We start from the raw sequence: 57,671 nt of genomic DNA on the forward strand, positions 1-57,671 counted from the left end.
AGGCAGTGTACGAGTGAGTGTATCGGAGTTCTTGGGCACGCTTGTTCTGCCTCAAATGCTCACAAAATTCCGTTCACTTTACCCAGAAGTTAATATCGAAATATCTTTAAACAATGCTTCTGCCAACTTACTAGAGCAAGAGGTTGATCTGGCAATCAGGATGTATCCTCCTGTTCAGGAAGCGCTTGTAGCCAAAAAGGTTGGTGAGGTGCCATTGGGTCTATATGCACATCGAGATTATATACAGCGTAAAGGTTTTCCCATCTCTCTAGCAGATTTAAGTCAGCATGATCTGATAGGACCCGAGCGTAATCTTCTTGAAAGAGAAATGATGAGGATTTTTCTACCTGAAATAAGAAATGAACAATTCAAAATACGCACCGATAGTCATCCTGCACAGTTCTCAGCAGTTAAAGCTGCTTTAGGAGTAGGTTTTATTCAGTGTCCTATAGCAAATCAATGTCCAGAGCTTGTACAGCTACTTCCAGATTTAGAGGTTCATCGATATGATCTATGGCTGGTGATACATGAAGACTTTAGACAAATTCCAAAAATCAGAGCGCTTTTTGATTATTTGGCTCAAGCTTTTGCAGAGTATTTAGATGGGGAAATTTAGTTAATAAAAAGCCCAAGCAATCAGGTGCTTGGGCCGGAAAAGGTAATTTATTTAAACTGAATTGAACCGTTTGCATTCACAGTAATTTTAGACTCCCCAGCTGCCATGTCTTGAGCTGGTGCAGCTTCCGCCATAGCAAACTTAGCCATACTTGCTCTCATTACAGGCTGAGGGAAATAATTGTTGGTATTTAAGTTTAAGTTAACGAGCGTGTATTGGCTTTTATTCCATGCTTGAGTCAACATTTGAGCACGTTGTTGAAAGTTTTTAGATGCTTCAACCATCAAGTCATTTTCAACTTTTTTACGTTGCTCATCTGAAACCGTAAAATTAATCGATTGAGTTTGGAAGCTTTGTTGCAATTCATTGACTAACTGGCTTGCTGCTTTAAAGTCTTTACTTTCTAGACGGATTTCAGCGCGGCCACGCCATTCTTTTAGCTTATTACTGTCGTTATCGTAAATTGGGTAAGTGCTTTGAGCACCAGTTTCCACTTTAACTTGCGGATATTTACGAGAAACGGCAAGTGCCTGATTCATCAATTGATTAATCTGATTTGAAAGTTCGGCTGGTTGCTTGTTACTTTTTTCAATATATAAAGTTGCGTGCATTTCATCATTAGAAACTTGACGAGAAGCTTCAGCTTGTACATTCACAATATTATAGTTCAAAGCATTATCATCCTGAGCAAAAACTAAAGGGCTAAGGAGAGAACCTAAAAGAAAGGTTGAGACAGCTAAAGTACGCATAATTTTTTCCTTTAAAAATTAATATAAATTTAATTTTTTTCATTAAGAAATGTTAAACATAAGTTATGCATAACTTTTGCAGATTTTGTGGCGTATTTGTAATATTTAGATCAGTTTTTTTAAATTTTGGTAAATATAAAATCTTTTAAAAATAAAAACTTAAAAATAAAGTGTGTCAATGTAACTTAAAAAATCAAAGTAATATAAAAAAAGAATATTTTCTTTAGGTTGTCACATAGTATGATGATAATTCATCTTAACTATTGGGATGATACATTTTTTCAATAAGATTAGATGAGTAAAGTACATAAAAGACGTTTTTTTTCTTGTAAAATTAGGTATCATCGCGCTCCTAGTTACAAGATATAAAATAAGTGTCTTTACTAGTTCTATAAAGCACCGAGTCAAAGGACCAATCGTCACCAGACTTATTTCTTTCTACCCCTATCAGAGATGGTAATCCGATATGAGCGTTACTTCCGTTAACCCTGCCACTAATGCTACTAACGAATATTATTTGACTCGCCAAAGTCAAATGGAATCAAATGTTCGTAGCTATCCACGTAAATTACCGTTAGCGATAGCGAAAGCACAAGGGTGCTGGGTTACTGATGTTGAAGGTACAGAGTACCTTGATTGTTTAGCTGGGGCAGGTACATTGGCTTTAGGTCATAATCATCCTGCGGTGATTCAAAGTATTCAAGATACATTGGCAAGTGGTTTGCCATTGCATACTTTAGACTTAACCACACCTTTAAAAGATGCATTCACTGAAGCATTGTTAGCATATTTACCTGGTGGTAAAGAAGAATACTGCTTGCAGTTCTGTGGTCCTGCTGGTGCAGACGCAACTGAAGCAGCAATTAAACTTGCTAAGACTTACACTGGCCGTAGTTCAGTAATCAGTTTCTCTGGCGGTTACCATGGTATGACTCATGGTGCACTTGCTATGACTGGTAACTTAAGTGCAAAAAATGCAGTTAACGGTTTAATGCCAGGCGTACAATTCATGCCATATCCGCATGAATACCGCTGCCCACTTGGTTTAGGTGGTGAAGCTGGTGTTGATGCTTTAACTTACTTCTTTGAAAATTTTATCGAAGATGTTGAAAGCGGTGTAACAAAACCGGCTGCTGTTATTCTTGAAGCGATTCAAGGCGAAGGCGGCGTAGTTACAGCTCCAGTAAAATGGTTGCAAAAAATCCGCGAAGTGACTGAAAAGCACAACATCGTTTTAATTTTAGACGAAGTTCAAGCTGGCTTTGCACGTTCAGGCAAAATGTTTGCATTTGAACATGCAGGTATTGAACCTGATGTTGTTGTAATGTCTAAAGCAGTAGGTGGTGGTTTACCACTTGCAGTATTAGGTATTAAACGTAAATTTGATGCTTGGCAGCCTGCTGGTCACACGGGTACTTTCCGTGGTAACCAACTTGCTATGGGCACAGGCCTTGTCGTATTAAAAACGATTACTGAACAAAATCTTGCTCAAAATGCGCAAGAACGTGGTGATTACTTACAAGCTGAATTTAAAAAATTAGCTCAAGAATTCCCATGTATCGGTAACGTACGTGGTCGCGGTTTAATGATCGGTGTTGAGATTGTTGACGAGCGTAAACCAGCTGATCGTATCGGTTCGCATCCTGCTGATTCACAATTAGCTGCTGCAATTCAAACTGCTTGTTTCAACAATAAACTATTGCTTGAAAAAGGCGGCCGTAACGGTACAGTAATTCGTTTACTTTGCCCGCTTATCATCACTCAAGAAGAGTGTGTTGAAGTAGTTGCTCGCTTTAAGAAAGCAATTGCAGAAGCATTGGTTGCAGTACGAGGCGCATAAGTATGGTGGATTTTGCAGAACATCGTAAAGCGTTACTCTGCAATGATGCACAATCCATTGCTGACTATGAGTCAGCAATGGGCGAAGCGGTAAAAGCCGTTTCAGCATGGTTGCAAAATGAAAAGATGTACACAGGCGGTAGTATTAAAGAATTGCGTTCAGCAATTTCTTTCCAACCTTCAAAAGAAGGTATGGGTGTACAAGAATCACTTCAACGTATGATTGAGCTTTTCTTAAATAAAAGCTTAAAAGTACATCATCCACATTCATTAGCGCATTTACACTGCCCAACCATGGTGATGAGCCAAATTGCGGAAGTGTTAATCAATGCAACTAACCAGTCTATGGACTCATGGGATCAAAGCCCAGCCGGTTCATTAATGGAAGTTCAGCTTATTGATTGGTTGCGTCAAAAAGTTGGTTATGGTTCTGGTCAGGCAGGTGTTTTCACTTCTGGCGGTACTCAATCTAACTTAATGGGTGTGTTACTTGCTCGTGACTGGTGCATTTCGAAAAACTGGAAAGACGAAAACGGTAATCCGTGGTCTGTACAGCGTGATGGTATTCCAGCTGAAGCAATGAAAAACGTCAAAGTTATTTGTTCTGAAAATGCGCATTTCTCTGTGCAAAAGAACATGGCAATGATGGGCATGGGCTTCCAGTCAGTTGTGACTGTTCCTGTGAATGAAAATGCGCAGATGGATGTAGATGCTCTCGAAAAAACGATGGCGCATTTGCAATCAGAAGGCAAAGTTGTTGCTTGTGTCGTTGCGACAGCAGGTACAACCGATGCTGGTGCAATTGACCCATTGAAGAAAATCCGTGAAATTACCAATAAATATGGTTCATGGATGCACATCGATGCGGCATGGGGCGGTGCATTAATTCTTTCAAATGACTACCGTGCAATGCTTGATGGTATTGAGTTATCTGACTCGATCACCCTTGACTTCCATAAGCATTATTTCCAAAGCATTAGCTGTGGTGCGTTCTTGCTGAAAGATGAAGCGAATTATCGCTTTATGCACTACGAAGCTGAATACTTGAACTCTGCTTATGATGAAGAGCATGGTGTACCAAACCTTGTTTCTAAGTCATTACAAACGACTCGTCGTTTTGATGCATTGAAATTGTGGATGACAATTGAATCACTAGGTGAAGACCTTTACGGTTCAATGATCGACCATGGTGTAAAACTTACTCGTGAAGTTGCAGATTACATCAAGGCAACTGATGGTTTAGAGCTTTTAGTTGAACCTCAGTTTGCTTCAGTATTGTTTCGTGTTGTGCCACAAGGCTATCCAGTTGAGTTTATCGATAGCTTGAACCAAAACGTAGCAGACGAATTGTTTGCACGTGGTGAAGCAAATATCGGTGTAACAAAAGTGGGTAATGTGCAGTCATTGAAAATGACCACATTAAGCCCAGTTGTGACATTCGAAAATGTTAAAAACCTTTTAGGTCAAGTATTGGCTGAAGCTGACCGCATTAAAGATGCGATTGCTTCTGGTAATTATGTACCACCAATCGACTAATTGAGTTGATAACGAAAAAAGCCCGGCTTCTTGCTGGGCTTTTTTATTACAGATTCTTTTATTCAAAATGTGTATGAGTAAATAAAAATATGCACAAACCATGCATATTTTTCAAAAACAAAAATAATTATGCATGATCTATCTTATGCAAATTTCTTATTGTATTGGTATGTCCCCAATATTTTTGGTCACATTGATATATCAATATCGTACTTACTTGAAATCATCCCGTTTTAACTGAAAAAAGTAAGTGGCTGTAATTACAATTAAGACAAGGAAGAAGAAATGCAACAAGTTAATGTGCTTAATGAATTTAAACTGATTATTAACGGTCAATCTTGTTCAGGTGAACAGGGTGAACTAGAAGTTATTAACCCTGCTACAGGTCTAACTGCAGCACGCTGTGCAAAAGCATCGGTTGAGCAAGTAAATCAAGCAGTAAGTGCAGCTAAACAAGCATCTAAAGCTTGGCAACAAGTTTCACACGAAGAGCGTAAGTCAATCTTAAATAAAGTTGCAGATGGTATTGAAAAACACGCTGAAATGCTTGCAGAGCTGGTTGTGCTGGAGCAAGGTAAGCCACTGGCACTCGCGCAAATGGAAGTGCAGGGTGCAATTGGTTGGACTCGCTATGCCGCTGCTATGGATTTACCTGTTGAAGTGATTGAAGACAGTGAAACCAAGCGTATTGAGCGTCATCGCCAACCATTGGGTGTAGTGGCTTCAATTACTCCTTGGAATTGGCCACTGATGATTGCAGTTTGGCATATCATGCCTGCATTGCGTGCAGGTAACGTGGTCATTAGCAAACCTTCTGAATACACGCCACTCTCAACTTTGCGTTTATGTGAAATTATTCAACAAGAAGTTCCAGCAGGCGTAATCTCAATTGTGGTCGGTGCTGGTGAGATTGGCGAAGCACTCTCTTCACATCCAGATGTACAAAAAGTCGTGTTTACGGGTTCAACTCGAACAGGTCAACACATTATGGCTGGTGCAGCTCAACAGTTAAAACATTTAACATTGGAGCTTGGTGGTAATGACGCGGGTATTGTATTACCAGATGCAAATATCGATGAAATTGCAGCTAAGATTTTTAATATGGCGTTCTTAAATGCAGGCCAAACATGCGCGGCGTTAAAACGTTTATATGTCCATGAAAGTCAATATGAGGCTTTATCACAAAAGTTAGCAGACATTGCCAACGCTCAAGTTGTAGGTGATGGAATGGAATCTTCTACAACATTTGGTCCTGTGCAAAATCAAATGCAATATAACAAGGTGAAAACCCTTATTGCTGAAGCCATAGAGCAGGGTGCAAAAGCACTTTCTGGTCAGCAGCAGTTACCAGAGCAAGGCTACTTTATTGCTCCTACTATTTTGACTGAAGTTTCTGACTCTTGCCGTGTGGTCCAAGAAGAACAATTTGGTCCAGTATTACCTGTCTTAAAATATACAGATATCAAAGATGCAATTGCCCGTGCCAATGACAGCGAGTTTGGTTTAGGTGGTTCAATCTGGTCTTCTGATCTAAAAGCTGCTCAAACTTATGCTACACAGCTTCAATGCGGTACTGTTTGGATTAATACCCATGCAGAAGTCCTGCCTCATGCGCCTTTTGGGGGCTGGAAAATGTCAGGTTTAGGTGCTGAGTTTGGCTTAGAAGGTTTACTTGAAAATACGATCGGGCAAACAGTCCATATCAGTAAAGTCTAAATATTAATTTTAAGGCGGATGATAGATCCGCCTTTTTTATTTTTAAATTATCTTATTAAATACTAATCTGCTTAAGTCGTGTGATGGTAACCGTGACCTTTAGGTTTGATTAAAAAATGATTCTGTTCTTTGATTTTTTTTAGAACAATGTAAGACTTTATGTGACCAATAAAATTATAAGAAAGCAATCTTTCGGTTACAAATTGAGAAAGCTGTTCTAAGTTTTCAGCAACGACTTTTAAAATAAAATCCGCATCGCCACTAATTGAAAATGCATCTTGAATGTTATCTTCCGCTTCAATGAGTTCTTGAAATGCCTGCTGAGATTTTGCCTCATGTGTTCTTAAATTAATGTGAATCATCGCTGTAACTTCCAGTCCTAGCGCTTGTTGTTGGATGCGGGCTGTATAACCTAAAATTATGCCTTTTTGCTCAAGTAGCTGCCTTCTTCTAGAACATTGAGAAGCAGATAAACCGATTAAATCTCCAACTTCCTGATTGGTGAGCCGTCCATTCTTTTGTAGTGCCTGAATGATTTGCCAGTCGAACTTATCCATTGCATAAAATCCTTTTATGATACACAAATCATGTATTTTTATTAAAATGCGTTTTCATTATGCACGAAATCTAAAAGGTAGATGAAATATTATTTTTCTATGGAATAAAAATTGGTCTCAAAGGATATAGAGCAATGTTCATAGAAATCGGTGACTTTTTAAATCTTCGTTTAAAACAAATGGGTATCCAACATCTTTTTGGTGTACCTGGTGATTTTAACCTCTCATATCTCGAACAAGTTGAAGCAGATCCAGAACTCGAATTTATCGGAAATTGTAATGAATTGAATGCAGCCTATGCAGCTGATGGTTATGCACGAATTAACGGTTTTTCTGCCTTGGCAACTACTTATGGTGTAGGTGATTTAAGCGCGATTAATGGCATTGCAGGTGCATATGCAGAAAATGTACCTCTTATTCATATCTCAGGTATTCCGCCTTTACATGCAGTTCAAAAGGGAACTTTAATTCACCATACGCTTGTCGATGGTAACTACGACAATATTATGAACTGTATGAAAGAGTTCACAGTTGCTCAAACACGTTTAACTCCTGCAAATGCAGCTTTTGAAATTGATCGTGTATTGCGTCAGTGTTTCCTTGAACGTCGCCCTGTGCACATCCAGTTAGCGGGAGATATTACTCACGTTAAAATTGAAGTTACTGACCGTCCACTTGATTTAAGTTATCCATCTGTTGAGCCAGACTTATTGCAAAGTGTGGTAAGCAAACTTTGTGACATTTTGAACAATGCAAAAAGCCCAGCACTTCTTATTGATAATGAAGCTTCAGTTTTTGGTGTAACTTCACTTTTAAATGATTTATCTCAAAAATGCTCAATTCCATTTGCGGGTATGAATACTGCAAAAAATATTATGGATGAGGGCTCACCGCGTTACATCGGTACTTATGTGGGTGGGGCAAGCCAGCCACATGTTAAAAATATCATTGAACAATCTGACTGCTTAATTGGTATTGGCGCACGTTTTACCGACGTAGGTTCAGCTGTATTTACTCATCAAATTGCGACTAAGAACTATATCGAAATTAAATCTTATGGTCTGAATATTTTTGGTCAGGATTTTCCAGGCATTGAGATTGGACAATTACTTGTTGAGTTAAATAAAAAAGTTGCACCGCGTAAAGCGACTAAACCTGTTCTTGAAAAACAACCTCAGAAAGCCTTTGAAGCCCCAGCACAACAAAAGCTAAGCCAAGATGTACTTTGGAACTACATTTCAGGTTTCTTAAAAGAAGACGATGTGATTATTGGTGAAGTAGGAACTTCAAACTCAGCTTTGTCTGGTTTAAAACTTCCTGCTACAGCTAAATATATTGCTCAGCCGCTTTGGGGTTCAATCGGTTATACCTTGCCAGCTTTACTTGGTAGCTTATTGGCAGCTCCTGAACGCCGTCAAATTTTGTTTATTGGCGATGGTTCTTTCCAGCTTACGGTACAAGAGCTTTCTACAATTATCCGTCACGGTTTAAAACCTATTATTTTCTTGCTGAACAATGGCGGCTACACCATTGAGCGCTTAATTATGGGTGAAAACGCAGCTTATAACGACGTGCAAAACTGGAAATACACCGAAATTCCTGCGGTATTTAACGGTAAAAAAGGCCATACCACCTATGTAGTAGAAACCGCTGGGCAACTGAAGAGTGTTTTAGACAATGTTCATTTAAATGATCAGTTAACTTTTATTGAATTAAAACTACCAGCAATGGATGCACCAGTAAGTTTGAAAAAATTTGCTTCAGTCATCGCGCGTTTTGATTACGGCGATCGTGGCTACGAAATTTTAAAGGAGCGTTCCCAGCCTATTAAATGTAAGGATGCAAGCTCGTTTTAAATAGAAGATAGGACAAGTCTTCTTAAAATTAAATGGACTCATATTAAAGCAAACGTATTTCCGAAGGTCGGTTTCTGGCCTTCGGATATGGTGCTGAATAAAGGTGTACAGGAAGTGACACCAACATTGGAGATAATGTTATGGATGCAAACAATAAGCACGAGTTAAAACAAGGCTTATCCAATCGGCATATTCAACTCATCGCGCTAGGAGGTGCGATCGGAACAGGGTTATTCTTAGGTCTTTCTCAAACGATTAAACTGGCAGGTCCTTCAATTTTATTAGGATATGCGATTGCTGGAATTATCGCTTTCTTAATTATGCGTCATTTAGGTGAAATGGTTGTAGAGGAGCCAGTAAGTGGTTCTTTTAGTTATTTTGCGAACAAGTATTGGGGCAAAATGGCTGGTTTTATGTCTGGCTGGAATTACTGGGTGTTGTATGTGCTGGTAAGCATGGCTGAACTCAGTGCAATTGGAACCTTCATTCAGTTTTGGTGGCCTGAAATTCCGACATGGCTGACTGCTTTATTTTTCTTTATTTTAATTAACGGCATTAACTTAGTGAATGTCCGATTTTTTGGGGAATCCGAATTCTTATTTTCCTGCATTAAGATTGTTGCAATTTTAAGCATGATTGGTTTTGGTACTTATCTCTTATTTACAGGTTCTGCTGGTCCGCAAGCAGGTATTGCAAATTTATGGCAACACGGTGGTTTCTTCCCGCACGGGATTCACGGTTTTGTCATGGCTTTAGCTGTTATTATGTTTGCATTTGGTGGTCTAGAACTTATTGGTATTGCTGCTGCTGAAACGAAAAAACCTGAAACCACTATTCCTAAAGCAGTAAATCAGATTGTTTATCGTATTTTAATTTTTTATATCGGTGCTATTGGGATCTTGCTGTGCCTTTACCCTTGGAATATGGTGGCAGAAGGTGGTAGCCCATTTGTTATGATTTTCCAGTCATTAAACAGTAATGGTGTTGCGAATGTCTTGAACTTTGTGGTCTTGATTGCTGCTATTTCAGTTTATAACAGCTGTATCTATTGTAATAGCCGTATGCTGCATGGCTTAGCAGAGCAGGGCAATGCTCCGGCAATTTTGAAAAAAGTAAATAGCCGTGGTATTCCAGTTCCGGCAGCGGTTGTTTCTGCATCAATCACAGCAATATGTGTGGTCGTAAATTACCTAATTCCTGGACAAGCCTTTCAACTCTTTATGATGTTGGTTGTGGCTGCACTTGTCATTAACTGGCTTATGATTTCAGTCACACATTTGAAATTTACCAAAGCAATGAAATTGCAAAAACGTCAAACCAAATTTCAAAGCATTATGAGTCCATGGAGTAATTATTTAACCATTAGCTTTGTATGCTTTATTCTTATTATTATGGCAATGACGCCAGATATGAGATTGGCCGTTATTTTAGGCCCAATTTGGCTTGCTGTTTTAGCACTGATGTATTTCTTAAAATATCGTAAAAAAATGGTCGCAATGCCAGAAGTGCAATCGAATTAATCCAGTAAATTTACAATGATATTGCGGTTACCTTACACACGGTAGGTAACCCTTTATCTTTTGTCATATTATTTTCATGTTACAAATAAATTATTATCTACCGTAATTTTTGATCAGAATTTTAGTAATAAAATTATTTTTAGTCGTAAAAGTAAAAATACAGTTAAATTATCGATTTTTAAAATAATTATAATATCTTTTGTTTTTATATTTTATGAAGACTTAAAATCTATATTTTTAATCAGTGTCATAATAGAGACTAATATACAGAGTAAAATATCCGCTCAAGTTGAATTAAATATTTGATAACAGATAAAAAATAATAATGTGACAATTAACAATATCGAAATCATTAAAGCGTCATCATACTGTAACTTAATTGTCATATTTTCTATTCACAATGCAGCTATCGAAGAGCGTACAAGCACTCAACAAAAAGTGACGTACAACCTATTGCATTAATGAGAGAGAACAGAATGCGCTTAAATCCACGTCAAATCGCAATTGCGTTAGCAGTAACTGGGGCAGCTGTAACAACGACTGCAAATGCAGCTCGTGATACGATTCAAATTGCTGGTTCTTCAACTGTACTACCATTTGCCAGCGTTGTAGCTGAAGAGTTTGGTAATACATTTCCTCAATTTAAAACTCCTGTAGTTGGTTCTGGCGGTTCTTCTGCTGGTTTGAAACAATTCTGTCAAGGTGTTGGCGATAACACAATCGACGTTGCTAACGCTTCTCGTAAAATTAAAAGTACTGAAATTGAAGCTTGTAACAAAGCTGGTGTAAAACAAATTCAAGAAATCAAAATTGGTTACGACGGTATCGTATTTGCGTCTAACTCACACAAAGCAGCTTATAAATTAAAACCTTACCATGTGTTTGCTGCTTTGGCTGCACAGTTACCTTCAAAAGGTAAGTTGGTTCCAAACCCATATACAAACTGGAACCAGATTGACAAATCACTTCCAAATGAACCAATTACACTTGTAATTCCTGCATCTAACCACGGTACTCGTGAAGTTTTCCAAGAGAAAATGGTTGATGCTGGTTGTGAATCATATGAATACTTCAAGAACTTAGATAAAGATGCTCAGAAGAAAGCATGTTCTACTTTCCGTAAAGATGGCCGTGTAATTGAAATTGCTGGCGACTATACAGAAACTCTGGCTCGCTTAAAGACTTCTCCAAGTGCAGTAGGCGTGTTTGGTTTAAGTTTCTATGATATGAACCGTGACAAATTACGTGTAGCAACAGTAAATAACGTTGTTCCATCTGAGAAAACTGTATTGAACGGTACATATCCTGTGTCTCGTCCATTGTTCTTCTACGTGAAAGGCGAACATTTAAAATCAGTTAAAGGCTTACCGCAATATGTAGAATATTTCGTAAGCAAAAAAGCAACAGGTAAAGGTTCTAAAGCTGAACGTGATGGCTTAATCGCAATGTCTGATGCTGAACGTGCAAAAGTTTTGGCTGACTTTAAAGCAGGTAAAACTGTTAAATAAGTTAGTTTGAATGAAGGCTGGTGATCTTGAGAGTTCATCAGCCTTTTTGTCTAACTTGTTTTTTCCAAATTATGACAATTGAGAAAACAGTGGAGAGTACATGAATCTGCTACTTATCGGTGTGTTGTTAGCCCTTGTGGCAATCGCATATCAACTTGGGCTGAGAAAGAGCCGTAGCCTAGCAGGTAAGGGAAGCAACTCGGCGACATTACATTCTCGTCCTGGTTATTATGGTGCACTGGTTGGTCTTTGGTGCGGTATCCCTGCTTTTTTAATTTTGATCATTTGGAGCTTGGTTGAACCAAGTATTTTAAATCACATTATCTTTAATAATATTCCTGCATCTGTAAGTGCATCACTTGATGAAGCTGGCAGAAGTGTCTTGATTGATCGTGTTCAAGCGATTGCTTCAGGTTTTGGGGTAAGTGATAAGCCGGCAGCCTATGAATTAGCTGCTGCACAACAGTTTGCAAAATTTCAAACCATTGGCTCTTTTGCCAAATTTGCTGTTGTAGTTTGTGCAGCTTTATTAGGTTTAGTGTGGGCAAAGAAAAAGATTAATCAACAATATCGTGCGCGTAATCAAGTTGAACGTGCGATTAATGTTGCTTTGATTTTATGTTCTGGAGTTGCGATTTTAACAACCATCGGTATTGTGATGTCGATGTTTGGTGAAGCAATGCACTTCTTCCGTTTTGTAAGCCCGCTTGATTTCTTCTTCGGGACAGAGTGGAATCCAGGCTTTAGTACTTCGGGTAATGCTGAAGGTAGTTATGGTTTATTGCCATTACTCTGGGGCACACTCATGGTCAGCGGCATTGCTTTATTAGTAGCCGTACCCATTGGATTAATGATTGCCATTTATTTAGCTGAATATGCCTCTCCTTGGTTACGCTCGTGGGCAAAACCAACAATTGAAGTTTTAGCGGGTATTCCAACAATTGTTTATGGTGTTTTTGCCATGATGATTATTGGACCATTTTTCAAGACAGCTGGTGCTTACGTTGGTCTTGAAATTAACGCGACCAGTGCTTTAACTGCTGGTTTCGTGATGGGGATTATGATTATTCCGTTTGTTTCTTCTTTATCAGACGACATTATTACCCAAGTACCTCGTGCAATGCGTGACGGTTCTTTAGGACTTGGAGCAACGAAGTCTGAAACAATTCGTCAAGTCGTTTTACCTGCTGCTTTACCGGGTATTACTGGTGCCTTTTTATTAGCTGTCTCTCGTGCCGTAGGGGAAACCATGATTGTGGTTTTGGCAGCAGGGAACAGTCCACTTTTACATGCAAATCCATTTGAAGCTGTTTCGACAGTGACCGTTACGATCGTAAAACAGTTAACTGGTGATACTGACTTTGCCAGCCCACAAGCTTTGGTTGCATTCGCGTTAGGTCTGACACTCTTTGTGATTACCTTATGTTTAAACATTGTTGCACTGTACATTGTGCGTAAATACCGTGAGCAATACGAATGAGTACATCAAATACATCGTCTCCTATGGATCAGAACGTATTTGATCCACAAGCTGCTGCTCAAGCACGTGATCGCCGTAAAAAAGTGATTGAAAAGTCATTAGCTAAACGCCACCGTAAAGAAAAAGCTTTCCGTTTTGCTGGTTTATCGGCAGTTGTTATTGGTCTTGCATTCGTAGCGCTATTGTTTAGCAGTATTTTGGCAAAAGGTTTACCTGCTTTTTGGCAAACGAGCATGAATGTTCCAATTTACTTCGATCCGAAAGTCATTGATGCAGGTCCAGTCCCTGTACGTACTCAAGGTGAAACACCTGCTCATTACCAAGAGCGTTATGTCGATTGGCAAACTAAAATGGGTATGGTGGATTGGGATGGCATTATTGTAAATGGAATGATTGCCAAAGATCCTGCACTTGCTAGTGAGCGTGATTACTTAAGTAGTCTTTATGCAAGTTCAGAGGCTTATCGTTTACGTGACATGGTTTTTGCAGACCCATCACTTATTGGTAAAAAAGAAAATATTAATTTCTTGGGCGATGCCAATGTTGATGTCTGGTTAAAAGGTAATATTGACCGTTCATTGCCAGATGATCAGCAACAACTTGAACCAGAAGTACGTAAACTTGCGGATGAACTAAAAGCAAAAGGTGTTCTTGAAAATACGTTCAATTTGAACTTGTTTAAGAATCCGGACTCTCGTAGTTCACCAGCAATTAGTGGTCTTGCTGGCGCATTTATGGGTTCATTATTCATGATGCTGATTGTAATCATTATTGCGATTCCAATTGGTGTTGCCAGCGCAATCTATCTTGAAGAATTTGCTCCAAAGAATATTGTCACAGACATTATTGAAGTTAACATCAATAACCTTGCTGCTGTTCCTTCAATTGTGTTTGGTTTACTCGGTGCGGCAATTTTTATTGGCTGGATGCATTTACCGTTATCTGCTCCATTAGTTGGTGGTTTAGTTTTAAGTTTGATGACATTACCAACAGTCATTATTACTACGCGTGCTTCATTAAAAGCAGTGCCACCTTCTATTCGACAAGCCGCACTTGGTTTGGGAGCTTCTAAGTTCCAGACCATTTTCCACCACGTTTTACCATTAGCTTTACCAGGCATTATGACCGGCTCAATTATTGGTGTTGCTCATGCGCTTGGTGAAACTGCACCTTTACTTTTAATTGGAATGAGTGCATTCGTTGCAAGTATTCCAGCAACACCATTTGATCAATCAACTGCATTACCTGTCCAAGTTTACTTATGGCAAGGTAATGAGTTGCGTAACTTCTTCGAAGGCCGTACTGCCGCTGCGATTATCGTACTACTTGCACTAATGATTGGTTTAAACAGTCTTGCAATTTGGTTACGTAAAAAGTTCGAAGTGCGTTGGTAATAGAGGATAAATAATGAATACTATTGATATTACGAATTCCTTAGAAAAGGATAAGTTAGTGAACACTGAACAATCTCAATTTACAGATAAATCGCAGAATCATGGCACTTCGTATGTTTCGCATTTTGAACCACAAACCTCAAAAAAGCAGAACTCAACCGAAATCAAAATTAGTGCACAAGATGCCCATGTTTATTATGGTGATTTTGAAGCGATTAAAGGTATTGACCTTGATATTTACAAGAACGAAGTTATTGCTTTTATTGGACCGTCAGGTTGTGGTAAATCGACCTTTCTTCGTACGATAAACCGCATGAATGACACTATTGATGGTTGCCGTGTGACAGGTAAAATTACACTCGATAACCACAATATTTATGATCCAAACCTTGATGTCGTATTATTACGTGCTCAGGTTGGTATGGTATTCCAAAAGCCAAACCCGTTCCCTAAAACTATTTTTGATAACGTAGCTTATGGCCCTAAACTTCATGGTCTCGCGCGCGATAAATATGATCTTGAAGAAATTGTTGAAAATAGCTTGCGTAAAGCGGGTTTATGGGAAGAAGTGAAAGATCGTTTGAATCAACCAGGTACTGGTTTATCAGGTGGTCAGCAACAACGTTTATGTATTGCTCGTACAATTGCAGTAAGTCCTGAAGTGATTTTGATGGATGAGCCATGTTCTGCACTTGACCCAATCGCAACAGCAAAAATCGAAGAATTGATTTCTGATCTATCAGAGCAATATACAATTGTAATTGTGACTCACTCAATGCAACAAGCGGCACGTGTTTCAGATCGTACTGCTTATTTCCATTTAGGTGATTTGATTGAAGTTAACTCAACTGAAAAAGTCTTTACTCAACCTGACCATCAGTTAACGGAAGCTTATATTACTGGACGATTCGGTTAATTAGTCTTCCATATAAAAAAAGAGCCATGTGCTCTTTTTTTATTTTATAAATGAAAATGACTCTATTTTGCAAAAACGCTATTGAATTTTAATCAAAAGGACCACATCTTAAGGCTATAAAAGATAACTTATGAGCTTAGAATTTTATGTTATTCCATTTGCCTAAACTCCCTGCAGAAATACGTGTGAGTCATTTAAATGCACGTGTAAATGAACAGAGAAAAAAAATTGCACAAACAACTGCAAGCCGTTTAGAACTTTTACAATTGGCTCAACAACTTGCTAAAGAAGCTAAAATTCGCCGTAAAAACAATCAGAAAATCTTTGTTTTAGATTTTAAGGGTGATATTCAGGCCTCAGCAGTTGAAAACTTGCGAGAAGAAATTACCCTCATTTTAGCAACCGCTAAAGCAGGCCGTGACCGTGTTGTGGTTCGCCTTGAAAGCCCAGGAGGCATGGTACATGGTTATGGTCTAGCAGCAGCTCAATTGGTACGTCTACGCGATGCGGGCTTCCATTTGACGATTTGCGTAGACAAAGTAGCAGCAAGTGGCGGCTATATGATGGCATGTATTGCAAATGAAATTATTGCGGCGCCGTTTGCTATTGTTGGTTCAATTGGTGTGGTTGCTCAAGTTCCAAACTTTAACCGTCTTTTAAAACAACACAATGTGGATTTCGAGCTTTACACAGCAGGGCAATATAAGCGTACTGTCACGATGTTTGGTGAAAATACCCCTGAAGGTAAAGCGAAGTTCGAAGAAGAGCTTCAACAAACTCATGTGTTATTTAAACATTTTGTAGAGAAGTACCGTCCACAACTTAATGTTGATAAAGTCGCTACAGGTGAGCATTGGTATGGTGAAGATGCGCTAGATTTAAATCTTGTTGATAAATTACAAACATCTGATGAGTATCTATTAGCGTTATTACCACAGCATGATGTTTATGTGATTAATACACGTAAGAAAGCAACATTAGGTGAAAAGTTAGGTTTGCAAGCGGCTCAAATGGCAGATAGCTTGATTCCGGCTGTAATGAATAAAGTTGCAGACACGTTGGCCAAAGCCAATTCAACCTTAGTGCAAATGCGTGATACTAGATTTTAATTAAGCTAGATTTTGAAATAGAGAGTACCTACATAGGTGCTCTTTTTTTTATGTGAGTGATGAAAGAAATTTGATTAATATTTGTTTAAGTTTCAATTGTCAGAGTTATAGTTAATCTTTCACTTCTGAGTTTTTGTAATGTCAAAAACATGGTCACACATTGATATTCTCATACGTATTTTACATATCATTATTATGCTTGGTTTTATTGGTGCTTACTTCACAGGAGATAAAGAAGATCTGCACCAAGTCCATATGATGTTTGGGTACATACTTCTTATTAGTATTACTGTACGAGTGATCTGGGATTTTTTGAGTCCACATATTTCAAGTACAACACCATTCGGTATTAAAAAACGAAGTAACATAGCGATAAATGCGATCAAAAAATCTTTAAGTCATGCAAACTTTAAGAGTATTTTTTCAAAAAATTCAATTCATTCAATCAGTATTGGACTTTTTCAAGCTTCAATTGTACTTATATTTCTCGTGATTCCAATTGTGGTGGGGCTAGGGTATGCAACTGAACATGTTAATTTTTCTTTGAAAGACCTACATGAATTTTTTGCAAACTTGTTTTTAGCTTTGGTTTTGTTGCATGTTTCAACTCTTATTCTAAATAGCATTTTTGCAAAACGTTTTCAGGGCTGGAGTATGCTGAAAATGACCTTGTCAGATGCGAAAATAACTAAATTTGCTGCTTTATGTCTTTTGATTCTGATAGGCACTTTTAGCTTCTTTTACTTACGAATGTAAATGATGGAATTAATATATGAGAGATTTAGTAAATACTCGAACACGGTGAAATTTAAGGGTGATATGAGTTTTATGAGAAATAGATATTTTAATTAAAAGTCAAAAATAATTATTGATAAATATGCTTTTTGAATTGTGATAAACACATGGTTTTGATATTTTAAACAGCAATAAAATAGCTTTTAGATGAATCATTTAAAAAGTTAGACATTTAAAAATATAATTGAAATTCAGGATAGGAAATAATGACAAGAATAATTGTGGCATCCAAAGAGGGTTTGGACGTTCTACAAGATGGTCGGCTCAATAAAGTGGTTTTAAACCAACCAGCAATCATTCAAATTGGTGTAAGTCAAAAAGATATAGCATCAATGGAAAAGCAAGGTGGAAGTCTTATCATCCATTTAAAAAATGGTGAAACCCTTGTTTTAGAAAATTTCTTTAATGAAGCAACAAATACAACAGACCATTCACTTGTTTTTCCGACTGAACACGGAAAATTTGTTGAAGCCCAATTCGACGCACAAGGTAAGGTGATCGACTATACAGGTTTAAACCATGTCACAGATTTAGCCTATACAAGTACTAGTCAACCAGCTTCAACAATGGCAGTTGATAATGATCCAAGTTTTTCGATGGGTAATGTAGTAAAAGCAGGTTTGGCGGTCTTAGCTGCTGAAGGTTTATATTTGTGGGCTTTTGATAAAGATGACAAAGATGATTCACCTGTTGATGTCCCAAACACTGCGAAACCAACAGAACTCAAACTTGCAGATGATGCTGTTACCGTCACTGGTAAGGCAGAAGCTAATGCCAAAATTTATATTAAAGATTTAAATGGAAATGTGGTTGCTTCTGGTAACACAGATGCAAGTGGTAATTTTACGATTAAGCTTGATAAACCTTTGACAGATGGAAATAAATTAAATGTCTTTGCTCAAAATGGAGGTGGTAAAGAGTCTACTGGTGCTGCTATTACAGGTACAAAAGATACAATTGCTCCCGATGCTCCACAAGCCCAGTTAAGTGAAGATGGTTCAATATTAGATGGTAAGGCTGAACCAGATGCAATGGTTTTCATTTATGATGCCAGTGGTAAATTGATAGATACTACAAAAGCAAATTCAGATGGGAAGTTTTCTTACAAATTTACTCCACCTTTGACCAGCGAAGCGGGTGGTAAAGTGGTTGCTGTAGATAAAGCTGGAAATGAATCTGAGCCAACTAAAATCATTGCTGGAAAAGACACTTTCGCTCCAGATATTCCTTTAGTTGAAGTGAATAAAGAAGGAACAGTGGTTGAAGGAATCGCAGAGGCTAATACCAAAGTACAAATTAAAGATGCTAATGGCAAAGTGATTGGAATGGGTACGGCCAATGCCCAAGGTGAATTTCAAATCACGCTTTCTTCTGCATTAAAAGAATCACAAAAGGCAACGATTGTTGTTGAAGATGCGGCAGGTAATACGTCAAAGCCCTTAGAAATTTCTATAGATTATGACACTATAGCGCCAGATAAACCTACAGCTCAAGTGAATGCAGAGGGAACATCTGTTACTGGTACAGCCGAAGCTAATGCGAAAATACAAATAACAATAGGTACTAAGGTAATTGGTACGGGAACGGCAGATGCGAATGGAAAATTTACAATCGCGATTTCTCCTGTTTTAACTGATAATAAGACTGCAAAGGTTACCGCAATAGATAGTGCTGGTAATAGTTCAGTAGCATCAGAAGTCACAGGAACAAAAGATACTACACCTCCTGATAAACCTAGTTTTAGTGTATATGATGATAATGGGACTACTTTAAAACAAATACTTGTTAACTCAGAAACAGATGATGCAACTCCAAAATTTACTGTTAAAGTTGAATCTCATGCAACTTTGACTATTTATGATAATGGAGTAGTCATTTCAATTATTACAATAGGTGATTTAGGTAAGAATACGACTTGGTCATTTACACTTGATAAAGATTTAGCTGTTGGGAAACATACAATTACTTTAATTCAAAAAGATGCAGCAGGTCTTCCCAGTGAAGAGAGTTCACCATTTACCTTTTATGTCGTCGCACCAAAAGTGGCGAGTACGAGTGAAGTTGTCAGTAGTGATGTAAATGAAGTTGTCCCTTCTATGGTGGATAGTGTCGGGTTAAATACATTAAAGTTAGCGCAAACTACAACCAATGAAACGACTAGTCAGCAGCAAAAATCTGTGTCATTAGATGATTTATTAAAAAGTTCTTCAACAGATACTTCTGACCCAATCGCAAAAATTTTATCTGCAACAGATTCTAAGCCTGTAGTGAATGAGCAGAGCGAAGTAAATAATACAGCGAGTGATGCCACAACTAATCTAGAACAGCTTCTACCAAATACGACTTCTTCGGCTTTATCAACTCTGTTAGATCAAACTTATTCAGTCGTTTAAATAATTCATAAATAAAAAAGCGCTCATTGAGCGCTTTTTTATTTATGAATTATTTATTTTAGGTATTTTTATAAGAGCCGCCAGTTCATAGAGAATTGCACCAATCGTTGCTAACAACATATCTTTATGGGCATCCCACATGTCACCTTGTTGGCCATTATAATTTTCGGCTTGCTCTGGCGATAAGCCAATCGCAATTGCCCATTCAATGAGTTCATAAAAAACGCTAGATGCCATGACGAATTGGACCACAAGTAAAAACAGAGTAAAAGGCCGTGCTGTAGGTAACCAAACTTGAAAAACTCTATAAATAAGAGGGTAGAGCAAAACACCATAGGCAAGATGAACTAAACGATCATACATGTTGCGGGACCATCCCATGTATTGATCTAGATTGAAATGGAATATATGTTGAATCCAATCATTGTAAGGAACATATGAATACAAATAGTGCGCACCGATAATATGGATCAACAAGAACACTAAATAAAAAGTAAAACTTAAAAAATCGAGGCCAATCTTTTTAAAAATAATAAAAAGCAAAATCAACATAAAAACAGTGCCTGCTTGATGAAGTAAATAGGCTTCAAATTCAAGGGGCTGGATCCCAGACAATATAATGGCAATAAAAATAAGGCCAAGAGCAATATAGTGTTTAAGTTTGAATTGTTTTTCGATCATTTTAGAAATATAACTTTATTGTGCTTTATATTAGTGTAATAAAAAAGCGAAGCCGAAGCTCCGCTTTTTATGAACTTTTTAATTAGATTTTGCTAATTAAATCGTTAATTTGTTTAGCTTGTTCAGCTGCATTACCTGTGTAAGTTGCAGGAGTAAGTTCAGCTAAACGTGCGCGCTCTTCGCTTGGTACTTGAGAAAGTTCATCACCATTTACGAAGTTAACCATCATGTCGCGAGTCATTGCTTGACCACGAGTTAATGCTTTTAACTTCTCATATGGCTTTTCAACGTTATAACGACGCATAACAGTTTGAATTGGCTCTGCTAAAACTTCTTGAGCTTGATCAAGATCTTCAAGTAAACGGTTTGCATTGAGCTCAAGTTTGCCAACACCTTTTAAACACGCATCAAAAGCAATTAAACTTTGCGCAAAACCAACACCCATATTACGAAGTACAGTAGAGTCAGTTAAGTCACGCTGCCAGCGAGAAATTGGTAATTTTTCGCCTAAGTGTGCCAATACAGCATTTGCAATACCTAAGTTACCTTCAGAGTTTTCAAAGTCAATTGGGTTAACTTTGTGTGGCATAGTTGAAGAACCAACTTCACCATCTTTCAATCTTTGTTTGAAGTAACCTAAAGAAATGTAACCCCATACGTCACGGTTAAAGTCGATTAAAATCGTGTTAAAGCGACGTAAGGCATCAAACAACTCTGCCATGTAGTCATGTGGTTCGATTTGTGTCGTGTATGGGTTGAACGTTAAACCTAAAGATTCAACAAAAGCTTGAGCATGTGCTGCCCAGTCAACATCTGGGTAAGCAGAAAGGTGAGCATTGTAGTTACCTACAGCACCGTTGATTTTGCCGAGTAGCTCAACATTTTCAAATTGTTTAATTTGGCGAGCTAAACGGTATGCAACGTTCGCCATTTCTTTACCCAAAGTTGTTGGGCTTGCAGTTTGACCGTGTGTACGAGACAACATTGGTTGTTCAGCGTGAGCTGTTGCTAAAGTAGAGATCGCATTTAAAATTTGCTTCATGCTTGATACTAAAACTTCGCGGCCGTTTTTAAGCATGAGTGCATGAGACAAGTTATTAATATCTTCTGAAGTACATGCAAAGTGAATGAACTCACCTGCATTTTGTAATTCAGCGATACCTGCGATTTTCTCTTTTAAGAAATATTCAACAGCTTTTACATCATGGTTAGTTGTGCGCTCAATTTCTTTAATGCGGTTTGCATCTTCTTCAGAAAAGTTGCTAACAATTGCATCTAAAGCTGCATTTGTTTCATTTGAAAAAGGAGCAACTTCAACAATTTCTGGACGGTTAGAAAGCGCTTGTAACCAACGCACTTCTACAGTGACACGAGCATGAATTAAACCAAACTCAGAAAGAAAAGGGCGTAGCGCATCACATTTGCTGGCATAACGTCCATCTAATGGTGATAGTGCGGTTAAAGCGTTCATAACGATTCCTTAATGTTGGAATAAACATAAAACAAAAAATAATCTCTTTACAGCCTTAGATGACTTGGTACTGTAAACGAGCAAGTGCCTGAATATCCTGTAGCAATTTACGTTTGCTAAAAATCATGTTCCAAGAACTACCACCGAGTTGTCGCCATAAATGGGCCATTTGTAAACCAGTAAACAGACAAGCACGGATGCGGTTAGTATGGTTGGTATCTTTAAATGCTTCTGCATTACCACGAACGAGAATGCGAGGGTTAATCTGCCCAGCAGTATCAACATAAGTTTGAGCCAAATTGGCTAAAATGCTTGGGTGTAAGTAGTTATTATCAAAAAAAGAAAGCTGTTTTAAAATTTTTTGCTGAGCTTTTTCAATGATTGCGACGTATTCAGGATTGCTATAGACCTTCTTTTCTAATTGCAAAAGGGACATCGCATATGACATTGGGAGCTTGGCAGTTCCCATTTTCGGAAGACGAGATTTGGGCATATTTGTAAAAGGTTGAGTAATACAATTTTCGAGGGTTTTAAGCCCTAAAGAAATATCTGCCAACTGATTAAAAAAATCTAATGTTTGCACACCATTGTTGACTGTAGGGCGAATATTTAAACTCGCTTTGATTAACAGCTCAAAATAGAAGTTACCACTTTCACCAATACTCTGCTGACCCGTTAAAGCTGTCATGTGCGTGAGCTGGGTAGCCTGAAATACCCCAGCCAAGGCAAGGGCACGGTTTTGGCGAACATTCAAGGCTTGTGATTGTTGAAATGGTAACTCCACCATGTCATTCATTCCCTTAAATAAAATTTGGTGTAGGGGCATTTGTATGGTGAATGACACCCCCGCCTAAGCAAACTTCATCTGAATAAAATACAACGCTTTGACCCGGTGTAACAGCACGCTGAGGTTCATCAAACTCAACTCGTACACCGTGTTCACTATTTTCATCAATAAAAACTGTACATGTCTGATCAGGTTGGCGATAGCGTGTTTTAGCTGTACAGCGTAAACCTTCAACAGGAATATTCTGTTCACCCGCCACCCAGTCAATTGACTCACTCCAAAGCTGTGTGCTTTGCATGAGAGGGTGTTCATGTCCCTGACCAATAACGAGGCGATTATTGGCAATATCTTTATGTAGTACGAACCATGCACCTTCCGCTGCACCCTTCAAACCACCTAGACCAATTCCGCCACGTTGACCGAGCGTATAGTACATCAGACCGTGATGTTCACCAACTTCTTTACCTGTATCAAGTACAATTTTTCCAGGTTGAGCGGGCAAATATTGTTTAAGGAAGTCATTAAATCGACGTTCGCCAATAAAACAGATTCCTGTAGAGTCTTTTTTCTTGGCTGTAGCAAGATCAAGTTCTTCAGCAATTCTGCGGACTTCTGGTTTTTCAATCTCACCTACTGGAAATAGGGTTTTGTTAATTTCTTTACCATGAACAGCATGCAAGAAATAAGTTTGATCTTTGTTATTGTCTACACCACGTAATAATGGTGCGTAGGCTTCGCCTTTCGAGTTATATGCAGTTTCACCACGGCGAGCATAATGACCAGTCGCGATAAAGTCTGCACCTAAAGTCATGGCATGATCTAAAAATGCGCGGAATTTAATTTCTTTATTACATAAAATATCTGGGTTTGGGGTGCGTCCAGCTGCATATTCAGCTAAGAAAAGTTCAAACACGCGATCCCAATATTCCATAGCAAAGTTTGCTGTATGGAGTTTAATACCGATTTTATCCGCTACTGCTTGAGCATCGGCTAAATCTTCCATTGCCGTACAGTATTCCGTGCCGTCGTCTTCCTCCCAGTTCTTCATGAAAAGACCTTCAACTTGATATCCTTGTTGAAGTAAAAGTGCTGCAGAAACAGAAGAGTCTACACCACCAGACATACCGACGATGACACGTTGTTGCATAGGACTAGGCATCCAAATGAGAAGTTAATGAGGGAGAGAAAGGGTGCTCATAAATAAGCGATAAAGGATAACGGTGGCCTTTTATGGCATCTTCAACTGCTTTGAGCACGAGTGGACTACGAGCACGAGCAGATTCTTTGAGCTCATCTGGTGTCATCCACACAGCAGCTACAATATCTGTATCGAGTTGAGGATTATTTTCAACTTGAGTCACATGTGCTAGAAAACAGAAGCGGTAATAGGTACGATCCGGAAACATGGGCGGGGTATACGTATAAATACCAAGCAAGGCATCAATTTCAACATGATGACCTGTTTCTTCAAGTGTTTCTCGAATAGCGGCTTCTGTTAATGACTCACCGCATTCCACATGACCAGCAGGTTGGTTAAATACTGTGTGTACAAAACCTTCGCTATGTTCTTCAACAAAAAGATAGCGTCCGTCTTTTTCTACGACTGTAGCAACAGTGACATGAGGAGTCCATGCGGCCATAAAAAAGCACCATGATTTAAAAGACGTATGATACGAAATTTAGGGGTTTTTGGCTATGATAAGATTTTTATAAATCTTTTTACTCATCAAGATTTCTTCTTTTCCATGAATTATCAATACAATCTCTTTCAGCAGTCTGGCCATAATCAAGATCAAAAACTTCATTTAAACTTGAATCTCTTAGTATCATTTGTTCTAAGGCAACAAGACGAATATCCTCTGGTTCCTGGTTGCCTGTTAGAAATTGCCAATCTCCATCATTATCATGAATAACTCTTAAAATAGGTTGATTGAAATCCAGCCATTGTCGAGTGGTGAAAACACCTAAATTTCTAGCCTCTCTAAATTTAAAATTAGCATTTCGATCTAGTAAAGGCTGATCATAAATGAACTTTTCCTCATATCCATCTTCCCAAGGAAATTTGTCATTGCGATCAGTCCAGACTAATTGTAAAGCTGAGAATTTATTATGTTGGTAATAATTTAGCGCCCCACCAAAATAATCTTCAATATTCCTTAAGTCTACAGGTAAAAACTGAGCACGACTTTCTTTAAAAAATTTGTCATTGTAATCTTGATAGGAGATGATTTTTTCTCCATTTTTAATTAGGTTTGCTACATCATTAATAATGAGATGAGCTAGATCCGTAGATAATCCAAAACAGATAATTTCAGGATGCTGATAACTCTCATATAAACCCACACTGTAACTAAAAGAGGGTAAATAGTCCGTTGCGCTAATTCCCATAACTTGTAATCCATATTCTTCAATATTGATTTTGATTTGGTTTATTAGTTCATGTTCACTAGGGCAGTTATCTAAGCTCACTATTTATTTCTCAAAGGTTTATTATTCTTGTAAATGCAATATACAGGTCAATTAAATTAAAAATAGCAAAGTTAGACTTCACTATTTTTATGATTATTTTGTACTTTTACATAATGTCTTGCCGAATAAGGAAGAAACGCTAATTCTTTTTCGGTTAGTGGTCGCACTTGCTGTACAGGGCTTCCTACATATAGGTAACCACTTTTTAAGACTTTACGCGGTGGAACCAAACTTCCAGCACCAATCATCACATCGTCTTCAATAATCACGTCATCTAAAATAACAGTATTGATTCCGATTAAAACTCGGTTGCCAATGGTACAGCCATGCAAAGTCACATGATGTCCAACCGTCACATCTTCACCAATAATAAGAGGTGAGCCATTAGGTTTTGCATCATTTTTATGGCTAACGTGCAACATACAATGGTCTTGTACATTACTGTTTTTACCAATTTTAATACTATTTACGTCACCACGAATGACGGCAAAAGGCCAGACAGAAACGTTTTCGGCTAAGCTGACTTCACCGACTACAACGGCCATGTCATCAACATAACATGTTGTATCAACTTGAGGACGGTGTTCAAGATAAGGACGTATGTTCTTTGCCATGAGTAGTATCAAAATAAAATTTAGATGAATTATAAAATAAAAAAGCACTCAGGCTAAATAGCATGAGTGCTTAATTCAACTATTCAAAAATTAGAATAAGTTGCTGAAGAATTGTTTAACATGGTCGATTAAGCGTGCAAAGAATCCTGCTTCTTCAACTGGTTTTAATGCTACTAATGGCTTTTCAGCAATTACTTTGCCGTCAAGGCTAGCAACAAGTTTGCCCACAACTTGGCCTTTTTGAAGCGGTGCATTTAAGTTAGGTTGAACAACTAACTGTGTTTTAATGCCGTTAGCTTTGCCTTTAGGCATAGTCACGCTAAAGTTTTCAGCTAGACCAATTTGAACTTCATCTTCTTTACCAAACCACACTTTTGCTTTTGCAAGAACTTGATTGGCTGGTTGAATATTTGCAGTTTCAAAGTTTGCAAAGCCCCAAGACAATAATGTACGCGTTTGGTTGGCACGTTCATTAACGCTATCCGTTCCGAAAATAACGGAAATAAGACGCATCGGACCACGTTTGCTTGAAGTTGTTAAGCAGTAACCCGCTTCATCTGTATGACCTGTTTTTAAACCATCTACGCTTGGGTCTGTGTAAAGCAAGGCGTTACGGTTACCTTGTTTAATGCCGTTAAACGTAAATTCTTTTTCAGAGTAGATTGGGTAATATCTTGAGCTGTCTTTAATAATATGTTGCGCTAAAACAGCCATATCTTTAGCACTTGAATAATGACCTTCTGCCGGTAAACCAGTTGAGTTCATAAACTGGGTATTTGTCATGCCGATACGTTTTGCTTCCTGATTCATCATGTGCGCAAACGTGCCTTCATTTCCGGCAATATGTTCAGCCATTGCTTTTGATGCATCATTACCTGACTGAATAATGATACCGCGAAGCATTTCTAGAACAGTCGCTGTACCATTTAAAGGAACATACATACATGATTCAGAGCTGCTTCCTTTACACCATGCAGACTCGTTCATACGAACCTGCTCATTTTCAGTCAGTTCACCTTTTAATAATTTTTGTTCAATGATGTAGCTTGTCATCATTTTTGTCATTGAAGCAGGTGCAAGCTTTTCGTTTTCATTTTTAGAAGCGAGAATTTGTCCTGTCTCATAATCCATTAATACATAAGACTTATTATTTAATTCTGGCGGAGCTGATAAGACAGTTGCTGCATAAGAAAAACTTGGTAAGAGGAGGAGTGCAGCAATAGCGCTTTTTCGAGTCATTCTAGGTAATTCCAATATCTTGTATGAAGCAGAAGAACCTAGCATTTTAGGATAAAGCAAAGCCGACTTCTATGGGGGAAGTCGGCTTTTTCAAACAGTATTGTAACTCAAGAGTTTTTTACTAATTTAGTTTTGCGATTGATAAGCTTTCACGTCTTGACAAACTAATGTGTTTTGCTCGTTACCCGCAGCTTTTGCATCATTACGCGCTTCTTTTAGGACTTTCTTGAAACTTTTGTCTTTAGCACGTTTCTCTAAAGCTGCAACTGGGTCGGCTTCATTTGGTAAATAGTCTTTTACTAAACGTTCATAGCCTTGAGCAAAATCAGCATCTTTTTTGCCAATAAGGCTTGGGCAAATTTCAGAAAGTACTTGAATTGCAGCTAATTCTTCAGGAGTTATAGTTTGCTGTGGAGTTACTTCAACAACATTTTCATTTTCGGTTTTCTTTTCAGCTGTTTTCTTCTTATCAGCAGCAAAACCAACTGTTGCCATGCTCATAAGTAAAACCAAAGAGAGCGATTGAACTAAGCTTTTCTTCATAAACATCGATAACCTAAAATAAAATTTTTAAATATGTCGATAGCTTAACCAATTTACAGGTTAAAAAAATGGAAAAAATGTATTGTTATGTTGGTTTTCTGCTTAATACCAAGCAGAAAACCTCAGTAAATAAACTTCTACCCTAAACGGATAAAAATCTATTCTTTATAGTTGACGATCTCTTCACAGAGTTCGTGTTGCTCATGATGGTCCATTTGTTTTGAAGCTTGACGTGCTTCATTCAACAAGGTTTTAAACTCTGCATCATTTTGTAGAGCAGCGAGGGTAATTGATTTATTCGAATACCCTTGAAGATACGTTGTGATAATTTTTTGAGTATTTGACTCAAGTTTTTTATTTGTCCCTACGAAAGCTGGACAAATTTCCTGTAAGACTTGCGTTGCTGCAATATCATCTTTAATTAAGCTATCAGCTTCTTGTGTTGAGATATCCTCATCTGCAAAAACCGCTTGCGTACACAATGTGATACTGATCCCCAATACCTGAAAAAAAGGAGCAAAAGTTTTCATTTTTTCACAATTTTATAATGCTATGGAGGCATAAATATATATAATTCAACAAATAATTCAATTGTGAAAACCTTTAGGTTTATTTGTAGAGAAAGATTTTAGTGAATATTTTGATAGCGAATGATGACGGTGTTTTTGCGCCAGGTATACAGGCTTTAGCTGAAGCATTAAAACCACTTGGACGTGTGGTTGTGGTTGCACCAGAAAGTGAAAGAAGTGGTTTTTCAAGTGCATTAACACTAGACCGACCATTGCGCCCAATTCAAATTGCCGAAGATGTATGGGCCGTGAATGGTACGCCAGCAGATTGTGTTTATTTGTCTATGAATGGTTTGTTTGATTTCGAATTTGACTTGGTCGTAAGTGGAATCAATAGTGGCGCGAACTTAGGTGATGATGTTTTATATTCTGGAACAGTCGGTGCTGCATTTGAAGGCCGCTTAATGAAGCAACCTGCAATTGCTGTTTCTTTAGCTGGTCCTGATGTACGTGCTTATAATGTTAAAGAAGATTATGCTCAGGCTGCACAGTGGGTTCATGATTTTATTGCAAGCGGATTGCCAGCTTTGCCTCCACGACATATCTTTAATATCAATATTCCTGATGTGCCGAAGTTAAAAGGAGCACAAATTACGTATCAGGGACGTCGTGCTCAATCTAAACCTATTACCAGCCATGTCGACCCAAGAGGACGCCAAGTTTACTGGATTGGATTAGCAGGCGAGGCGGTTACAGATCCTGAGCGTGTTTCAAGCCAGATTCAATCGGATTTCTTTGCGGTAGCAAACGGTTATGTCAGTGTTACACCTATTCAAATGGATGCTACAAATTACGCCGTTTTAGAAGATCTTCAGATCAATTTGAGTCAATAATTGAGCTCGAATGTTATAACTTTGTGAATAAAGAAAAAGAGGAACGTGTTTCCTCTTACTTTTTTGGTACTCTTAGCCGAAATGATTTGTAGCATTTAGTGAGGGAGATCAATGCATTTAATTGGGCAACAAAACAGAGTGCATATCCAAAAAGACAAAATAATGAAAATTATATTGTTGTCTGCGGTTGTAGGTTTTACCGTAGCTATGGCAGGTTGTGCTTCTAAACCACAAATTAATAATAGTTCTCGCTATGCAATGGCTCCTAACTATTACACAGTTCGTTCAGGTGATACTTTAAGTGGTATCGCAATGCGTTATGGTCTGGACTACATCAGTATTGCCGAAATGAATGATATTCCTGCGCCATATCGTATTTATGTCAATCAATCGTTACGTTTGAAGAAAGGTTCATCACCAAGAACGGTATCTACACAAGTCATGGCGCAGCCTGAGCAAATCAAGCGTCAAACGATTGCTTTGCCAACTACACAGCCTGTGACTCCAGTAACACAGCCGTCTACTGTACCGTCAACGAATACGACAGTGGCATCAGTTGCACCAAATTCGAGCTTACGTTGGATAAAACCGACGAATGGACCAGTGATTCAAGGGTTTAATTTGGCAAATAATGTCAAGGGAATCCGTTATGGTGGAAATCAGGGTGACCCTATTTATGCCGCAGCCGATGGTCAAGTTGTCTATGCAGCTGATGGCTTAAAAGAATACGGAAATCTGGTTTTAATTAAGCATATTGACGGATATATCAGTGCGTATGCCCACAATAGCAAGATGTTTGTGAAAAGCGGTGATAATATAACTGCTGGACAAAAAATTGCCGAAATGGGATCTACTGGCGCATCTCAAGTCATGCTCGAGTTCCAGATTCGTTTGGATGGAAAACCGATTAATCCTGTAAATCTTTTACCAAAATAGCTAATGCAAAAAACTTAGGTTTCCTCGTATAATGTAATTGGTTGCTTTCATTACAACAATAAGCATTTTTTATAAATTTAAAATTAGATTCGAGGAAACCTATGTTAGATCAGCTTCGTGCGATGGGTGTTTTCGCTTGTGTGGTTGAAAAAAGTTCATTTAGTGGTGCGGCACGTGAATTAGGAATTACAACAAGTGCGGTGAGTCAGCAGATACGCTCGCTTGAGCATGAAATGGATGTAACTCTATTACATCGCTCCACTCGTAAACTTAGTTTGACAGAAGCCGGACAGGCTTTTTTTTCAAGCTGTCAAGAGATGTTGGCGGCTGCTGAAAGGGGAAAAATCCGAATTAATGAATTGAGGGATGACTTAATCGGGGATTTGCGTATTGCGACAACTCCTGATTTGGCAGTTCAACACCTCATTCCTGCATTATCTCACTGGATGTCGGCTCATCGCGGTTTATCTGTGCATTTCGAAGTTGGGCATCGTTATATCGATTTAATTGAAGAGCGAATTGATATTGCAGTCCGCATGAGTTCTACTCCTGTAGAAGAAAGTAGCTCTATCATTCCGTTGGCTTTTGTAGATCAGATTTTGATTGCTTCTCCTAGTTATCTCAATCAGTCTAGTCCAATTGTGCATCCTAATGATTTAAGAGATCATGAATTGTTGTCGATTAATGTCATGAATGACTCACGCCATTTCAATTTTCAACATGTCAAAACAGGTGAAACACTCAATATTGAAATGCAAAGCCGTTTGCAGAGCAATAATTTACAAGTTGCAAAAGCGTTATGTCAGCAAGGGCATGGTATTGCACGAATTTTATATTTGGATGCTCAGAAAGAACTAAAAAATGGTTCTTTGATTGAACTCATGCCAGATTGGAAATTACCAACGTTTACATTGTATGCAGAAGTTGCCAAGCATGATCAGCAACCAATGAAAATTCAACGTTGTGTTGAAGCACTTAAACAATATTTTAGCCAGTTAGCAGGAGGACGAGCGATTCAGATCGTTCGTTAATTTTGCAAGTCTAAAAGTAAAAGGGCCTGTATTTTACAGGCCCTTTTTTATTACTTCTGTTTTAATGTAGCTACTTCTTCTGCATTTTCTTGTGGCAGATCGTCAGCTGTAAGTTCTTCATGCTTCTTAATTTTTTTCTTATTTTTCTTTTTCTTTTTTGGCTCTTCTTCAATTTCAGCACCATCTTCAATGGCTTGCCAATATTCAAGTTGTTCCATTACTGCTGCATAAATTGAATTTTTGCTGTATTTACCCTTCTTATCGAGCGTACCGACTGGACGAGCCATTAAAATTTCAAGTGCTTGATCAATCGTATCAATTGCATGGATATGGAATTGACCGCTGCGAACAGCATCAATAACATCTTGACGTAACATCAAATGCTGCATGTTTTGACGAGGAATAATGACACCTTGCTTACCTGTCAGACCTTGTAGCTTACATGCATCATAGAATCCTTCAATTTTTGCATTTACGCCGCCAATAGGTTGAACTTGTCCTAATTGGTTCATCGAGCCGGTAATTGCCCATGATTGATCAATTGGTATCTGGCTAATCGCAGAAATCAACGCTGAAAGCTCAGCAACAGTTGCACTATCGCCATCAACTTGACCATAGCTCTGTTCGAATGCGAGCGCAGCGGAGAAGTGTAAAATCTGTTCACGACCAAAGTGAGCTTTCAAGAAGCTAGACATCAACAACACACCTTTCGCATGAAGTGAGCCACCAAGTTCTACACTACGTTCAATATCAAGAATATCACCGCCACCTTGATAAACAGATGCCGTTAAACGTGAAGGTAAACCAAACTCAACATCTGCATAGTGAATGACAGAGAGGGCATTAATCTGACCTAAACGGTATCCCGACGTTTCGATTAATTGTGTACCACGTGAAAGATCTTGCCAGTAAAGTTCTCTTAAATAGCCTAAGCGGTATTGGCGATGTTGTAGAGCTAGATTAATGTGCTGGTCGGTTACCAGCTTCTCATTCGCTTTAAATGCATGATGATGTGCTTCGCGAATAAGATCGCCTAGAGTTGAAGCATGCAACGACAGTGAACTTTGGTCTTCAGCCTGACGACTTGAATCAGTAAGTAAAGCGGCTAAAGCACTACGATCAAACGGAAGCAATTTATCCGCTTGTACATAGTCAGCAATGAGCTGCATGTAGGCTTGTTCATTTTCGTCATTACGTTGTAATGTATCAGTAAAATCTGCACGAATTTTAAATACACTACCAAGCTCTGGTTCTACTTCCAAAATTTCATAATAAATTTCAGGTTCTGCCATAAGAACCACTTTAATATCAAGTGGAACCGCAGCAGGTTCTATCGAGATAGAGCCTGTTAAGGTTAGCATATGTTCAAGAGAAGATAACTTGAGTTGGCCTGATTTTAAGGCACGCTTTAAACCTTGCCATGCATAAGGCTGTTCGAGTAATTGCTCGGCCTCAAGCATTAAAAAACCACCATTCGCTTGATGTAGAGCACCTGGACGAATGAGAGTGAAATCTGTAGTAATTGTGCCGTTATGGGTAAGCTGTTCAACGTGGCCGAGTAAATTATAGTGCGTTGGAAAGTCTTCAAAAATAACAGGAGCGCCGCTATTTGGTTTATTTGCAACAATCACATTGGCTTGATAACGTGCTGGAACACGATTGAACATTGATGGAGTAAAATCATCTTCATCTTGTTCTAAGATCAGTTCAACATTATCAATAATATCTTGGGCATATTGTTTTAAATAATCTTCAAGTCCTTTAACTTGACCATATTTATTTAAAATAAGCTCCATTCTTGGCATAACGACTTGCGTTGCAATATCCCGATTTAACACAGACACTTTGTCACGTGCATCATCTTCTAAATCACCTAAATGTAGACCCAGGCGATCCAGCTTTTTATCCATATAGCGAATATTGGCCGCAATTTCAGCGCGTTGTTTACTATTTAATGCATCAATATCTGTTTGGGTAAGTTCTTGAACCTGATCATCTTTGACGTGTACAGGAACAAAACCGTGTTTCTCATTACGAGAAATGAGTTTTAAATCGAGCTCTTCGCCTTCTTTGGTTAGTTCAACAAGCGCTTGTTGTTGTACATCACCTGTTTCCTGACGGATACGTTCAATACGATTGTGATAAGTCTCTGCACTAAAACGGCGTTCAAGTTGTTTTAAAATAATTTGCCAAGTTTGGTCATGTGCTTGTTGAAACTTAGTTCCTTGACCTGCTGGAAAGCGTAGGGCAATAGGTTGACGTGCTTGTTTGAAATTATAGACATACACCCAGTCATCAGGCGTTGGCATTGTTTTAGCGTGTTGCTGTAACAAACGTTTAATCATGGTACGTTTGCCTAAACCAGCAGTTCCTACTGCAAAAATATTATAGCCTGAGTAGGGTAAAGAAATTCCCGCCTCTACAGATGCTTTAGCACGATCTTGACCTAAAAAATTATTAAGAGGTTTGATGCGTTTAGTTGAAGCTGGAATTTTTTCAAAATCTGGAATATGTGTAAGTTGTTCAGGTTTTAAAACGGTTTTATCTAAGGTCATTTTTATATCAGGTTGCTCAAAAGCTGAAGGAAATGCATTTACTGTGACGTTTGTGGTGGTTGTTTTAGCGAGTGATAAAGTTGAAATAGTCACTTGATCAAGTTTTTGTGTCACTGTTGATATCCAGCAAAAGAAAACGAAGGTTGAAGCCTTAAGGTATACAGGTTTAGCATAAAATATCAAGCAAACTTGCGGTTTTTATCGCCAAAACAAAAATGTTTGCATAAAGAATCTTGAAAGCAATTGTAAGAAGGGTTTGAATAGGCACATTTATAATTTATGGAAAATAAAAAACGAATGACCACACAAGCTTCGGGTTGGGTCTCGGCTTTTAAAGCGTTTTTAGATCGCCGTGCATTAATTATGCTGTTTCTAGGTTTTTCTGCCGGAATTCCAATTTTATTAATTTTTTCTAGTCTCTCTTTATGGCTTGGAGAGGCGGGCATTGATAAAAGTGCAGTCACTTTTTTTAGTTGGGCGGCTCTAGGTTACTCTTTTAAGTTCGTTTGGGCTCCTCTTATTGATGAGTTACCTGTACCAGTCTTAACTAAAATGTTAGGACGAAGACGAGCTTGGTTGTTAATTGCACAGTGTTTGATCGTGCTTGCTATTTGTATTATGGCTTTCTCTGACCCGGCTTTAGGTCAGAGTTATCTGGTTCAAATGGCAGTGGGTGCAGTATTGCTTGGTTTTTCAGCAGCAACACAAGATATTGTAATTGATGCCTATCGTATTGAATTAGCAGAAACAGAAATGCAAACCGTGTTGGCATCTACCTATAATGCTGGTTATCGAATCGGCATGATTGTGGCTGGAGCGGGGGCATTATTTCTAGCTGCACATTTAGGGACTGCTAAAGGTAATTACATTTACGAAGCTTGGAAAATGACTTACTTAACCATGGCAGCGGTTATGTTAGTTGGTATTATAACGACATTACTCGTTCGTGAACCTCAGGTAAATCGTGTCTATAAAAACTATAAGAGTAGTGATTATTACCGCTTAGTTTTTGTATTTTTTATTGCTGTTATTTCATTTGTAGTTACCTATATTTATTCTGGGCAGATTACAGATGCAATCTCACAAGCTGGAAATATAAAAGACAACGCAGCATTATTTGGCTTAGAAGCTTTAAGATTTTTAACGGCTACAGCTTGCGCCATTTTTGTGGGTTATTTACTGGTTAAATTTGGTGTAGTTAATCAGCAAATGGCGAAAGAAACATGGATTGCACCTATTTTAGATTTCTTTAAACGTTATGGTGTCAAACTTGCATTAGTCTTATTACTTCTCATTGGTTTTTTCCGTATTTCAGACATTATTGCTGGTGTCATTTCCAATGTGTTTTATCAAGATCTGAACTTTAGCAAAGAAGAAATTGCCGAAGCAGTCAAAATCTATGGTGTGTTATTCAGTTTAGTTGGTGGATTCTTAGGGGGACTTTTAGCACAGCGTATAAACATTATGAAGCTGATGTTTGTGGGTGCGGTGTTAGCAAGTTCTACTAATCTCATTTTTATTGGGCTCGTAAAATCTGGTCAGCCATTAGATATGGTTGATGTAAAAGTTGGTGGTCAAAGTTATCAAGTTAAACCAGATGAAGTAGGCTTATGGAAATTAGAAGTTCCAAGTTCTGCTTTTAGTGGAACAAAACAAATTGAAGTAAAAGCTGCTTATGCTGCACAAAATACTGTGCCGCCTGTGGTGCGTACTCAGCCGTTACTGACCACCGAATTGGCAAAATCACCTCTACAAATTTTACCTGTTATGGGAAATGATCAGGTTTCATTAAAAGATGGAGAGGGAAGTGTTGTCGTTCGAGGCCAATACTTTGGACAAGCTTTAACTCCTGCACAAAAAATTATAATTAGTCTTGATGGGCAAAATTTTGATGCAAAAATGACTGATCAAAAAGGTGTTTTTAGTACGACAATCGATGCGAAAAAATTAGTGGCATCGACCAGTAAAGAGCTTAAGGTCGCTGTAGTAGAGGGCGAACAGAAAATACTTACTGCATCTCATCCATATGCAGTAAGTGCGAATCTAAAAGCGACAAGTGAATTAGATGTGAATATTGAGCCGCTCCCTTACATCGATCCTCTTTCTGGCCAATCAGTTGAAATCAGCGGTAAGGTAATTAAACCATATAGTTCTTTATGGCTCTATTTTGCCATTATTGTCGACAACTTAGCGTCTGGCTTGGCTGGTGCAGCATTTATTGCATTCCTTTCAAGTTTAACGAGTGTGTCATTTACAGCTGTTCAATATGCGATCTTTAGTTCACTCATGACGCTCACACCAAAACTTTTGGGTGGATATTCAGGTACCATAGTGAGTAATATTGGCTATCCAAAGTTCTTTTTGATGACCACTCTTATTGGTATTCCAATCTTGATTTTAGTGGTTTGGGTTGGAAAGCTTTTAAAAGATCATCAAACTCATGAATCAGAAAAGGCAGGTGAATAAACATGCGAATGCTTCATACAATGTTGCGAGTAGGCAATTTAGAACAATCTTTAAAGTTCTATACCGAAGTATTAGGAATGAAGTTACTTCGTAAGCGTGATTATGAAGAAGGGCGCTTTACACTGGCATTTGTTGGTTACGGTGATGAAGCAACCAATACTGTGCTTGAGCTTACCTATAACTGGGATACATCAAGTTATGAGTTAGGTAATGCCTATGGTCATATTGCGATTGGTGTTGACGATGCCTATAAAGCGTGTGAAGAAATTAAAGCACGTGGTGGCAAAGTTGTGCGTGAAGCAGGCCCAATGAAAGGTGGTGTGACCGTTATCGCATTTGTTGAAGATCCAGATGGTTATAAAATCGAGTTGATTCAACAAGATGCTAATGCGACAAATAACTAAAAATTGACTATGACACTTTAAGATTTAGGTCTTAAAAGTCTAGCTTTATTTTTTTAGCCCAGTATGATGAACTCTTGACCAGATGGTCAATTTATCAACTGGGTTTTTTATTATCTAAAATAATCATAGGATGTGGCTATGTTGAAGTTATTGGCACTTGATCGATTTACAATTTTGTTAGTTGGAATGGTACTGCTAGCAACATTTTTTCCAGTCAGTGGTCAAGCAGCGCAATATTTCAATACACTGACTACTGTCGCGATTGCAATTTTATTCTTTTTGCATGGTGCAAAGCTGTCTCGTGAGGCTGTAATTGAAGGTGTTTTGCATTGGAAAATGCATTTACTTGTCTTCGCATTTACTTTTTTTATTTTCCCCGTGTTGGGTTTGTTAGCTAAACCGATTCTGTTACCTCTACTCGGCCAGCAGCTGTACTGGGGTTTTCTGTTTATGTGCTTTTTACCTTCTACGGTTCAATCTTCTATTGCATTTACATCAGTTGCAAAAGGGAATGTGGCTGGAGCAGTTTGTAGCGCCTCTTTTTCCAATTTGATTGGTATGTTTATTACACCAGTGTTGGTGAGCTTTTTTATTTTAGGCCAAAGCCAACATGGGTTCGATCCAACTGCTTCAATTATACAAATTACATTGTTGCTATTAGTGCCGTTTATTTTAGGGCAAATATTACGTCCTTATATTTTTCCTTATATGGCAAAAGTCCCAAGTATTGTTAAAGCATTCGATCAAGGCTCGATTTTGATGGTAGTGTATGGCGCATTCAGTGGGGCAGTGGTTGCTGGTCTTTGGCATCAGGTGAACTGGAAAACCTTACTTATTTTAGTCGTTGCTTGTTCAGTTCTTTTAACGGTCATTATGTTATTAGCACTGTATTTACCTCGTGCTTTTGGATTTAACCGCGCAGATCAAGTTACGGTTTTCTTTTGTAGCTCAAAAAAGACATTGGCAAGTGGTGTGCCGATGGCGCAAATCTTATTTATTGGCCAGCCTTTAGGCATGATTGTGTTACCTATTATGATCTTTCACCAAATCCAGTTAATGGTTTGTGGGGTCATTGCAAATTACTGGGCTAAATCTAAAGATTAATTCGCAAATAAAAATTATTTGGCGTATAATCTTGTCCACTTGTTGTGCTTAGCTCTAACCCTAGGGGTTTCGGTGAGCCAAAAGAATGGTCTGTTGTGGTGTTGATCTGCTCATTTTGAGCTTTCCTCGATTTATATTGAGAGTGATCAATTGCGATAACAGCTTAAGCCTTTCTAAATTAGGAGTAATCGACGATGCGCGCCGATATTCACCCAAAATATGCAACATTAGTAGCAACTTGTTCTTGCGGTAACGTAATCGAAACTCGTTCTGCTTTAGGTAAAGACACTATCTACCTTGACGTATGTTCAGCTTGCCACCCTTTTTACACTGGTAAGCAAAAGAATGTAGACACTGGTGGTCGTATCGACAAATTCAAACAACGTTTCTCTGGTATGTCTCGCTCTATCAAGCGTTAATACTGAAAAACGAAACAAAAAACGGGCTTTATGCCCGTTTTTTGTTTATGAACGACAAGACCATTATTGGTCTTGTACGTCTGTTAATCGATCAAGTCGTTTCTGGAAATAACGACCTTGTAAGAAACGTGCTTCCACATTCCAAGCGTTAGCAAATAAGTTCATATCATTAAGATCGGCAAGTAAAATCCCTACAGGTTTTACAGTCAAATAATTTAGAATCTTTTCTTGTAATTGCACTAAACCAGCATCTGAGTTTAATAGCTCTGTCTTCTTCGATTGCAATTTTAAATATTGAACATCAAGTTGTTGCAATATCGATTCACTATACATAGAAGATGTGAAATCCCGAATTGAAATTTCTGCGCCGTGTTGTCGTAAGCGGGCTATGAGTTGCTGCGCAATTGCAAGGTGTGGCTGAATCGCTTGCTCTGAAAATTGTAAAATCAACGGGCTTTCTTGCTTACTACCAATAATGGTGAGTAATTTCGAAATGAGTTCAGGGGCTGATTTATCTTTGAGTAAGATATCAATATTTAAGTTAATAATCAGCTTGGCTTTCGGATACTGCGTAATGAAATTATGTAGCTGCTTACAAGCCTCGACTAAAATCCAACGGTCTAATTGAATTGAAAGTTCACTATCATCTCGTAAAGCAGCTAAATCATTTAAATCATGCCACTGTTCATCTGCAATAAAACCACTCGTCACTTCGTAGTTATGGGTTTCTTGATCATGCTTATCATAAATCTGCTGATATTTTAAATGAATCTCACCCCGTGCTAGCTGTTGCTTTAACTGCTGCAATAACGGTGAAGGCATTGGAACATCAACATCTTGAAGGCTTAAATCAAGTGACAGAGAAGAGTGGGTAGGTTCAGAAGGGATAATATCGATTGTTGGCGTTATCTCAATTTCTGGCTTGGCTTTAGGTAAGGCTTGCTGATTTGTTTGATCAAGAAGCTTTGCAAAGCTAGCTTCATTTAATGGTTCTGTAATTTGCGCATAACTCAGTTTGAATTGTACTGAGTAATTAAGTTCATTAACCGTTAATAAATGTTCTTTTTGCAAACTTTGCAGACTAGCCAATTGGGAGTTAAGGACTGTACTGTTTTCGGCTTGCAAAACGCCAAGATATGCTCCAAGTTCAAGATTGAAAATTGGCATTTGAGCCTGTTCTTTCAGGAAACTTTGCAGCTGATTAAAATATTGTCCGGGTGTTTGCCAGTCTAGTTGAAACACTCGTTCTGGGCACTGATTTAGTCTGAATAAAACCAATGCATTTGCTTGAGCTGGATGTGTCGATATTTGTCGATTAATTTGTTGCCAAGGTGCAGTTGAACCGTAACTTTTTTCAGAAAATGCTGTATTTGCAGGTATTTGTAAATCCAGTTGATAGTCAATGGTTAACTGTACGGCGTCTTCTTCCTGACTCGGAATAAATTCAAGTTTTAAAGCATTATTACCTGAAATTGCTGCATGTTGACTCTGGATTTCAAAACGAGCCTGATCAAATTGACCTAATGAAATCTTCTTAAATCTTTGTTTAAAAATATTTAAATCATTGGGTTGTAAAACATCTAAGATGGGTAGGCCAATAATCTCTTCTTCTTGCTTAAAGCCAAAAAGGTTGAGGTATTCTGTATTTGCCTTAACGTGCATGCCTTCTTGAAAGAGGGCAACTGCTTTATGGCTGTTATTAACCAGTGTTTGTGTATGAGAATGAATAGTTTCCAATTCATTGGTCAGACGTTGCTCAGTTTGCAATAAGTGGCTATACGACAAGGTCCGAATGAGCGTGATATAAAAATAATCTAATGGCTCTAATGGAACTACGTCATAGATACCTTTATGAATATAGGTTTGATATTGTTGAGGTTGATAATCTTCAGGTTGCAATAACAAAACAGGTAAATGTGGCTGCTCAGATGCTTGAATAAGGGAGAGTGTTTGTTCAATTTTTAGGTCATAAGCACGACCAAAAATAATAGCATCCCAAGGCGTATTTAACTGTTTTTCGAAACTTTTTAGATCATCAAGTAATAACGCATGAACTTGATAATTATTCCCCAATAATAAATTTAAAATCTGGTTATAACGTAGCTGGTTGTCATCAATAATGAGTAAACGTGTTTCAGTACGTTTTAACTTTTTAGATAATAAAGAGTTTCTCACTTTAGTGCTTCCCATAAATCTTGACTGCTAGAGTTGCTATTCTTTTTCATCATGAACTGATCAAGCAGATTTTGTTGCTGCTCATTCAGAAGTTCGAAATGAAATTGAATAAAACTTTGAGTAATGAGTTGTGCTTTGAGTAGATACACTTTGATTTCTTCTGTCCCCAATCGTAAATGAATTGTTTGTTGCTCTCTAAAAATTTGTGAGCCCGGTAAAATCAACGTATTTTGTATTTCTTCTAGATTTTGTGTTTGTAGTAATAGTGCAGGATGATAGTTACGTGTATGACGCTCAGCTTGAATATGCACTGCACAAGGGAACATCGCCTGTGACAGAATTTCTAAACCAAGTTCCAGAGATTTTTCTGTCGACTGTTTAATCCAGCGGATTACGCCACCACGCCATTGTCCATGCAAAGTTTCTTTAACTAAAATATATTCACCGGTTCTTAGATTTTTCGGTGCTTCCCCAGACCATTTAATACGATATCCATTGACACTAATATCGAGAACAGTGGTTTGATAAATGGTTTTGCTTTCACGACTTAAGCGCTGATAGGAGCTTGTTTGTTGTTCTTTTTTCTCTAAATTTGATAAAACTTTAGACTCACTTTGTAAGTTGTAGTTATTGTTGAGTTGTAGTGTTTCTTCAAAGTTTTTTGCTTTCGCTAGATAGAAGTGAGCTGTACTTAAACCGAAACAAATTTGTAGTTCTGCATTGTATTCATAACGTTCGTGACGACGTTGAGCTGTTGTACCCAAAATCGTTTGAACATGAAACTTTAAAGCTGGGCTTAAATAAAACTTTTCATTTTTAGAAATATATTGCGCATTTTTATGCATGGTTGCAGTCACATGCTCAAGTAAAGCTTGTGTGCCTATAAAAATGCTTGGACTGAAATTAGAGCTGCGTTTGGTGTTATAGACTGGCGGATGGTCTTTACTTGGGTCGACGACATATTTGGTTAAGGCAGTATCTTTCGGCAAAATATGAATCATTCTTGCCCAGTCAAAACTACATTGAAATAAGGCTTGAATTTCTGATTGGCGAATTTGATTTGTATTTAAAATATCGAGCAAAATTAGCTGAGCATAAGCTTGGGTAATATTTGCTAGAGGGTGGTGGATACCCTGAATATGATTAATATTGATGAGATGATATTTGTGTTGAACAGCGGTTTCGTAGAGCTGATGTGCAACTAGCCACTGTCCTTTAAGAGGCTCACTATAGAGCATATGCTGCTGATATAAGAGACTCGTTAATTGTTTTAGAGCATGAAAAGTCGATAAGGTACGTGCCGTTTGCAAATTCTTTTTTTGCTTATAGGCAAATAGAGAAAACTTTTGATGCTGTAATTGCCCCTGGCTATTTTGTGCAATATTTAAATAAATACTGGCGAAATAGCAACGCAGCAACATCGCCAACTCAATAATATGTTCGTTACGGTCTGTACTAATCACACCTTGGTTAAAAAAGTTTTTTTCTAGACTTGCAAGAACGTTATTAATGGTGGGATGAAGCGTTTGTATAAGATCAAAACGTAAGGTTTCACTACACTTTAATTCATTGAGCTCTAAAATAGCGGTGAATAATGCTTTTGACGTATCGCCGAGTTGCATAATAGAAAGGGTAGTGACCCATTCATTAAGATCTTTAATATTGGCTTCACAAAAGCTTAACCGTTCACGAGTGAGTTCGGTTTGATTGTGAAAAATGTCCGACAGTGCATTATTCATCATCACTTATTATATAACTCAAAATGTTGTTGCCCCAAAAAGCGGTGTTTTATTCTTTTCGCCCGCAATTTCCCTGACGAGTTTAGGAACCAAATACCCCGGTAGGTTCGCTAACACATCACGATATATATCATCTATCTCAGATGGTATTAAATCAAAATGTTGTGCACCTTTTACTTTATCTAAAACATGTAAGTAATAAGGCATAACGCGAGCTTCAAATAAACGATAACTTAAATCAATTAATGTCTGTGCAGAATCATTAACGCCTTTAAGCAAGACTGCCTGATTAAGTACAGTAATGTGCTCGGCAGATAACTGCAACAATTTTGAACAGGTAAAGTCATCGAGTTCAGAAGCGTGGTTTGAGTGTACCACCAGAATAATACGCAGCCTACTGTTTTTTAATAAAGAAATCAGCTCTTCGTCGATCCGGTTTGGAATCACAATTGGAACTCGTGAATGAATTCTCAGAATCTTAATTTGTTTGAGAGATGATAAACGTTCTAGCCAAAGTGCTAATTTACGGTTAGAAAGCGTAAGGGGGTCTCCACCGCTTAAAATGATTTCATTAATGTGTGGATTCGCTTCAATGTAATTTTTAATATTTAGCCAATCATCATTTTTCGGTAAATTTTCTTGATAGGGAAAATGACGACGGAAACAATAACGGCAATGTATCGCACAAGCACCTGTCAAAGTCAGTAAAAAACGTGATTTATATTTATGTAATACACCGGGTAATTGATTTGCTGCTTCTTCGCCCAAAGGGTCTGTTACAAATTCAGGATGTTCTTCAAGTTCTAAATGATGAGGTAAAACCTGTAGCAAAAGCGGGTCAAAAGGGTTTTTAGCGTTCATTTTTCCGACGAACGCGCGAGGAACTCGCAATTTAAACTGTTCAGAAGCCAGAATCGCACCTGATAATAGCTGATCAGAGGATAACTCGAGTAGGCTTAGCAACTCCGACGGATCAGTAATAAGGTCACTCAGTTGTGATTGCCAGTTTTGCTCTTGGTATAAATAGTTTATCATTTGACACGATTAAGATAATGCAACAACGCATTATATCGCATAGTTGACTTGTTAAGTTTGGAGTGTGCCTTTCATGGCCTATTATTCTACAAATGATTTTAAAGCAGGCCTTAAGGTTATGCTTGATGGTAACCCATGTTCAATCATGGAAAACGAATATGTAAAACCAGGTAAAGGTCAAGCGTTCAACCGTGTAAAATTACGTAACCTTAAAACTGGTAAAGTATTAGAAAAAACTTTCAAATCAGGTGACTCTTTAGAAGCTGCTGATATTGTTGAAGTTGAAATGGAATACCTATACAACGATGGTGAAATGTGGAATTTCATGGATCCTGTATCTTTTGAGCAAATCGCTGCAGACAAAACTGCAATGGGCGATGCTGCAAAATGGTTAAAAGACGATTCAAATGAAAAATGTACAATTATGTTGTTCAACGGCGTACCTTTAACTGTAAACCCGCCGAACTTCGTTGTATTAAAAATTGTTGAAACTGATCCGGGTGTACGCGGTGATACATCTGGCGGTGGCGGTAAACCAGCTAAGCTTGAAACAGGTGCGGTTGTTCGTGTTCCGTTATTTGTTCAGCAAGAAGAAAGCGTTCGTGTAGATACTCGTACTGGCGATTATTTAGAGCGTGCATAATAGTTAAAAAATACACTATTATCGAAGGGATGATGTAAATCATCCCTTTTTTTATGCGAAAGTATAAGAGGAAAAAAGAAAAAGGAGGAGTAGAGTCACAGGGATTAAGAGAAACAGTACATAACAATATAAAAATGCTGTAGTTATTTATTGAGAGGTTAAGAATGGACACAATGCAAGCGAAATCTACGCTTCCCTCCAAGCTGGTCTGGAGCCTAGTGGCAATTATAGGTGCAATTTCTTTTGGGATGCTGGCACTCAGTCGTGGTGAACATGTTAATGCGGTTTGGCTTGTACTGGCTGCAGCATGTGTATATAGCATCGCATATCGATTTTATAGTCTATTTATTGCAACTAAAGTATTTGAATTAAACCCAAGACGTTTAACCCCAGCCCACCGTTTAGCCGATGGTCTGGATTATGTTCCCACCAATAAATATGTACTTTTTGGTCACCACTTCGCTGCGATTGCAGGAGCGGGGCCATTAGTCGGGCCAATTTTGGCTGCACAAATGGGTTTTTTACCAGGGACAATCTGGCTACTGGTCGGTGTGGTTGTCGCGGGTGCAGTACAAGACTTTTTAGTTTTATTTATTTCAACGCGTCGAGACGGTCGTTCGCTTGGTGAAATGGCAAAACAAGAATTAGGTTCTTTTGCGGGTATCGTTGTAATGCTTGGTGCGCTTGGGGTAATGATTATTATCCTTGCAGTATTAGCTTTAGTTGTGGTTAAAGCACTTGCCCATAGTCCATGGGGTGTTTTCACGATTGCAGCAACTATTCCAATTGCATTATTTATGGGCGTTTACATGCGTTTTATTCGCCCGGGACGTATTGCTGAAGTTTCGATTATTGGCTTCGTCTTAATGATGCTTGCAATTGTTTACGGTGGAAATGTTGCAGCAGATCCTTACTGGGGTGAGTTTTTCACTTTAACAGGAACACAGCTTACATGGTGCTTAATCATTTATGGTTTTATCGCCTCAGTCTTACCTGTCTGGTTATTGTTAGCGCCACGTGATTATCTATCAACATTCCTTAAAATTGGTGTCATTCTCGGTTTAGCAGTCGGTATCATCATTGCATTACCTGAACTGAAAATGCCAGCAGTGACTCATTTTATTGACGGTACTGGCCCAGTTTTCTCGGGTAGCTTATTCCCATTCTTATTTATTACCATTGCCTGTGGTGCGATTTCTGGTTTCCATGCGCTTGTATCAAGTGGTACAACACCAAAACTCGTCGATAACGAAGCAGATATTCGTGTGATTGGTTATGGCGGTATGCTCATGGAGTCTTTCGTCGGTATTATGGCGATGATCTGTGCAACTGTCTTAGACCCAGGTGTGTACTTTGCAATTAATGCACCTGCGGCTGTACTGGGTACAACTGTAGAAACTGCGGCAGAAGCTGTACGTAATTTAGGCTTTGTCGTTACTCCTGAAATGCTAACTTTGTTGGCTCAAGAAGTGGGTGAAAGCTCAATTCTTTCACGTACAGGTGGTGCGCCTACCTTTGCGATTGGTATGGCACACATCATTTCGGAAATTTTCAATAGCCGTTCAATGATGGCGTTCTGGTATCACTTTGCGATTTTATTTGAAGCGTTATTCATTTTAACTGCTGTAGATGCGGGTACTCGTGCTTGTCGTTTCATGGTGCAAGACACGGTTGGCATTGTTATTCCTGCGGTTAAAGCATCAGGTTCATTCTTTGGTAACTTGGTCGGTACGGCAGTTGCAGTTGGTGGATGGGGCTTCTTCGTCTATCAAGGTGTGATTGATCCACTTGGTGGTGTTAACTCCTTATGGCCTTTATTTGGTGTTGGTAACCAAATGTTGGCTTCAATGGCACTCATTTTGGGTACAGTCATTCTGTTTAAAATGAAAAAAGAAAAATATGTTTGGGTGACCATCATTCCAACAATTTTCTTATTCATCACCTGTATGACTGCGGGTTGGCAAAAGATTTTCCACGAAAATCCTAAGATTGGTTTCTTGGCGCAAGCGCATAAGTTCTCTGACGCGATTGCTCGTGGTGAAATATTAAAACCAGCTAAAAGTATTGCTGAAATGCAAAACATTGTGATGTCGAATCAGATTAATGCTGCGCTTTGTGGCTTCTTTATGATTGTTTCGATTGTCATGATTATTGCTTCGATTGGTATTGTGCGCCGTGCTTTAGCAAGCCCTAAACCAACAGTAAATGAAGCACCTGCTGTATATGCTGATCCGGAAGTGGTCACCCCACGAGGAGAGTAATGATGAATTTTAAATTTGCAAAAAATGGAACTGTCATTATTGCGAAAATCATCAAAATGACGGTGCTCTCACAAAAAGAGCTGTTGCTTTCTCCAAAGAACTGGTCGCGTATTGCAACCTTGTGGCAACGTTTGCAGCAAAGCTTTCGACTGATGGTTGGCGTGCCAGATTATCAGACTTATGTGGAGCACATGAAAGCTCATCATCCTGATTTAACACCCATGGATGCAAAAACTTTCTATCGTCATTGTGTCGATGCGCGCTATCCATCGGCAGGCGGTACTTTGAAGAAATGTCCTTGTTAAGTTGGGCTTAATATTCAGCTAAACAAAACGGTATGTGGTTAAACCATGTACCGTTTTTCTTTGTTTGGAAATGAAAAAAGGTTGCTTAAAGTCTGCTCATTTGTATTTTTTTCAATTGAAAATCACTTGTTTTGCTTTTGAAAAATGAATATTATGCTTTCCATTCTAGGTGTATAGCTCAGTTGGTTAGAGCGCTACGTTGACATCGTAGAGGTCTCCAGTTCGAGTCTGGATATACCTACCAAGATTTATAAAGGGTTTACATCGTTTCATAACGTGTAAGCCCTTTTTTTATGCCTGTTTGTCGCATTTAATAATTGGCAGAGTTGAAAATTTTGGAAAAAAATTTATCTAGGGGTTTTAGGACAATAAAATGAATATCGATACTTTAAAGAATCAAATAGAATTTGAATTTAAAAATGTTACTTTGGGGGATGCTTATACTCTGCCTGAGGAAGATTATGCCGATACAAGCTACTGGTACTTTGATAAAAGGCGCACCGATTTAAACTTAACTGAGGAAGAATGGGTAAAGCAGGAACTTTTCCTTCTTGAGACTGGTAATTGGTTTAGAGAGGACTTTAAAGAGGCTGTAGATGCAATTAAAGAAAAGAGGAAAATGAATAATAGGTACAGTAATCCTTTTGAAATACCTGTTTCATATTTAGACAACTATTATACGGGTTTTAGTTTTTTAGAACCTCAGGGATTTCTGTTTTATACCCCAGCTATTATGAGTTCTGTGTTAAAAGACACCGAAGTTCTATCTTCACCTAGTTTTTCATATTGGTTTTATCGTTTAAGAAGGTCAAATACTTTTGAAGAAATTTCTAAGTTATTAAATTGTTTTACCAAAGCACAGATAGAAGTGCTAAAAGACTTTTTGTTATTTATTTCCACTCTATCTCTAGATATGAAAGAAGAAAAAGAAGGAGTAGATAAGTGTTTAAATAACATAAGTTTATTAGGGTTTTGAGTGTAACGATAAAGGGTTTACATCGTTTTAATAGCAGTAAGCCCTTTTTTAATACCTAATTTTTGCATTAGACCCATTAAAATTAAAATCAAAAGTGAAGATTGAAGCGGGTAGTGGATTAGATACAAATCTGCCCCCCGATTGAGATCAAGTTGTAAAAATGATCACGACAGAAAGCAGGTCATTAAGCTATTCATAAAATGGCTTTGGCAAATTAGCTTCCTCTGTTATGAAAAATATCTGGTTCTAAAAACCCCACCTTTATAACCCCCCCATTAAACAATCACTTATTCATTATTTATCCTTACTTTTAATGATCTATTTTAAAACAAATGTCATTTTGTGTGCTTGATTGTAAAATGTTAGAGCACAGTCCTTTACCTACCTGCTTTACTCATTCTATATAAGGTAAACGAAGAGGGACATCAAAAGAATGCCTGCAATGAGCACACCTTGCTTATAAGCACTTTGAATCCAGAACATCACTTATTTTATAAATAAAATAAATATATATATTAGAAAACTTGATTAATTTTATTTTTCGTATACAATGAACATAACTAGAAAAAGTCATGTTTGGTAAATCTTCTCTAAGTACCGCAGTATTAGTCATAATCCTTCGTTTTTTTAGATTTTCAGCTCCATTCTTTATTATTTCGATGTTACTCATAACCAATAAAATGGTTTAAATTTTTAAAAAAACTAGGATGTATTATGTCTAATTCAAATATCATGAAAGGTACTGTTAAGTGGTTTAACGAAGCTAAAGGTTTCGGTTTTATCCAACCAGAATCAGGACCAGACGTTTTTGCTCATTTTAGCGAAATCGCTAACTCAGGTTTCAGAACTCTTGCTGAAGGTCAACGTGTAGAATTCAGTGTTACACAAGGCCAAAAAGGCCCAAATGCTGTAAATATTGTTGCTCTATAAATAATTATAAGCACTAATAAATAAAAGCACTAATGGGTGCTTTTATTTTGGTTTTTAAATAATTTTAAAGTTTTTTTAAGATTATAAGTAAATTTTAATTTAGGATACAAATTGTTAAAAATAAATGACTTAATTGCAAAATCTAAAAATGGTACAGAAATTCTAGTGTCTTTAATTCCTCTAAATAGAATACAAAATACACGTGAAGGTTTTAAAACTGTTGAAGTTGGAAAAAGAGTTCTCCTTTCCTCTGGAATTGAAGTTGATTTAAATTTAGATGGGCGTACCTTTTATGCGTCTATAAATCAACTATTTAAATTAGATTATAGAGTTAGTTAAAACTCAGTTTGCTATTGGATATTTAGGCGGGTCCATTATTTCTGCCATAATTTTATTAGGATATCGTTATGCTTAAACAAAATATCAGTGTTAAAGACCAGTTCGGAATTAAATATGTCATTCAGGCAACTGTAGATAATTATTTTGCTAATACTCAATGTTTTTCTAATTTGAAATACATTACAGTTGAAGGTGAAGATATACGACCGAGTTTTGAAATGTTTTTTCAAAGTACTTTAAGTGGTAAAATTTTTAAAATTGATAAGATAAATTAATTTATCAATATAGAACCTGTATATGACAGGATAGAGTTCTTCAAAAATATAAAACTCTCATCGTTCTAGAGCATATTGTAAATAATCAATTAAACAATAACTTTAATAATAAAGCGCAGGTGGTGAAAGCCACACTAGCGTATTCCTACTTCACAAAACCCAGCTTTATAAACCCGTATTAAACAATAACTAACTCATTATTTATCCTTACTTTTTAATGATCTAATTTAAAACAAATGTCATTTTGTGTGCTTGACTGCAATAAATGTGAAGCTTATCCTTTGCCTGCTGGCCACATTGCCAGCCGGCTTTGACAGGCTGTTCTTTGAGTACATTGAAAAAATCTTTTTTTAATGTAGACCCGTTCGTCTCCCTTTTTGTAGCGGTAGGACGGAAGGGGGACGCCTTTGTGCGTGCTGGGTTCTCAAAGCCAGTCTGTCAACCCTCTTTCGTTCTGCCACCATAATTCTTAATTAATGCTCTGGCAGAACTCCCTATAAAAAGGAGTTGGCTTTGCACATTCTTAATTTCTTGGCAGCCTTTGCCAAAAGCTATAACGACACGACTTAAATCATATTTATCAGCTTGTTGACCTTTAGGGTTTTCAGGCTTTAAGTCATTACGGCTCAAAAAAAACTTGCATCAACAATAAAACTTGAGATGTGCCAAGCACAGTCTTACGGCTTTGCTATGCCTTTTTTTCTCCCAAAAAAGTATCTCGTTTAGAAACAACAAGAATTTATAACGGTAAAAATATGCGAAATTTAGTTCTCCCAACGCGCGCCATAAAAGTTGTTAATACATCAATTCATTTGTTTCACCATCACGGATTTCATACCGTGGGCATCGACAAAATTGTGAAAGAGTCACAAATTCCAAAAGCGACTTTTTATAACTACTTTCACTCCAAAGAGAGGTTTATTGAAATCTGTTTAACCGTGCAAAAAGAGCGCTTAAAAGAAAAAGTGGTTTCAATTGCTAACGAGGTCAACCCCACCAACGTAATTGTTCAATTAAAGAAACTTTATTTCTTACATACCGATTTAGAAGGGCCGTACTATTTATTATTTAAAGCCATTTTTGAAACGAAACTGACTTATCCCAAAGCTTATCAAGTGGCAGTGAGATATCGAACATGGCTCATTAATGAGATTTATAGCCAGCTTAGAACACTCAAAAATGATGCAAATTTTCAGGATGCCAAACTCTTTTTATATATGATTGAAGGCGCAATCATTCAGCTTTTAAGCTCGGATGTGTCAATCGAGCAAGAAAAGGTGGTGGATTGTTTTTGGAAGGGGGAATTTGTGGTTAATAAAAAATGCATAGCTGTATGTGATTCAAAAATTAAATTATAGAGCGATCAGTGATAGGCTGAAAATGCTGCTTTAACGAGTCTAAAAAAAGCTGAACTTTTTTTGGAATTTTTGATCCATACGGCGTGGTTGCATAAAAATAAACTGGTGATGAAAAGATGTCCTGCGAACAATTAATAATAATGCCGGCATCTTCATATTTTTTTGCTAAAAAATCAGGAAGAAATAAAATACTTTGGTTCTTTTGGCAAAAATCTAAAAGAATTTCTATATTATTGCAAATGAGTTGAGGGATTGAATCAATGAAATTATTTTTTAAATCTGATCTTGAATATAGCGATATATTATATTTTCTTAAATCCTCTATGCTTTTAGGTTTTCCATTTTTATTTAAGAATGCAGGTGTGGCATAAAAGTTTCTTTTATAAGTATCTAGTAGAAAGATGTTTTGTTCTTTAATTTCTTCTTCAGTTTTTAAAAGAATATCAAATTTATGTTCGTTAATATGTATTGAATTTTCTGAAAATAAAAGATCAATTTCAATATTAGGGTATTGATTTAGAAAATTAGAAATAATCTCTGAGAAGCATGTTTGTACAAAAGCATGAGGAGCACTAATTTTTAATATGCCTTCAGGGTACTTTTGATCGTAGATGAAGTCATTGGCAGCTAAATCTAATTCTTTAACAATGACTTTACAACGTTGATAGAACTTTTCCCCTGAGCGGGTGAGGTCCATCTTTCTGGTGTTACGTGTAAATAATGATGTACTAAATAGACTTTCTAAATAAAGGATTCTTTTAGAAACTTGATCTCTAGTAACACCTAATTTTCTAGAGGCATGACTAAAATTTCCAGTTTCTACAACACTTATGAAAGTATTAATACAGTCTATTTTATCCATTAAATTTTGAAAGGCTAAATTGGTGTGCCGCTAAACTATATTATGATTTTGTACTTATCAATCATTGTATCTTTTGAGGATACAGTTTGTATTTAAATGAATATCTAGTAGTTTACAGTTATTTTTGATTTTATATAGGCTGCTAATTAAGTTTGTTTTGGAGTTGTTTAAATAATTATTTTAAATATCTAAATTAAAATCATGGTTCTTGTAAATATTAATATTTTTATAACTTTATAGGGTTGTTAAAAATCGAAATACCAATGAGGTAAATAGATGAGTGACTTAATTAATAATAATCCTGTGTGGGCAAAAAAGATCTTATCAATTCATGGATTGCTGCCACTTCTTCGAGTTGCATTAGTTTCAGCCTATTTAGTGGGTGGAATTAATAAATTAATCGGATTTCATGCGGCTATTGAAGAGCAGGCGAGTTTCGGTTTGCAACCTGCTTGGCTCTGGGCAGCTACAGCGATTGTGATTGAAATTGTGGGTTCGCTCTTGGTTATTTTTAATCGTTTTGTATGGTTAGGAGCAGGGGCTTTAGGCTGTCTAACCGCCATAGCGATGCTGGTTGCAAACGACTTTTGGAATCACACAGGTCCAGCATTTTTTAGCACGTTTAATAGTTTCTTTGAACACCTCGGTCTCATTGCAGCTTTAGTGATGGTCACCATTCTTTCTAATCAACAAACAAAGTCACAATAAGTTGTAGTACTTAATTCTTACGGAGTCTTTTATGCGTAAATCATTATCAGCCTTGCTTTTAAGCACAATGCTAGTGGGCACAAATGTTGCCATTGTTCCTCAAGTTTTTGCCAAAACAACAACCAGTATAAAAAGTGAAGCGCTCGGTGTAGCTCCTCAATACGATACAACGCATGTATATGTTAACCCAGAAGACTTCGATAAATTTACCGACAGCTTAGTCGCGACTTTTGGCGGGACTAAATCTAAACAGGGTATTTTTCAGGTGACGCCAACACCAAGCCAGACCATTTCCCAACTTGTATTGACTCCAGTAGGAACACTGTCTGTATTTGGTTTTAAAACTCCAATACCACATCCTTTTGGTTTAGAAAGAACAGGCTATTTAGTCAAAGATATGGATGCAGCCGTCCAGTCTGCCAAAGCGAATGGCGCAGACGTGATTGTTGATGCATTTCCTGACCCAATCGGGCGGGATGCAGTCATCCAGTGGCCGGGTGGCGTAAATATGCAGCTTTATTGGCACACGACTAAACCGAGTTATAACAAACTAGAAACCGTTCCAGAAAATCGTATTTATGTTTCAAAACAAAGTGCCGATTCTTTTGTTAAAAAGTTCGTCAATTTCTCGCATGGCAAAGTGGTTTCAGATAACTCAAAAGCGGCTGGTCTAGAAATTGGACGCCCAAATGAAACGTATAGACGTATCCGCGTTGAATCTGATTTCGGCAAAATGACAGTGTTAGTTACCGATGGTCATCTTCCATATCCATATGGGCACGATATGACTGGTTATGAAGTCAAAAATTTATCTGAGACTTTAGATAAAGCGACAAAATCGGGTGCGACAGTCTTAGTGAATGCCTATAAATCAGATGGTCGCGAGGCGGCGATGGTACAGTTTCCGGGTGGTTATATTGCCGAAATTCATGCTGCTACAAAGTAATTTATTAGCTTAATGATAGATAGAAACTGACACTCATATGGCCTAAGGGCGGTATGAGTGTAAAAGACGACGTCTCTGCAATGACCTGTTTATTACCGTGGATAACCATATGGCTCAGCCTATTTCTAATGATAGAAAATATCGCATTAAGACCTCAGAAAATTATCTTAAAATTATAAAAATGAGTGTCTTGCTTACGGGGAGTTTATTTCTTTATGAATTTGCTCATGCGGAAAATGAAGCTTCAAATACAAATGCATGTCCAGCTCGTCCAAAAATCTCAACCAATCGGTGGCAAGAAAATTGGGATGTTTTAAAAAACTCGTGTGTCCCAAAGAAAATAGGTGATGATTTCAAATATATACCTTTTGGTGATAATAATTATTTGTCATTGGGTGCGAATATTCGCGAGCGTTTTGAAGTCAATAATAATGCGAGATTTGGCAGCGGAAATAATCAAGCTGATCGCTATTTAATTCAAAGATTACAAGTTCATGCAGATGCACGTATTGGCGATCATTTACAATTATTTACTCAGCTCAGTGACGCGCGAGCGTTTGATAAAAAGAATATCAGCAGTACCGATCAAAATAGACTTGATGTAGAGCAAGCTTTTATTGCTTGGGTGAGCCCTTTAAATAACGGAACTTTTAAGTTTAGAGTGGGCCGTCAAGAGATGGCTTTTGACTTACAGCGCTTTATTTCAAATCGCGAGGGACCAAACGTTAGGCAAGCCTTCGATGGAATTTGGTCGGGTTATGAATATGGCGATTGGAGAGTTTTAGGCTATCTCACCAGACCTGTTCAAATTGAAAAAGATTCAACTTTTAATGATCACTCGAAACGTAATTTAAGTTTTAGCGGCTTTCGCGTAGATAAACAAAATGTGTGGGGAGGTGAGTTGTCCGGTTATTACTCGCGTTATGAACGGGATAATGCATCTTTTACAAGCATTAAGGGAAATGAGATTCGCGACTTATATGACGTTCGCCATATGGGTAAAAAGAATAATATCGATTGGGATGTTGAAGGCATGCTGCAACATGGAAGGATTGGTGGACAAACTATTCAAGCATGGGGACTCAGTAGCATTACTGGCTACACATTTGCTGACCAAGCTTGGTCACCACGTTTAGGCGTTCAGTTTGATATTGCCACAGGTGATAAAAACGCCAACGATAATGAGCTCAATACTTTTAACCAGCTTTTTGCAAACGGTTCATACTTTACTTTGGCGGGTTATAGTGGCTATAGCAATATTATTCACCTTAAACCATCTTTGACACTTAAGCCTTCCGAGAAACTTACTCTGTTAAGTGCTTTAGGCTTTCAGTGGCGTGAAACCACCAATGATGCAGTTTATTTCCAAGGTAATAACAGCATGGCAAACACAGCAGGACAAGGTTCAAGCTGGACGGGCGCATATATCCAACTAAGAGCAGATCAAAAAATAAATACTAACTTGTCTGTTGCTGCCGAAGGAGTGCACTTTGAAGTCGGAGATACCATTAAGAAAGCAGGTGGTAAAGATGCAAATTATCTAGGTCTTGAGCTTAAATATGCATGGTAAAAATAGAAGAGAAAAAATATGAGCACAGATATAAAGCAAACTAAAATTGGAAGTTACCAAAATCTAGACATAGAACTCGTGACTTGGGACTGTGCTTCGGCCGAGGTTGAACTTTCTTGTGCTTGTATTTTTGAACATGAAATAAATAACCGTTCTTTTTCGGGTGGCTTAGCACATTTAGATGAAGCTCTAAATGGCAGATTAGATCTGATACGAAAAAATAATTGGTTTAGCGCGAAATTGAATGATGCTCTTTTAATAAATCAAACTCCATCAACCATACAAGCCTCTAAAGTTTTACTAATAGGAATGGGCGCTCCAGAAGATTTCACGATAGAGAGAATCGAGTCTGCGATAAGAACTGCTGTAAAAACAGCACATCAACTGGAACTCAAAAGTGTGGCATTTGCCCCGAGTATTTTAGATACAGGCCTGAATCCTCCCGCTGGTTTAAATGAACTTATGCTAAGAAGTTTAAAAGAAGAGTTAGACAAACATCATCAGCTTTATTTGCAAAATTTAGTCAAAAAATCTGAAATTGAAAGATGGATTTTTGATTCAGGTTTTCAAAATTATGAGGCTAAAGCCGAGCAATATATAGCGTCTTTTGCCAAAGTTTTTACTCAAGATTAATTCTGATTTTAAGAAAGAATTCGCAAAGCGTTATAAAAAGAAAGATATTTTAATTTAACTGCATCAACGTGAACGATGCAGTTAAATGTAAAGATTAAGAAATTTCTAAAATTTTCTGGGCGATATATAAATCTTGGATCGATAGCCCTGAACTGTCATAAATTGTGATTTGTTCCTGAGACTGTCTCCCTTGAACGTTTGCTAAAAGCACATCACCTATATTGATTAAAGTTGTAGACTCAGGCGCATGTTGAAATTCACCAATGAGTCTAGATTGAACATCAAGATCACAAAATAAACCACAATGTGAAAATAACTCTGGCGGAAGTTCTTGTTTGCCTTGTTTATCGGAACCCATCGATGAAATATGTGTGCCAGCTTTGACCCATTCTGCTTTAAAAAGAGGAGAACTCGAAGATGTTGCTGTCACAATAATATCAGCTTGTTCACAGGCTTCTTTTGCACTCGTCATTTGAAGCTGAACACCTAAATGTTTGAGGTCTTCTGCCATTTTTTCAGCTTTACTTGAGTCGCGTCCTACTATCAAAATCTGTTCAAAATTTCTAATTCTCGCTAAAGCCTCGCATTCATATTTAGCCTGATTTCCTGTACCAAATATAGCCAATACTTTTGAATCTTTTCTTGCAAGTAAATTGGTCGCAACTGCATTAGACGCGGCTGTACGAAAAGCATTGACTTTGCCTGCTTCAATGGCTGCTGCCATTCTTCCGTTGGCCTGATTAAATAGTAAAATAAGTGCGTTATGTCGAGGCAAACCATTTTTAGGATTATCTTCCCAAAAAGAACCAACTTTAAGACCAGCTAAGTGCTGAGTCGCCGATGACTTAACGCTAAAGGTATTTTTGTTATCGGATCCTTGACCGTGAACCACAGGAAAACTTTTAGTTTCTGGTTGAGTTGCAGCAATTAAAGCTTGGTAAATGGCGTCATAAGCCAGTTCATGATTGATGAGCGCAGAAGATTCAGACTCGGAAATAAATCTCATAACCATCTCTAAAAATTAATATTTAAACTAAGACGTGAACAAGTCGAGAGACGAGTAGCATGTGATACCTATCTATGACGCACTAACTGACATCATAGATAGACAGTGACTTTTATTAAGCAGATAAAAACTCTACATATTTAGAAATATCGACATTACCGCCACTAATAATGATGCCTATACGTTTGCCTTTTAACTCATGCTTTAAATTACGCGCAGCAGCAAATCCGAGACATCCTGTCGGTTCAACCACCATTTTCATTCTTTCAGCAAAGAACTTCATACAGCTAATCAGGTCTTCATCTTCTACTGTCAAAATGTCATCTACATTCTTTTGAATAATTGGAAATGTTAATTTGCCTAAATATTGAGTTTGAGCGCCATCGGCAATGGTTTGTGGCGTATCAATATGAACAATTTCTCCTTTTCTTAAAGACATTTGTCCATCATTTCCTAGAGCAGGTTCAACGCCATATATTTTACAGTTCGGAGAGAGATGGTGAGCAGACAGGGCAGAACCAGCCAATAAACCACCGCCACCTAAACATACAAACAGGTAATCTAATTCACCTACTTCTTCAAATAACTCTTTTGCAGCCGTACCTTGACCTGCAATTACATGAGGATGGTCATAAGATGGAATGAGTGTCAGGCCATTTTTTTCGGCGATCTCTTTTCCAATTTTTTCTCGATCTTCTCTATAGCGGTCAAATTCAACAATATCTGCGCCGTATTCTCGCGTTGCTGCCATTTTTGCCGCAGGAGCATCTTGTGGCATAACGATTATGGCTGGAATACCAAGCGTTTTTGCTGACAGTGCAATTGCTTGCGCATGGTTTCCTGAAGAGAAAGCAACCACACCCGCTTTTTTCTGAGCATCATTGAATTGCAAAAGTGCATTCATTGCACCACGAAATTTGAAAGCACCAACACGCTGAAAATTTTCACATTTAAAAAATACTTCTGCTTCAAACTCATTGTTCACAGTACGCGAAGTTAAAACAGGAGTCTTATTTGCAAAACCTTTTATACGTTCAGCAGCGGCTGCCACATCTTCATAAGTGGGAAGGGTTAAATTTTTCATAATTAAACCTAATTCTATTCAATGTTTTCGGATGCAAGATTTACTATTGTTCAAGCAACGCACAATGTATTGACCTTGTTTAGATAAAATATATATATTTAGATAAAATGTCTAATTTTATTTTCTAATGTGATAACAATGAGATATAAGATTTTGATTTACATTAAGTTTAAAATTAGATAAAAAGTCTAAATTACTATTGCATGCTTCACGCTAGGGTTTGAAATAGTAAGTAAGTTATTAGGAGGAAATACATTGGGCAATCGTGATAAACATTTACTCACTCAGCTAGATACAATTGCAAAGGGATTAAGTGAAACGCTATCTCCTTTTTGCGAAGTTGTGGTCCATGACTTAACAAATCCTGAACATGCCATACTTTCAATACACAATAATTTATCTGGTCGAAAAGTTGGAGATCCAGCAACTGAATTAGGATTGGCTAGAATCATGTCTCCAGAATTTCCAAATCTTATTTCAAACTATGCAAATCAGTTTGCAGATGGCCGTCCCGCAAAAAGCACGTCTATTGGAATTAAAGATGAAGAGGGCCAGTATGTGGCTGCTTTATGTATGAATATTGATTTAACCCTGTTTAGAGGGATGCAAAGTGCTTTAGAGCATTTCACTAAAATTGAAACTGATAACATTGTTGAAAATTTGGAGCCGACTGGCACCGAAGCAATCCGGAAATATATCGATCAATTTGCCTCAAAACATG

Annotated in this window: 52 protein-coding genes and 1 tRNA gene (2 of these 53 running past the window's edge); 34 read left to right on the forward strand and 19 right to left on the reverse strand. The window is 37.8% G+C overall.

Annotated elements, in window-relative coordinates; translation table 11 throughout:
* Positions 1-616, forward strand: the 3' portion of a protein-coding gene (locus F968_RS04795; protein WP_004790850.1) for a LysR family transcriptional regulator. 281 nt of this gene lie to the left of the window's left edge; the window shows 616 of its 897 coding nt (coding positions 282-897); its start codon lies beyond the left edge, outside the window; the stop codon is at positions 614-616.
* 47 nt (positions 617-663) lie between these two features.
* Here F968_RS04795 and F968_RS04800 read toward each other — a convergent pair whose 3' ends face one another.
* Positions 664-1,365 (reverse strand): SIMPL domain-containing protein, encoded by a 702-nt coding sequence (locus F968_RS04800; RefSeq protein ID WP_004790852.1) that lies wholly within the window; start codon positions 1,363-1,365, stop codon positions 664-666.
* Positions 1,366-1,831: 466 nt separating this feature from the next.
* Here F968_RS04800 and F968_RS04805 point away from each other — a divergent pair, with 466 nt between their 5' ends.
* The 3 genes from F968_RS04805 (at position 1,832) to F968_RS04815 (ending at position 6,456) form a co-directional block, all read left to right on the forward strand.
* The gene (locus tag F968_RS04805) at positions 1,832-3,205 is read left to right on the forward strand and encodes a diaminobutyrate--2-oxoglutarate transaminase (RefSeq protein ID WP_004790853.1); all 1,374 of its coding nucleotides are present in this window, start codon (positions 1,832-1,834) and stop codon (positions 3,203-3,205) included.
* 2 nt (positions 3,206-3,207) lie between these two features.
* Positions 3,208-4,740, forward strand: coding sequence for a pyridoxal phosphate-dependent decarboxylase family protein (locus F968_RS04810; RefSeq protein WP_004790855.1), 1,533 nt, complete (start codon positions 3,208-3,210; stop codon positions 4,738-4,740).
* A gap of 285 nt (positions 4,741-5,025) precedes the next feature.
* Positions 5,026-6,456 carry an aldehyde dehydrogenase family protein gene (locus F968_RS04815; RefSeq protein WP_004790857.1) on the forward strand — a complete coding sequence of 477 codons (1,431 nt, stop codon included), beginning with the start codon at positions 5,026-5,028 and terminating at the stop codon, positions 6,454-6,456.
* A gap of 71 nt (positions 6,457-6,527) precedes the next feature.
* Here the strand turns inward: F968_RS04815 and F968_RS04820 are convergent, their stop codons facing one another.
* Positions 6,528-7,013: an Lrp/AsnC family transcriptional regulator gene (locus F968_RS04820; protein ID WP_004643588.1), complete on the reverse strand. Its 486-nt coding sequence runs from the start codon at positions 7,011-7,013 to the stop codon at positions 6,528-6,530.
* Positions 7,014-7,147: 134 nt separating this feature from the next.
* Here F968_RS04820 and F968_RS04825 point away from each other — a divergent pair, with 134 nt between their 5' ends.
* The 9 genes from F968_RS04825 (at position 7,148) to blp2 (ending at position 19,984) form a co-directional block, all read left to right on the forward strand.
* Entirely contained in the window at positions 7,148-8,869 is a 1,722-nt protein-coding gene (locus tag F968_RS04825; RefSeq protein ID WP_004790859.1) for an alpha-keto acid decarboxylase family protein, read from the forward strand.
* Positions 8,870-9,009: 140 nt separating this feature from the next.
* Complete coding sequence (locus F968_RS04830) at positions 9,010-10,389, forward strand: amino acid permease (protein ID WP_004790861.1); 1,380 nt, start codon at positions 9,010-9,012, stop codon at positions 10,387-10,389.
* Positions 10,390-10,865: 476 nt separating this feature from the next.
* Positions 10,866-11,897, forward strand: coding sequence for a substrate-binding domain-containing protein (locus F968_RS04835; RefSeq protein WP_004790863.1), 1,032 nt, complete (start codon positions 10,866-10,868; stop codon positions 11,895-11,897).
* A 100-nt stretch (positions 11,898-11,997) separates the two neighbouring features.
* Positions 11,998-13,377 carry a phosphate ABC transporter permease subunit PstC gene (gene pstC / locus F968_RS04840; RefSeq protein ID WP_004790865.1) on the forward strand — a complete coding sequence of 460 codons (1,380 nt, stop codon included), beginning with the start codon at positions 11,998-12,000 and terminating at the stop codon, positions 13,375-13,377.
* Positions 13,374-14,771, forward strand: coding sequence for a phosphate ABC transporter permease PstA (gene pstA, locus F968_RS04845; RefSeq protein WP_004790867.1), 1,398 nt, complete (start codon positions 13,374-13,376; stop codon positions 14,769-14,771). The genes pstC and pstA overlap by 4 nt, the downstream gene beginning before the upstream one ends.
* Before the next feature lie 13 nt (positions 14,772-14,784).
* Entirely contained in the window at positions 14,785-15,687 is a 903-nt protein-coding gene (gene pstB, locus F968_RS04850) for a phosphate ABC transporter ATP-binding protein PstB (protein ID WP_004790869.1), read from the forward strand.
* Positions 15,688-15,833: 146 nt separating this feature from the next.
* Entirely contained in the window at positions 15,834-16,796 is a 963-nt protein-coding gene (sohB, locus tag F968_RS04855) for a protease SohB (RefSeq protein ID WP_004790871.1), read from the forward strand.
* 138 nt (positions 16,797-16,934) lie between these two features.
* Positions 16,935-17,552 (forward strand): cytochrome b/b6 domain-containing protein, encoded by a 618-nt coding sequence (locus F968_RS04860; protein ID WP_004790872.1) that lies wholly within the window; start codon positions 16,935-16,937, stop codon positions 17,550-17,552.
* A 245-nt stretch (positions 17,553-17,797) separates the two neighbouring features.
* Complete coding sequence (blp2, locus tag F968_RS04865) at positions 17,798-19,984, forward strand: Ig-like repeat protein Blp2 (RefSeq protein WP_004790875.1); 2,187 nt, start codon at positions 17,798-17,800, stop codon at positions 19,982-19,984.
* Between the two features lie 42 nt (positions 19,985-20,026).
* On the opposite strand, the gene F968_RS04870 is transcribed toward blp2, so the two are convergent.
* The 10 genes from F968_RS04870 to F968_RS04915 form a co-directional block, all read right to left on the reverse strand.
* Positions 20,027-20,665, reverse strand: a complete 639-nt coding sequence (locus F968_RS04870; protein WP_004790876.1) for a DUF2238 domain-containing protein — start codon at positions 20,663-20,665, stop codon at positions 20,027-20,029.
* 82 nt (positions 20,666-20,747) lie between these two features.
* Positions 20,748-22,136 (reverse strand): adenylosuccinate lyase, encoded by a 1,389-nt coding sequence (gene purB, locus F968_RS04875; protein ID WP_004790879.1) that lies wholly within the window; start codon positions 22,134-22,136, stop codon positions 20,748-20,750.
* 55 nt (positions 22,137-22,191) lie between these two features.
* Positions 22,192-22,923 carry a high frequency lysogenization protein HflD gene (gene hflD, locus F968_RS04880; protein WP_004643577.1) on the reverse strand — a complete coding sequence of 244 codons (732 nt, stop codon included), beginning with the start codon at positions 22,921-22,923 and terminating at the stop codon, positions 22,192-22,194.
* A gap of 13 nt (positions 22,924-22,936) precedes the next feature.
* Positions 22,937-24,070, reverse strand: coding sequence for a tRNA 2-thiouridine(34) synthase MnmA (gene mnmA / locus F968_RS04885; RefSeq protein ID WP_004790881.1), 1,134 nt, complete (start codon positions 24,068-24,070; stop codon positions 22,937-22,939).
* A gap of 4 nt (positions 24,071-24,074) precedes the next feature.
* Positions 24,075-24,563 carry an NUDIX hydrolase gene (locus F968_RS04890; RefSeq protein ID WP_004790883.1) on the reverse strand — a complete coding sequence of 163 codons (489 nt, stop codon included), beginning with the start codon at positions 24,561-24,563 and terminating at the stop codon, positions 24,075-24,077.
* 79 nt (positions 24,564-24,642) lie between these two features.
* Positions 24,643-25,392: a DUF4262 domain-containing protein gene (locus F968_RS04895; protein WP_004790885.1), complete on the reverse strand. Its 750-nt coding sequence runs from the start codon at positions 25,390-25,392 to the stop codon at positions 24,643-24,645.
* Positions 25,393-25,463: 71 nt separating this feature from the next.
* Positions 25,464-26,006 (reverse strand): gamma carbonic anhydrase family protein, encoded by a 543-nt coding sequence (locus F968_RS04900; RefSeq protein WP_004790887.1) that lies wholly within the window; start codon positions 26,004-26,006, stop codon positions 25,464-25,466.
* 90 nt (positions 26,007-26,096) lie between these two features.
* Positions 26,097-27,245 (reverse strand): D-alanyl-D-alanine carboxypeptidase PBP5/6, encoded by a 1,149-nt coding sequence (gene dacC, locus F968_RS04905; RefSeq protein ID WP_004790888.1) that lies wholly within the window; start codon positions 27,243-27,245, stop codon positions 26,097-26,099.
* Between the two features lie 126 nt (positions 27,246-27,371).
* The gene (locus F968_RS04910; RefSeq protein ID WP_004790891.1) at positions 27,372-27,794 is read right to left on the reverse strand and encodes an MCR_0457 family protein; all 423 of its coding nucleotides are present in this window, start codon (positions 27,792-27,794) and stop codon (positions 27,372-27,374) included.
* A 152-nt stretch (positions 27,795-27,946) separates the two neighbouring features.
* Complete coding sequence (locus F968_RS04915; RefSeq protein WP_004790893.1) at positions 27,947-28,318, reverse strand: MCR_0457 family protein; 372 nt, start codon at positions 28,316-28,318, stop codon at positions 27,947-27,949.
* A 101-nt stretch (positions 28,319-28,419) separates the two neighbouring features.
* Between F968_RS04915 and surE the strand changes: the two genes are divergently transcribed.
* From surE to F968_RS04930, 3 genes are all read left to right on the forward strand, one after another.
* Positions 28,420-29,190 carry a 5'/3'-nucleotidase SurE gene (surE, locus tag F968_RS04920; RefSeq protein WP_004790895.1) on the forward strand — a complete coding sequence of 257 codons (771 nt, stop codon included), beginning with the start codon at positions 28,420-28,422 and terminating at the stop codon, positions 29,188-29,190.
* A gap of 111 nt (positions 29,191-29,301) precedes the next feature.
* Positions 29,302-30,126 (forward strand): peptidoglycan DD-metalloendopeptidase family protein, encoded by an 825-nt coding sequence (locus tag F968_RS04925; RefSeq protein WP_004790897.1) that lies wholly within the window; start codon positions 29,302-29,304, stop codon positions 30,124-30,126.
* Between the two features lie 101 nt (positions 30,127-30,227).
* Entirely contained in the window at positions 30,228-31,157 is a 930-nt protein-coding gene (locus F968_RS04930) for a LysR family transcriptional regulator (RefSeq protein WP_004790899.1), read from the forward strand.
* Between the two features lie 50 nt (positions 31,158-31,207).
* On the opposite strand, the gene F968_RS04935 is transcribed toward F968_RS04930, so the two are convergent.
* Positions 31,208-33,826, reverse strand: a complete 2,619-nt coding sequence (locus tag F968_RS04935; RefSeq protein WP_004790900.1) for a Lon protease family protein — start codon at positions 33,824-33,826, stop codon at positions 31,208-31,210.
* Between the two features lie 165 nt (positions 33,827-33,991).
* Here F968_RS04935 and F968_RS04940 point away from each other — a divergent pair, with 165 nt between their 5' ends.
* The 4 genes from F968_RS04940 to rpmE all read left to right on the forward strand — a co-directional run bounded on the left by F968_RS04940 (position 33,992) and on the right by rpmE (position 38,105).
* A complete protein-coding gene (locus F968_RS04940) occupies positions 33,992-36,178 on the forward strand; it encodes an AmpG family muropeptide MFS transporter (protein ID WP_004790901.1) in 2,187 nt (728 codons plus the stop codon).
* A gap of 2 nt (positions 36,179-36,180) precedes the next feature.
* Positions 36,181-36,582 carry a lactoylglutathione lyase gene (gene gloA / locus F968_RS04945; RefSeq protein WP_004790902.1) on the forward strand — a complete coding sequence of 134 codons (402 nt, stop codon included), beginning with the start codon at positions 36,181-36,183 and terminating at the stop codon, positions 36,580-36,582.
* 132 nt (positions 36,583-36,714) lie between these two features.
* On the forward strand, positions 36,715-37,686 hold the full coding sequence (locus F968_RS04950; RefSeq protein ID WP_171056844.1) for a bile acid:sodium symporter family protein: 972 nt from the start codon (positions 36,715-36,717) through the stop codon (positions 37,684-37,686).
* A gap of 194 nt (positions 37,687-37,880) precedes the next feature.
* Positions 37,881-38,105: a 50S ribosomal protein L31 gene (gene rpmE, locus F968_RS04955; protein ID WP_003650476.1), complete on the forward strand. Its 225-nt coding sequence runs from the start codon at positions 37,881-37,883 to the stop codon at positions 38,103-38,105.
* 63 nt (positions 38,106-38,168) lie between these two features.
* Here the strand turns inward: rpmE and F968_RS04960 are convergent, their stop codons facing one another.
* The 3 genes from F968_RS04960 to epmB are packed head-to-tail and all read right to left on the reverse strand — an operon-like array spanning position 38,169 to position 43,054.
* Complete coding sequence (locus tag F968_RS04960; protein ID WP_081399604.1) at positions 38,169-40,280, reverse strand: EAL domain-containing protein; 2,112 nt, start codon at positions 40,278-40,280, stop codon at positions 38,169-38,171.
* Positions 40,277-42,022, reverse strand: coding sequence for a hypothetical protein (locus F968_RS04965; protein WP_004790905.1), 1,746 nt, complete (start codon positions 42,020-42,022; stop codon positions 40,277-40,279). The genes F968_RS04960 and F968_RS04965 overlap by 4 nt, the downstream gene beginning before the upstream one ends.
* Before the next feature lie 15 nt (positions 42,023-42,037).
* Entirely contained in the window at positions 42,038-43,054 is a 1,017-nt protein-coding gene (gene epmB / locus F968_RS04970) for an EF-P beta-lysylation protein EpmB (protein WP_004790906.1), read from the reverse strand.
* A 73-nt stretch (positions 43,055-43,127) separates the two neighbouring features.
* On the opposite strand from epmB, the gene efp reads away from it, so the two are divergent.
* The 9 genes from efp (at position 43,128) to F968_RS05020 (ending at position 50,141) form a co-directional block, all read left to right on the forward strand.
* Complete coding sequence (efp, locus tag F968_RS04975; RefSeq protein ID WP_004790907.1) at positions 43,128-43,697, forward strand: elongation factor P; 570 nt, start codon at positions 43,128-43,130, stop codon at positions 43,695-43,697.
* Between the two features lie 164 nt (positions 43,698-43,861).
* Positions 43,862-45,958, forward strand: coding sequence for a carbon starvation CstA family protein (locus F968_RS04980; protein WP_004790908.1), 2,097 nt, complete (start codon positions 43,862-43,864; stop codon positions 45,956-45,958).
* Entirely contained in the window at positions 45,958-46,263 is a 306-nt protein-coding gene (locus F968_RS04985) for a YbdD/YjiX family protein (RefSeq protein WP_004790909.1), read from the forward strand. Before F968_RS04980 ends, F968_RS04985 begins: the two co-directional genes overlap by 1 nt.
* Before the next feature lie 167 nt (positions 46,264-46,430).
* Positions 46,431-46,507: transfer RNA gene (locus F968_RS04990), tRNA-Val, on the forward strand.
* Positions 46,508-46,636: 129 nt separating this feature from the next.
* Complete coding sequence (locus tag F968_RS04995; protein ID WP_004790910.1) at positions 46,637-47,239, forward strand: DUF6714 family protein; 603 nt, start codon at positions 46,637-46,639, stop codon at positions 47,237-47,239.
* Between the two features lie 714 nt (positions 47,240-47,953).
* A complete protein-coding gene (locus F968_RS05000; RefSeq protein WP_004790911.1) occupies positions 47,954-48,169 on the forward strand; it encodes a cold-shock protein in 216 nt (71 codons plus the stop codon).
* Positions 48,170-48,280: 111 nt separating this feature from the next.
* Positions 48,281-48,508, forward strand: coding sequence for a hypothetical protein (locus F968_RS05005; RefSeq protein WP_003650533.1), 228 nt, complete (start codon positions 48,281-48,283; stop codon positions 48,506-48,508).
* Positions 48,509-48,576: 68 nt separating this feature from the next.
* On the forward strand, positions 48,577-48,783 hold the full coding sequence (locus tag F968_RS05010; protein WP_004790912.1) for a hypothetical protein: 207 nt from the start codon (positions 48,577-48,579) through the stop codon (positions 48,781-48,783).
* Between the two features lie 755 nt (positions 48,784-49,538).
* A complete protein-coding gene (locus F968_RS05020) occupies positions 49,539-50,141 on the forward strand; it encodes a TetR/AcrR family transcriptional regulator (protein WP_051075340.1) in 603 nt (200 codons plus the stop codon).
* Here the strand turns inward: F968_RS05020 and F968_RS05025 are convergent.
* Positions 50,131-51,003: a LysR family transcriptional regulator gene (locus F968_RS05025; RefSeq protein ID WP_004790914.1), complete on the reverse strand. Its 873-nt coding sequence runs from the start codon at positions 51,001-51,003 to the stop codon at positions 50,131-50,133. The genes F968_RS05020 and F968_RS05025 overlap by 11 nt on opposite strands.
* A 276-nt stretch (positions 51,004-51,279) precedes the next feature.
* Between F968_RS05025 and F968_RS05030 the strand changes: the two genes are divergently transcribed.
* From F968_RS05030 to F968_RS05045, 4 genes are all read left to right on the forward strand, one after another.
* Positions 51,280-51,711, forward strand: coding sequence for a DoxX family protein (locus tag F968_RS05030; RefSeq protein ID WP_004790915.1), 432 nt, complete (start codon positions 51,280-51,282; stop codon positions 51,709-51,711).
* A gap of 31 nt (positions 51,712-51,742) precedes the next feature.
* Positions 51,743-52,657: a hypothetical protein gene (locus F968_RS05035; protein ID WP_004790916.1), complete on the forward strand. Its 915-nt coding sequence runs from the start codon at positions 51,743-51,745 to the stop codon at positions 52,655-52,657.
* A gap of 109 nt (positions 52,658-52,766) precedes the next feature.
* Positions 52,767-54,227 carry an alginate export family protein gene (locus tag F968_RS05040; protein ID WP_004790918.1) on the forward strand — a complete coding sequence of 487 codons (1,461 nt, stop codon included), beginning with the start codon at positions 52,767-52,769 and terminating at the stop codon, positions 54,225-54,227.
* 18 nt (positions 54,228-54,245) lie between these two features.
* A complete protein-coding gene (locus tag F968_RS05045) occupies positions 54,246-54,860 on the forward strand; it encodes a M17 family peptidase N-terminal domain-containing protein (RefSeq protein ID WP_004790920.1) in 615 nt (204 codons plus the stop codon).
* A gap of 94 nt (positions 54,861-54,954) precedes the next feature.
* Here the strand turns inward: F968_RS05045 and F968_RS05050 are convergent, their stop codons facing one another.
* Together F968_RS05050 and F968_RS05055 are read right to left on the reverse strand one after the other, a co-directional pair.
* Positions 54,955-55,866 (reverse strand): ornithine cyclodeaminase family protein, encoded by a 912-nt coding sequence (locus F968_RS05050; protein ID WP_004790922.1) that lies wholly within the window; start codon positions 55,864-55,866, stop codon positions 54,955-54,957.
* A 115-nt stretch (positions 55,867-55,981) separates the two neighbouring features.
* On the reverse strand, positions 55,982-56,950 hold the full coding sequence (locus tag F968_RS05055; RefSeq protein ID WP_004790925.1) for a threo-3-hydroxy-L-aspartate ammonia-lyase: 969 nt from the start codon (positions 56,948-56,950) through the stop codon (positions 55,982-55,984).
* A 255-nt stretch (positions 56,951-57,205) separates the two neighbouring features.
* On the opposite strand from F968_RS05055, the gene F968_RS05060 reads away from it, so the two are divergent.
* On the forward strand, positions 57,206-57,671 hold the 5' portion of the coding sequence (locus tag F968_RS05060; RefSeq protein ID WP_004790927.1) for a helix-turn-helix transcriptional regulator. Its footprint extends 158 nt past the window's final position; 466 of the gene's 624 nt are visible here — the first part of the coding sequence; it begins with the start codon at positions 57,206-57,208; the stop codon falls past the right edge of the window.

The sequence above is a fragment of the Acinetobacter sp. NIPH 817 genome (genome assembly GCF_000368405.1).
Classification (GTDB): domain Bacteria; phylum Pseudomonadota; class Gammaproteobacteria; order Pseudomonadales; family Moraxellaceae; genus Acinetobacter.

Coding starts and splice junctions, on each gene's coding strand:
- F968_RS04800 (WP_004790852.1), bottom strand. CDS start 1,365: ATGCGTACTTTAGCTGTCTCAACCTTTCTTTTAGGTTCTCTCCTTAGC.
- F968_RS04805 (WP_004790853.1), top strand. CDS start 1,832: ATGAGCGTTACTTCCGTTAACCCTGCCACTAATGCTACTAACGAATAT.
- F968_RS04810 (WP_004790855.1), top strand. CDS start 3,208: ATGGTGGATTTTGCAGAACATCGTAAAGCGTTACTCTGCAATGATGCA.
- F968_RS04815 (WP_004790857.1), top strand. CDS start 5,026: ATGCAACAAGTTAATGTGCTTAATGAATTTAAACTGATTATTAACGGT.
- F968_RS04820 (WP_004643588.1), bottom strand. CDS start 7,013: ATGGATAAGTTCGACTGGCAAATCATTCAGGCACTACAAAAGAATGGA.
- F968_RS04825 (WP_004790859.1), top strand. CDS start 7,148: ATGTTCATAGAAATCGGTGACTTTTTAAATCTTCGTTTAAAACAAATG.
- F968_RS04830 (WP_004790861.1), top strand. CDS start 9,010: ATGGATGCAAACAATAAGCACGAGTTAAAACAAGGCTTATCCAATCGG.
- F968_RS04835 (WP_004790863.1), top strand. CDS start 10,866: ATGCGCTTAAATCCACGTCAAATCGCAATTGCGTTAGCAGTAACTGGG.
- pstC (WP_004790865.1), top strand. CDS start 11,998: ATGAATCTGCTACTTATCGGTGTGTTGTTAGCCCTTGTGGCAATCGCA.
- pstA (WP_004790867.1), top strand. CDS start 13,374: ATGAGTACATCAAATACATCGTCTCCTATGGATCAGAACGTATTTGAT.
- pstB (WP_004790869.1), top strand. CDS start 14,785: ATGAATACTATTGATATTACGAATTCCTTAGAAAAGGATAAGTTAGTG.
- sohB (WP_004790871.1), top strand. CDS start 15,834: ATGTTATTCCATTTGCCTAAACTCCCTGCAGAAATACGTGTGAGTCAT.
- F968_RS04860 (WP_004790872.1), top strand. CDS start 16,935: ATGTCAAAAACATGGTCACACATTGATATTCTCATACGTATTTTACAT.
- blp2 (WP_004790875.1), top strand. CDS start 17,798: ATGACAAGAATAATTGTGGCATCCAAAGAGGGTTTGGACGTTCTACAA.
- F968_RS04870 (WP_004790876.1), bottom strand. CDS start 20,665: ATGATCGAAAAACAATTCAAACTTAAACACTATATTGCTCTTGGCCTT.
- purB (WP_004790879.1), bottom strand. CDS start 22,136: ATGAACGCTTTAACCGCACTATCACCATTAGATGGACGTTATGCCAGC.
- hflD (WP_004643577.1), bottom strand. CDS start 22,923: ATGGTGGAGTTACCATTTCAACAATCACAAGCCTTGAATGTTCGCCAA.
- mnmA (WP_004790881.1), bottom strand. CDS start 24,070: ATGCAACAACGTGTCATCGTCGGTATGTCTGGTGGTGTAGACTCTTCT.
- F968_RS04890 (WP_004790883.1), bottom strand. CDS start 24,563: ATGGCCGCATGGACTCCTCATGTCACTGTTGCTACAGTCGTAGAAAAA.
- F968_RS04900 (WP_004790887.1), bottom strand. CDS start 26,006: ATGGCAAAGAACATACGTCCTTATCTTGAACACCGTCCTCAAGTTGAT.
- dacC (WP_004790888.1), bottom strand. CDS start 27,245: ATGACTCGAAAAAGCGCTATTGCTGCACTCCTCCTCTTACCAAGTTTT.
- F968_RS04910 (WP_004790891.1), bottom strand. CDS start 27,794: ATGTTTATGAAGAAAAGCTTAGTTCAATCGCTCTCTTTGGTTTTACTT.
- F968_RS04915 (WP_004790893.1), bottom strand. CDS start 28,318: ATGAAAACTTTTGCTCCTTTTTTTCAGGTATTGGGGATCAGTATCACA.
- F968_RS04925 (WP_004790897.1), top strand. CDS start 29,302: ATGCATTTAATTGGGCAACAAAACAGAGTGCATATCCAAAAAGACAAA.
- F968_RS04930 (WP_004790899.1), top strand. CDS start 30,228: ATGTTAGATCAGCTTCGTGCGATGGGTGTTTTCGCTTGTGTGGTTGAA.
- F968_RS04940 (WP_004790901.1), top strand. CDS start 33,992: ATGGAAAATAAAAAACGAATGACCACACAAGCTTCGGGTTGGGTCTCG.
- gloA (WP_004790902.1), top strand. CDS start 36,181: ATGCGAATGCTTCATACAATGTTGCGAGTAGGCAATTTAGAACAATCT.
- rpmE (WP_003650476.1), top strand. CDS start 37,881: ATGCGCGCCGATATTCACCCAAAATATGCAACATTAGTAGCAACTTGT.
- F968_RS04965 (WP_004790905.1), bottom strand. CDS start 42,022: ATGATGAATAATGCACTGTCGGACATTTTTCACAATCAAACCGAACTC.
- epmB (WP_004790906.1), bottom strand. CDS start 43,054: ATGATAAACTATTTATACCAAGAGCAAAACTGGCAATCACAACTGAGT.
- efp (WP_004790907.1), top strand. CDS start 43,128: ATGGCCTATTATTCTACAAATGATTTTAAAGCAGGCCTTAAGGTTATG.
- F968_RS04980 (WP_004790908.1), top strand. CDS start 43,862: ATGGACACAATGCAAGCGAAATCTACGCTTCCCTCCAAGCTGGTCTGG.
- F968_RS04985 (WP_004790909.1), top strand. CDS start 45,958: ATGATGAATTTTAAATTTGCAAAAAATGGAACTGTCATTATTGCGAAA.
- F968_RS04995 (WP_004790910.1), top strand. CDS start 46,637: ATGAATATCGATACTTTAAAGAATCAAATAGAATTTGAATTTAAAAAT.
- F968_RS05000 (WP_004790911.1), top strand. CDS start 47,954: ATGTCTAATTCAAATATCATGAAAGGTACTGTTAAGTGGTTTAACGAA.
- F968_RS05010 (WP_004790912.1), top strand. CDS start 48,577: ATGCTTAAACAAAATATCAGTGTTAAAGACCAGTTCGGAATTAAATAT.
- F968_RS05020 (WP_051075340.1), top strand. CDS start 49,539: ATGCGAAATTTAGTTCTCCCAACGCGCGCCATAAAAGTTGTTAATACA.
- F968_RS05025 (WP_004790914.1), bottom strand. CDS start 51,003: ATGGATAAAATAGACTGTATTAATACTTTCATAAGTGTTGTAGAAACT.
- F968_RS05030 (WP_004790915.1), top strand. CDS start 51,280: ATGAGTGACTTAATTAATAATAATCCTGTGTGGGCAAAAAAGATCTTA.
- F968_RS05035 (WP_004790916.1), top strand. CDS start 51,743: ATGCGTAAATCATTATCAGCCTTGCTTTTAAGCACAATGCTAGTGGGC.
- F968_RS05040 (WP_004790918.1), top strand. CDS start 52,767: ATGGCTCAGCCTATTTCTAATGATAGAAAATATCGCATTAAGACCTCA.
- F968_RS05045 (WP_004790920.1), top strand. CDS start 54,246: ATGAGCACAGATATAAAGCAAACTAAAATTGGAAGTTACCAAAATCTA.
- F968_RS05050 (WP_004790922.1), bottom strand. CDS start 55,866: ATGAGATTTATTTCCGAGTCTGAATCTTCTGCGCTCATCAATCATGAA.
- F968_RS05055 (WP_004790925.1), bottom strand. CDS start 56,950: ATGAAAAATTTAACCCTTCCCACTTATGAAGATGTGGCAGCCGCTGCT.